Below are 57671 nucleotides of genomic sequence, written 5' to 3'. Positions count from 1 at the left end.
GCGCTCGCTGCGGACAGGATGACACCCATCTGGTGCCATGTGTCGGGCAAGGCATGACAGAAGGCATGAACCGCACTTTCAGGCTTCGGCTGATAGGCACCATTTGCGGCAAAGAGTACGCCTGATGTGCCGAGCGAAACGAAGGCATGGCCCGGCTTGACCGTGCCCATGCCGCAGGCCGAGGCGGCATTGTCGCCAGCACCGCCCGCCACGACCGGCTGACCGGCAATGCCCCATTCGGCGGCAAGTCCGGCCCGCAGCCGTCCGGTTGCGTCCGTGCCTTCGGCAAGGCGCGGCATCTGGCTCTCATCGAGGTTGGTCTTGTCCAAAAGTTCTCGCGACCAATGGCGTGCACCGGTATCGAGCCAGCTTGTACCTGCCGAATCCGACATGTCGGAGACATATTCCCCGGTCAGCCAGAGGCGCAGGTAGTCCTTCGGCAGCAGCACCTTGCGGATGCGCGCAAAAATATCCGGTTCGTTATTGGCAACCCAAACCAGCTTCGGTGCGGTAAAACCGGGAAAGACAATATTGCCTGTGATGGCGCGAAACGCCGGATCGGCATCGAGTTTGGCCGCTTCGCGATAGCTGCGCGTATCGTTCCAGAGGATGCAGGGACGCAATACCTGATCCTGTTCGTCCAGCAGGGTGGCACCATGCATCTGGCCGGAAAGGCCAATACCGGCAATCGCCGAAAACTCTTTCGGATGGGCCGCGCGCAGGCCATCAATTGCAGTGCGGCAGGCCTTGATCCACTGTGCCGGGTCCTGTTCGCTCCAACCCGGATGGGGGCGGGACACGTCCAGTTCGCCATGGGCCGAACCGATCACCGTCTGCGCGTCGTCGATCAACAGCGCCTTGACACCGGATGTTCCTAGATCGAGCCCGAGATACATATTTGCTCCTGTTGGAAAGGCGTTGTGGCCCGCGCGTCAGTCGAAATGCGGCAGGTTGTCTTTAAGGAAAATTTCGATGCGGATGTGTTCCTGTCCCGGAACGATCGCCAGACGATCCGCAGATGCTTTGAGAACCCGGATGGCGCTGCGGATTTCATGGCCCGCATCCTGCGCCAGCACCGCATGGATAATGCCATCTGTCAGCGCTTTTGAGGTCACGCTGTCGCGTTCGTGCGCGATGACGAGCGGTCGATTGGATGTATGCTCAGCCAACGCCTTCACAAGACCGCTGTTGCCAGCGCCGAGGCTATAAATCCCGGCAATGTCGCTGCGCTCGTCAAGCAGCTTGCCGACAAGCTGTTCCACACGCGATCCTTCATCGAAGCCTTCCAGAACGGGCAATATCTCGCGGCCCGGAAAGTCTGCTTTCATGGCTGCCGTAAAACCGTCGAAACGTTCCTGATGATCGCGGACTTTCAACGAACCGGCGACCACCGCAAGAGCCCCCTCCGTTCCGTTGGCAAAAAGCCCCAGAAGCCGTGCTGCCGTGCGGCCTGCCGCACCGTTATCGACGCCGACATAATGCGTTCGCATGGAATGCCCAAGGTCGGATACGAGCGTGACCGCGTGAATGCCTTGCTCACCCAATCGGGCGCAGGCTTCACGCACGGGATCGGTATCGACTGCCACGAATGCAACGCCGTCGGGCTTGCGTGAGGCACATTCGTCCAGTGCTGCGACAAGTGCTGCTTCATCGAAGGCCGGAACGAGTACGACATTGACCAGCACACGCTCAGCCAAAGCCCGTTCTGTCGCGGATTGCAGTTCCGCGCGCAGGCTCAGCATGAAGGTATTTTCATTGTCCGGCAAAATAAAATCGAACTGATAAAGCCGTCCGCGTGCGAGGTTGGCAGCACCCACATCGCGCACATAGCCGAGCGTGTTCATCGCTTCCATAACCCGGTCGCGCGTCTTCGCTCTCACACCCGGACGTTCGTTCAGCACACGGTCTACCGTGGCAAGGCTGACGCCCGCTGTTCTGGCTATATCATGGACTGTAGGTTTCATCCTCGCTCCTCGATGCGGACCATAAGATCAAAAATGAGGTACGTAAATCAAAAAATGCTTGCTATTCATTTTTCTTCACGTATCAATGGTTCCCGAGGATGGGGCAGTGTGTCTTTTGCATGCTGTCCCGATGGAGTGATCTTGGCGCAACGCGCCTTTGGGAGGATCAGCCATTCAAGGAATAAGCAGCTCTGAAGAGGGCTGTTTTGTTGTGCCGAACTCCGGGGGCGGAATACGTTCGGGGGCGCGGTTTGGTATCAGCCGGTAGCAAGCCGGTGTTGTTTGGAGGAGATTTGCATGAAACGTCGTAGTTTTCTGACCGGCGCGCTGGTTGCCGCGGCTTTGGGTATTGGTGCCATGGCGTCCACGCCGGTCTATGCTTCGCCGGAAAACCCGGTCATTGGATTTTCCATCGACGATCTTCGCGTCGAGCGCTGGGCGCGTGACCGCGACTATTTCATTGAAGCGGCAGAAAAGCTGGGCGCCAAGGTCAATGTACAGTCGGCTGACGGCAACGAGGAAAAGCAGGTCAAGCAGGTTGAAAACCTGATTGCGCAGGGTGTTGACGCCATCGTCATCGTGCCCATGAACTCCAAGGTTTTCGACGCGGTTGTGGCTGACGCCAAGGCATCCGGCATCAAGGTTCTGTCCTATGATCGTCTGATCCTCAATGCGGATATCGATGCCTATATCTCGTTCGACAACGAGCGCGTCGGCTTCATGCAGGCTGAAGCCGTCCTGAAGGCCAAGCCGGAAGGCAATTATTATCTCCTTGGCGGTTCGCCGACGGATAACAACGCCAAGCTTCTCCGTGCCGGCCAGGAAAAGGCTCTGAAAGAAGCTATCGATTCCGGCAAGGTGAAGGTCATCGGCTCGCAGTGGGTGAAGGAGTGGAGCCCGACGGAAGCGCTCTCCATCATGGAAAATGCTCTGACGGCTGCACAGAACAAGATTGATGCGGTTGTTGCTTCAAACGACGGCACCGCCGGTGGCGCCATTCAGGCTCTTGCCGCGCAGGGACTGGCTGGAAAGACTGCTGTTTCCGGTCAGGATAGCGACCTTGCCGCCGTCAAGCGTCTGATTGACGGTACGCAGACCGTGACGGTCTACAAGCCGCTGAAACTCATTGCTTCGGAAGCTGCCAAGCTGACCGTCCAGATGGTCAAGGGTGAAACGCCTGAGTTCAATTCCAAGCTCGACAATGGCGGCAAGCAGGTCGACACGCTTCTGCTGACGCCGACTGCCGTGACCAAGGACAATATCGACATCTACGTTCAGGACGGCTTCTACACCAAGGAGCAGATTGAAGGGAAGTAAGCTTTTCCGGCGACTTATCCTTGAGAGAATAGTGGGGCCGGAAGTCTGGAAATCATGATCCAGCTTCTGGCCCCACCAACTTGTCGATGCTGTCTGTGACAGCGTTGTCCGGAACATTTCCGCCAGAAGATGGTGTGGTTTGAAACCGGACGGCTCATTCTGCTGCATTACTGCAAGGTCATATGCGATGTCCGAATATCTTCTAGAGATGCGCAATATCGGTAAGGACTTCAACGGCGTGAAAGCGCTTGACGGTATTTACCTGAAAGTGCGCGCGGGCGAGTGTGTCGGCCTTTGCGGTGAGAACGGCGCGGGCAAATCCACGCTGATGAAAGTGCTTTCCGGCGTTTATCCCCATGGCACCTGGAGCGGGGAAATTTTCTGGGAAGGCCAGGAACTGAAGGCGACGGGCATCCGCGATACGGAAGCCGCGGGTATCGTCATCATCCATCAGGAACTCATGATGGTGCCGCATCTCTCGGTTGCGGAAAACATCTTTCTGGGATCGGAGCCGACAAGCGGAGGCTTCATCGATTATGACCAGATGAATGCGCGCGCGACGGAACTTCTGGCGCGCCTCAAGATCCATGACATCAATGTCGCGCTTCCGGTCTATCATTATCCGGGTGGCAAGCAGCAGTTGATCGAGATCGCAAAGGCGATCAACAAGAATGCGAAGCTGCTCATTCTGGATGAGCCGACATCGGCGCTGACGGCATCCGAAACATGCGTCCTTCTCGATCTCATCAAGGACTTCAAGGCGCAAGGCATGGCCTGTGTCTACATCTCCCACAAGCTGGATGAAGTGGCCGAAATTTCCGACACGGTGACGGTCATTCGCGACGGAACGCATATCGCGACGAAGCCGATGGCGGAACTCACCACGCCAGCCATCATCACCATGATGGTGGGGCGCGAGATGAAAAACCTGTTTCCGCGCGAGCCGCACGATATTGGCGAGGTTGTTTTCGAGGCACGCAAAATCAACTGCTGGGATGTGACCAATCCGGATCGCAAGGTGGTCGACAATGTTTCATTCGCGCTGCGACGCGGTGAAATTCTCGGTATTGCCGGGCTGGTGGGCGCGGGGCGCACGGAACTGGTGTCCAGCCTGTTCGGTGTCTGGCCCGGAGCGCATGACGGTCAAGTCTTTCTGGAAGGCAAGGAGCTGAAAATCCGCACGCCGCGTGATGCGGTTCGACAGGGCATCTGCATGGTGCCGGAGGACCGAAAGAAGGATGGCATCCTGCCGATCATGCCTGTGGGCTATAATATGACGGTCTCCGTGCTGGATCGCTTTTCCTTGCGCGGATTGCTCGACAAGGAAGCGGAACTGGCCACGATCCAGCGCGAAATTCTGCGCCTCAAGGTGAAGACTGCCGATCCGATGCTGGAAATTGCGTCCCTGTCCGGTGGCAACCAGCAAAAGGCGGTGCTGTCGAAGATGATGCTGCCAGACCCCAAGGTGCTCATTCTCGATGAGCCGACGCGGGGCGTCGATGTTGGTGCGAAATATGAAATCTACAAACTGATCTTCGCACTCGCGAAACAGGGTGTCGCGGTGCTGATGGTCTCTTCCGAAATGCCGGAAGTTCTTGGCATCAGCGACCGTGTTCTCGTGATCGGCGAGGGCAGGCTGCGTGGCGATTTCCCCAATGAAAATCTTACCCAGGAGAAGGTGCTTGCCGCCGCAATCGGCAAACCGATGACCAATGCGGCCTGATCCTCGAATAACTCTTTGTTTTCACGCATTTTCCTTATGCAAAACCGCTTCACATCTTTGCTGGAAATGCTCAAATTTGACCGGTGCATGATATGACATTGACGGGCAAAAGCCTTCGGAAGTTTCTGGCGGATTATAAGATTGTCGCGCTGCTGATTGTGGTTGCGCTCATCTGGGCATTGTTTGCGATCCTTACCTACGATCCCGAAATGGGACGTTCGCAGTTCCTGACGGCACGCAACTTCTCCAATCTTCTACGCCAGATGGCCATTACCGGAATGCTCGCATCGGCGATGGTTTTCGTCATCGTTGCTGGCGAAATCGATCTTTCTGTCGGCGCGCTGTTAGGGCTTTTGGGCGGCGTCGCCGCTGTCCTCGACGTGATCTACGGATGGCCCTTATGGGCGACGATCAGCACGGTTCTGGTTCTCGGCGTGGCGCTTGGCGCTTTTAACGGCTGGCTGACTGCCTATCTCGGCATACCGTCCTTCATCGTCACGCTTGGCGGCCAACTTGTGTTTCGCGGCATCGTGCTCGGCATTATGGGTGGCGTCACCATTGCGCCGATCTCTCCGGAGTTCAAATATATCGGACAGGGCTATCTGCCGGGCTGGCTTGGCAATCTCTGCGCCATTGCCCTGTTCGGCGTGCTGATCCTGATGACGTTGCGTACGCGGGCCAGCAAGCGCAAGCATAATCTCCAGACACTTTCATCCGGGATGGAAGTCGCAAGGCTTCTCGGTATTGGTATCCTGATCCTCGGTTTTATCCTGATCCTCAACAGCTATCAGGGTGTGCCGGTTCCGGTGCTGATCCTGCTGGTGATCCTTGGCGTCTTCACTGTCATTGCAAAACAGACCGTGTTTGGTCGCCACATCTATGCGGTTGGTTCGAACACCGAAGCGACGCGCTTTTCCGGCGTGAACGTCAATTTCGTCAAAATGGCAGTCTTCGCACTGATGGGGTTGATGGCGGCGGTGGCTGGCCTGACAACGACCTCACGCCTCGCGGCAGGCACGCCATCGGCAGGCATGGGCGGCGAACTTGACGCCATTGCCTCCTGTTTCATCGGCGGCACCTCCATGCGCGGCGGCGTTGGTTCCGTGCTGGGTGCACTGGTCGGTGCGCTCATCATGTCGAGCCTCGACAACGGCATGTCCATGCTCGGCGTCGATACGTTCTGGCAGCAGATCATCAAGGGGAGCATTCTTGTTCTGGCTGTCTATCTCGACATCGTATCTTCCGGCACGCGGCGTGGATAAGTGCAGGTCTATATATTAGACGAATAAAATATATTGAGCCCTACCAATCAGCTGGCTAAACTGCGGCCATGACGATGCTCAAGGATATCGGCGGTCTGCTCGCTCTGACAGCCCGTCTTCTGGCACGGTTCTGGCCCCAGCTGCTGCTTATTGGCGCGCTGGGCTATATTGCGCGCGACTTGCTGCTGGATGCTGCGGTACGCGCGGGCGGATACTTTCCGCTCGCCGGAATGGTCGTGCTTTCGCTGGTCGTACTTGTGAAGCTGCTCGTCGTGGTGACGATGTTCGCCACGCTGCGCCCCGGATTGCCAACGCTTGCTTCGTTGCGCCAAACCGCTACGGCAGGAACCGCACCGTCGCCCGACAATCGCAAGGCCGACCGTATGCTGATGGTGACGGCAGCCGTCATTCTGCCGTTCTTCGCCTATTACGCCGCATGGGGCTTTCTTGGCGACACAGTGCGCGAATATTCGCGGCTTGCTTTTGAGCGCACAGCCTTTGGCGAGAAGATGCACATATTCGACCTTGTGCGTTCCGGCAGCCTGATCGCGGCAATTTTCGTCTGCTGGCTGATCCGCTGGATTGCCAAACGGGCGAATGAGAAAGTCCATTCACCTTGGTTGCGGCTGTTGATTGTCGCCGCCGACGCAAGCTGGATATTCATAGGTCTGTTTGCGCTCGATAAGTGGAAGGATGATCTCATCCGCTGGATTGGGGCCGGGTCCCTGCTCGATGGTTTCGATGTCAGTGCTGCATGGTTGTCGATGAGCGCTTACGCTGCCGAAAATTTTGTGCCCGTGGAGTTTCAGCAACCGAGCTTCTGGGTACAGGCGCAGAATCTGTTCTTCTATGCGCTCTTGCCGATGGTCTGGCTGGTGATGGCGGCCATCATCTACGGCTATGATCTGTCCGCCAGGAAAGCACCGGTTCCGCCAGCCCCATCTCGCGGAACGACCTTCCGGAAGTGGTTGAGCGACTTCACTGCACATTATCTGGGCGGTTATCGCAGCCGCTACCGGCCTGTATGGACCTGCCTGAAACTTGTCGTCGGGGCAGGGCTTGGAACCCTGCTGTCGTTTATCGTTCTCTACCGTGCCATAAGCTGGACCGGCGCATGGATCTGGTACGGTACGACCCATTATCTTGGACCATACGATATCGAAATTTGGCAACGCATCGCCAATGTTCTGGCTATTCTGATCGGTAGCCCGACGGAGCTTGATGGCGGCATCCTGCTTGACGCAATACGTATCGCACTTCTGGCGGCAGTCCTCGAATATGCGTTGGTGAGCCAGAAGAACAGGGCTATTTCAGAACCAGATGCTCAGGCTGTTTCCCCAGCATAGAGAGCGATAGCGAAAGCTCTCCAACGTTTTCGGGAACAAGAAAGCTCTCGACGATACGAACCGGGGCGCTGCCATTTTCATTGGCAAGATCATAGCATTTCGGCTTGTCGGCGGCTTCCGGTTTCAGTTTTTGGATTACTTGATTGGATACATACAATGTCGACCAGCTGCGGCCTTCAGCGTCCGTCGCAGTTACGAAACAGGGTATCAACTGTTTCAACTGTTCAGTGTCCTGAATAGCCACTTCGATTTCTGCAAGTACGATACTGGTTTTTGGCAATGTGCCTGGAAACTTGTCCAATGCGACCAGTTTCCAGTTGGCACCAGCATAAGTCTGCACATCGCCACGCGGCACGACAATCGGCTCTTGCAGGTTCTGCTCGATCCAGCGCAACAAACCGCCGTCGGAACGCACGAAAACAGCAAGGGGCAGGGCGATAATCAGGAGAGCAAGGCATATCCAGAACGATTTTCGCTCGCCTGAAGAGGCTGCTTCACTCATTGGCTGACCTCCAATTGCCAGGGCATGATGGTCCCCATGCGTTTGATCGCGATTGACTGGCTGACATTGTCCTGCGCCGTGGAGTTCATGCTGATCTGCACCTGTTCTGAAAGAGGGGTCAGTGAAGATTCGGCAATGAGCAGCTTTCCACCTGCGATCTGGTCACGCGGCAATTCAAACACCATCAGTATAGGACGTGGAATCCCCGGCTCCAGCCGTTCAGAGCCGACTATACCGGGCGCATAAGTCGGGCGTTTGCTCATGGCGTAGCGGATACCGTTCGGCCCAAGCCATTCGACAGCCGCGAGGCCAAGGCTCTCGATCTTTGCTTTGGCTGCGGCCTCGATGACCAGCCATTCGCCATCCGTATTATAGGCGCGGGTGCTTCCGATGCCGGGTGTTGTCAGTTGCCGGGCTCGATAAACATTCACGATGCCGACGACGAAACGACTGGTTTCTGCTGGCTTTCCCTGCTGTCCTTCAATGGTTACGGAGGAAAAGATATCGCTGTAATAGGGGGTGGAATGCTGCATGCCGTATAGCGCGGCGACGGCCACGCACAGCATGAGAGTGCTTTTGAGCCAGCCCATCATCCTTCGCTCTCGGCAGATGACATATGAACAGGCAATTGGATGACCGCGATGGGGTCCCGATCAAGCCATGTAGAGGCCCCATAGAGATTATCCCGCTTCTTGTAGATTTCACTGCCAATGAGGAGCCGCACTTCCTGCGGCGGAGTTTCACCTTGCGGCCATTCCCATACTACGGTCAGCTTTTCCGGCATGCCGGGATTGATCGGACTCGCAATCCATTTGTCCTTGATGATGTAAACGATCGGGTCTTTCAGCGCCGGATTTGGCGGATCGAGGGTGAGGAGCCTTCGCGATGCATAGGCTGACGACGCGGAACGATTGTCGAGACTGACATCGACCATGAGGTAGTTTTTGGGCTCGTAAGGTTTCACGCCGGTCGGTGGAACAGAGCTAAAGCGCGCGCCGGTTATCGCCACGTGCCAGCGTCCAGTATCGACCGTCTCGCCGGGGCTCAGTTCCCGCATAGGCTCGGGATTGGCTGCCTCATAAATTGCCGCTGCATAGGAGAATACGCTTGCGGCGGCCGTGCCGATACCCGCAATGACGATGGCAGCCAGTCGCTGCCGGAAGCTTCGACGCTGTTCGTCCGCCATGACACCTCCCTCTGTGCTGGCGATTCAAACGACAATACAGGCCCCCGGCCAAGCCCCCGGTTCCTATAGCATATCAATGCTCCAGCGTCATCTTTTGGCTTAACCTAGGTTAACCTTCCTCGACGAACACCTCGTCGCGCTTCTTGCGTACCGATGGAAGCAGCACGACCACGAGAACGGCCGCAGCTATGGCGAGCAGAATGGCGCTGATCGGGCGGGTGAAAAAGGTTGCCGGGTCGCCGCGTGACAGGATCATGGCGCGTCGCAGATGTTCCTCCAGCAACGGGCCGAGAACGAAGCCAAGCAGCAGGGGGGCCGGTTCGCAGCGCAGTTTGGCCAGCAGATAGCCGATGAAGCCGAAGAAGGCGACTGCGTAGAGATCGTAGACATTCGAATTGACGCTATAAACGCCGATTGAACAGAAAGTCATGATAATCGGAAAAAGCACATAGTAGGGCACTGTCAGAAGCTTTACCCACAGGCCGATCAGTGGCAGGTTCAAGATGATGAGCATGAGATTGCCTATCCACATCGACGCAATCACACCCCAGAACAAGGCGGGTTGTTCTGTTGCAACATTCGGGCCTGGCACGATGCCCTGAATAATCATGGCGCCGATCATCAATGCCATGACCGGATTGGCTGGAATGCCGAGCGTGAGCATCGGAATGAAGGATGTCTGCGCACCGGCATTGTTGGCGGATTCCGGTCCTGCAACGCCTGCTATCGCGCCCTTTCCGAACTCTTCCGGCGTATCGGAAATACGCTTTTCCACCGTGTAGGAAGCAAAAGACGCCAGAATGGCGCCACCGCCGGGCAGGATACCAAGCGCCGAACCGATGACCGTTCCGCGCAGGATTGGCGCAGTCATGCGCTTGAAATCGTCGCGCGTCGGCATCAGTCCCGTGACCTTTGCCATCAGCACTTCGCGCGCATGTTCGTTTTCGAGATTGCGCAGAATTTCAGCGATGCCGAACACGCCGACAGCAACGGCAACGAAATTGAGGCCATCCGCATATTCTGTAATGCCGAGCGTGAAACGCGGTGTGCCGGTGTAGATGTCAGTACCGATAAGGCCGAGCAGCAGCCCCAGTACAACCATCGCCAGAGCCTTGATGATCGAACCGTGCGCCAGTGCCACGGACGACACCAGCCCGACGACCATCAGCGAGAAATACTCAGCCGAGCCGAATTTCAGGGCGATTTCTGTGAGTGGCGGAGCGAAGATCGCCACCAGAAAGGTGGAGACAGTACCGGCGAAGAATGAACCGATTGCCGCGATTGCAAGTGCTGCACCGGCACGCCCGCGGCGCGCCATCTGGTAGCCGTCGATGGCCGTCACTGCGGACGACGATTCTCCCGGCATGTTGATGAGAATTGCGGTTGTCGACCCGCCATATTGGGCACCGTAATAGATGCCAGCAAGCATGATCAGTGCGGAAACCGGATCGCCAATCTGGAACGTGATCGGAAGAAGCATGGCAATGGTTGCGGTAGCACCGATGCCCGGCAGAACGCCGATCAACGTGCCAAGCAATACGCCGATAAGGCAAAAGCCGAGATTGGCAAGCGTCGATGCTGTTGAGAAGCCAAGCGCAAGATTGTTGAAAAGCTCCATGCTCGTGCCCCCTTTAGAACGGCCACCAGGGCCCGAAACGCTGATATGGCAGCGCGAGCGCGTAGCTGAAGACAATGACCGAAAAGACCGTGATTGCAGCGGCAAGAATGATTGCTGCAAGTGGTTTCATACGCATCGAGGCGAAAGAGGCGATGAGACAGGTCAGAAACAGCGACGGTACGAAGCCGAGGCCGCGCACGGTCAGGCCGAAGAATATCGGCGCAGGCAGAATAAAGAACAGGCCGCGCCAAGCGATCGGGCCGATAGGCTCGCCGGAGACACGTGTAGCCTGAATAAGGATGACCAGTCCAAGCAGAATTAGCACACCGGAAAGGACAAGTGGGAAATATCCCGGTCCCATACGTAGCGATGTGCCGAGGTCCAGACCAAGCGACTGATAGGCAAAAAAGGCGCCTGTCAGTGCGAGCAGTGCACCGCACAATCCGTTGGTCGGATCTATTGAGAATTTCCTTGAGGGCTCGTTCATGGCCAATCGTCTTTCGGATTTGCCGTTGAAAGGGCTATGCCGGAAGGTCGGCATATGACGTCGGTCGTGTATCACGTCGACTGCAGTTTGATGTGCAGCCGAAGGGAAAACGACAATCAAGGCGCGTCAGATGACATGCCTTGATTGTTTCCTGTACGATCAGTCCGCGTATTGTCCTGCGGCTTCGATAATCGGCTTCCAGCGCGCGATTTCGGATTCGAGCTTGGCCTTCAACGCGGCCGGTGTCGCATCCGCTTCCGGAGACGGCTTTGTGCCGAGTTCGGCAAAACGGGCAACCACATTCTGGTCTTTCAAGGCCACCTGAAGCGACTTCGACAGACGTTCGGTGACTTCCGCCGGGGTTCCCTTGGGGGCATAGATGCCGTGCCAGATGCCCACTTCCATGCCGTCCAGACCGGCTTCCTTGGTAGTCGGAAGGTCTTTCAGTACGTCCAGACGTTCAGGCGAGGTAACGGCATAAGCCTTGATCGTGCCGGCCTGAATCTGCTTCGTCGTGTTGGTGGTCTGGTCACACATGATGTCGACCTGTCCACCGAGAAGATCGGTCATGGCCGGGCCGGTTCCCTTGTAGGGAACTGTAACGAGCGGCGTTTCAATCGCGCTCATGAACAACATGCCGCAAAGATGCGATGCCGCGCCGATACCGGCATTGGCGACCGTCGCCGTATCCTTGTTGGCCTTGGCATATTCGATCAGCCCCTTGAGATCGGTTGGCTCAAGGTCTTTGCGTGCAACAATCGTCATCGGAACTTCCGTGACAAGACCGACATATTCAAATGCATTCAGCGTGTCATAGGCGAGCTTGCGGTAAAGCGTGGCGCTTGTGGCCATGCCGATATGGTGAAGCAGAAGCGTATAGCCATCCGGATCGGCGGTTGCGACACGCCCGGCTCCGAGTGTTCCACCTGCGCCGCCGACATTCTCGACGATAACCTGTTGTCCGAGATCCTTGGACATGGATTCTGCCACAAGTCGCGTGACAGTATCGGTAGGCCCACCGGCTGAGAAAGGCACGACCATGGTGATCGTCCGTTCCGGATAATTTTGTGCCTGTGCGGTGAAAGCTGCGGTGGAAATAGCAAGTGTTGTCGCCAGAGCGGCGATAGTTTTCATCATAGCGTCCTCCCAGACTATGTTGCGGCGGGCGTGCCGGTATTCTGAATTTGGTTCCCCACGCCTCTTTGGGCGCTTCGGGCAATCAGATGCGATACTATTCAATGACTGCAATAAAATGTTTCTGCACCGTTGTTGCTCTTGAATTGGCAGGATTATTCGGTGCGCTTGAAAGAGAATGTAGATGTATCCCGGCGGCTTGCCAATGCCTGACCTTCAATGAAAGCGCTTGTACTACCAAAGTCTGGGTAGCTCGCTTGTCATGTTTTCGCTGTGCGCTGGCGTATCGTCTTGAAGGTTCTTTCTGATCGGGGCTAACCTTATGCAGTTTTGATTGCGGGAAGCTCAGCATTCAAGACGAGGTGATCGACGAGGCTCCTGGCCGGTGTGGTTAGTTCTTCTAAGGATTGCACCGCTATTGCCAGATTTCTTCTTGCCCAAGCATCGGAGATAGCGACCGTTGCAATGGGGAGTGTCTTTCTAAGGCGTCGGGCGGCGGTCTGCGGAATGATCGCAACACCTACGCTGGCAGCCACCATATTACCGACCCCTTCAAACGTGCGGAGTTTCGTCCTGATTTTAAGTCTGCCGCCTAGCCGGGTTGCCTGAATTTCGAGGTGCTCCTGCAGTGCGCCAGCTGATAGACCGATGAACTGTTCCTGCAGGATGTCGGAGAAACTCACGCGCTTATGTTCAGCCAGCGGATGGCTTCTGGCAGTGATCAGTACCAGCTGATCTATTGCAAAAGGAACCAGCTCCAAACCCGTAGTTTCCACCGCATCCGATAAAATTCCGATCTCAACAAAGCCGCGCAAAATGGCACGAGCAATATCGCTGCTCTGTCGTTCTTTCAACTCCACATCGATGCGAGGATTTTTTGCCATCCAGGCGGCGAGTTTTGCCGGAAGATATTCGGTGACGGTAGCGGTATTGGCCGCGACGCGAATGGCTGTGCGCATGGTTTTGGCATGTGAGCCCAATTCGCTATGCAGGTCGGCCATCTGCCGCATGACCGCTCTTGCGTGATGGACAAGGGCTTCGCCTGCTTCGGTAAGGGCAACGCCGCGTCGTCCCCGCTCCAAAAGCGAAACCTGCCCCGTGGCCTCCATGTCACGCAGGCGCTCGCTTGCCGCTGGAAGCGACAGGCCGATTTCAGCCGCGCCATGAGTGATGCTGCCGGTATCGGCGACAGCGAGGAAGAGGCGAAGGTCGGTAAGATCAAAGCGCATAAGCGATGTTAGCGCGAATTCTGCCTATGGGAAAGCCGAAGGCTCTATAAGGAACTTCCGCATTCCGTCCGATGGCCAAGTCGCTATAGCAGGGACATGATTTATTCATTACCCTTGATCCTGACGATTGCGGTAACGTTCCTCGGTGCCGGCTTTGTCAAAGGCGTGACAGGAATGGGGCTGCCCACAGTCGCCATGGGCATATTGGGCGCGCTGATATCTCCGCTCTCAGCTGCAAGCCTGTTGATTATTCCGTCTTTCATCACCAATCTTTGGCAGCTTCTGGCGGGGCCTAGCTTCGGTCAGCTTATGCTTCGTCTCTGGAGCATGATGCTTGCCATTGCAGTCGGGACCATTGCGGGAACTGCGGTTCTGGTCGGGGGGAACATTGCAGTCACCACATCGATGCTGGGCTTCTCGCTCGTTATCTATGCAGCCTACACGTTGTTCGCCCGCCAGCTACAGGTGTCGGAAAAGCTTGAACGCCTGCTGTCACCTGTCATCGGGCTGCTGACCGGCTTGATTGCGGGCGCTACAGGGATATTCGTCATACCGGCTGTGCCCTATCTGCAATCGCTAGGATTCAGAAAAGATGATCTTGTGCAGTCGCTCGGGCTTTCCTTTACTGTCTCGACTGCTGCACTTGCGGTCGGGCTTTCGAGCAGGCAAGCATATTCCGGTGATCTCCTGCTGGCGTCTGTTCTGGCCATTGTTCCTTCACTGGTTGGCATGTTCCTAGGGCAGGCTTGTCGCCGCAAAATCCGACCGGAAAACTTTCGTCGATGGTTTCTGATCGGCCTTATGATCCTGGGGCTTGAAATGACATTGAGACCATTGTTCTCGATGAGTTGATGAACGGGGAACAATTTTTCCATTCCGGCAAGCGGATACGGATTTGCTTTCTTGTTCGAATCCGGCAAGGGCAGGATATTGTCTCACCCCCAAGAGAACAGTCTTTAGCTTCAACGGGTTTTCGCTGAAGCGTCCCCTATCATCGGCCTGATTGACGGAATGACCCAGAGAGATCCAGAACAACACCAGTCGCGTGCGCTCCGACTGTTCAAGCCAGTTCTTGCCGGTGCAACGCTGCGAGAACGTTCGATTGCTTGCCTCGGTGCCTTGATTGGTATCGCGCTGACCGGATTCATATCGAGCATGCTGCTGGGAAGCGGTCCGCATCTGCCTTTGATCGTAGCGCCAATCGGTGCTTCGGCGGTTCTGCTTTTCGCAGTTCCAACCAGCCCGCTGGCGCAGCCGTGGTCGATCATCGGCGGCAACACGATTTCCGCCTTTGTGGGACTGGCCGTCACCCAGTTTGTTGATGATCCGGCTTTGGCGATCGGCCTTGGCGTGGCGCTCGCGATCGCGGCAATGTCGGTTACCCGTAGCCTCCATCCGCCCGGTGGCGCAGCGGCGCTGACTGCAGTTCTGGGTGGTTCTGCGGTTGCCAAGTGGGGATTGCTGTTTCCGCTTGTGCCGGTCGCGCTGAACTCTTGCCTTCTGGTCGGCCTTGGTATCCTTTTTCACAAACTGTCGCGTCGGAAATATCCGCACGTGGCGGCGGCTGCTCCGGTAAACAAGCACAGCACTGAAGATTTGCCGCCTTCGGTCCGGATGGGTATCCGCGAGGAAGATATCGACCGCGCCTTGCTTGCACTGGATGAAAGCTTCGATATCGATCGCAACGATCTTGGACGTCTGCTGCGGCAAGTGGAGCTTGAAGTGTCCATTCGTTCCCACGGCGACCTGACCTGCGCCGACATTATGTCTCGTGATGTCGTCAGTATCGATGAAGATGCAACGGCGAGCCAGGCGCGCGACCTGATCTTGCGGCATAATCTATTGACCTTACCGGTGCACACGGCCGACGGTCGCCTGAAGGGCGTAGTCGGTTTGCGCGAATTGATGCATCCGGGTGACGATTTCAGAAACTATATCGTGGAAGCGCCCACCGCTGCGCAAGCCGATCCGGTGATGAGCCTTCTGCCCAGCCTGACCGATGGATTGGCGCATGCTGTCGTGGTTGTTGATGAAATGCGCCGCATCATCGGTTTGGTGTCGCAAAGCGATCTTCTGAGCACACTCGCGCGTTCACTTCCCGATGAAAAGCGGGTGCCTCTGAAAGCGGCATAACCTGCCGGGCCTGCGCTTCTCTATTGAATTGGAATGGTTTTCCGGGCAGGGTTTCCTGACCCGGAAATCTGCAGCAGGTGATTATGTCCGTCCAGCGCGCGAGCTTCTATATTCTACTGGCACTGGTCACCATCGCCTTTGCATGGCTGCTGTTGCCTTATTATTCGGCGGTTCTCTGGGCAGTCATTCTCGCCGTGGTGTTCTCGCCAGTACAGCAGCGCCTGGAACGTCTGCTCGGCGGCAGGAAAAACATTGCCGCTCTGCTTTCCGTGCTGATGTGCATCTGTCTGGTCATCATTCCAATGCTCGCGATTTTCGGTTCGCTGGTACAGGAGGGGAATTCTCTCTATCAACGCCTGAGCAGTCGCGAGTTTGATCTGAACAGCTATATCTCACGCATTCTGGGCGCCTTGCCGGATTCGTTGGAGGAGTGGCTGACCCGGTTCGAGCTGGGTGATTTCGCGGAATGGCGGGCGCGCATATCGTCTGCGATCATGCAGGGCAGTCAGCTTTTTGCCGGAAAACTGGTCAGCTTCGGCCAGAACACGCTGCAATTTTTCATAGGCTTCGGCATCATGCTCTATCTGCTGTTCTTCCTGTTTCGCGACGGTGCGGACCTTGGACGGAAGATCAGGCAGGCCATTCCGCTCAATGATGATTACACACGGCAGTTTCTGGAAAAGTTCATCGCTGTCATCCGCGCGACGGTGAAAGGCAATATCATCATTGCCATCATTCAGGGCACGATCGGCGGTGTGACTTTCTGGTCCTTGGGCGTTGAGGCGGCTTTGCTCTGGGGCGTGTTGATGACATTCCTTTCCATGCTGCCAGCGGTCGGCGCAGCACTGGTCTGGGTGCCGGCAGCGGCCTGGTTCTTTGCAAGCGGAGAATGGATCAGCGGAGGCATTCTGGTTTTCGTGGGCGTATTCGTGATCGGACTGGTCGATAATCTCCTGCGCCCGCCTCTGGTCGGAAAAGGCACCCGCATGCCGGATTATGTCGTGCTGATCTCCACGGTTGGGGGCATTTCACTGATCGGGATCAATGGTTTTGTGGTCGGGCCGCTGATTGCCGCGATGTTCATTGCTGCGTGGTCGCTTCTGGCAGAAGAGCAGAAGGGGAATAGCTCCGCTCAACTGCCAAAGAACTAAATCTTACGCGACCTTCAGTTCCGCGATGGGAAGTCCGGTTTCGGTCATCTTGTTGTCGACACCATTTTCATCGAGAAACTGCTTCATCTCGGCATAGGTCTCGAACCATGCCCGGTTATACTTGTCGAACAACGACTGATCCCAATAGTCTTCCAGCCGGAAAGGCTTGTCGCTGAAGACGTCATAGCTCGGTATCTTGTAGGTTTCGGCAAATTCGGCTGTACGGCTGTCATAGGTGAAATAGATGGACGGCACACCGTTGGCCAGCGCCATCAGATTACCATGCAGGCGATAGCCGAGAACGAGCTGTTGCCTGCGCACCAGTTCCTCGTAATCGGCAACGACATCCGAATAGAACATACGATGGCGATAGAGGTTTTCTATTGTCTCGTCGAAATACCAGTCCGCTGTCCAGCGATGGTTCTTGAGCGCTGCAATGGCCTCCTCCTTCTGCTCCGCAGTGCCGAAGACCATCTTCTTCTCATCGATCTCGCCCTGAGCCATCAAGGTCACATCGAAGCGCCCGGCCATGGTTTTGATAAGGTCGCGGTGACGCGTCAGATATTGCTCGATATCCTGCGCATAGGCTGGTGAAACCTCGCGGCGAACCGTAACGCCGACTTGAGTCACGTTTTCCAGTGGTGGCAACTTGATACGCAAATGCTGGTTGTTGCGGCGAAACGCAGTCGGACAACCGACAATGCGCACATTGCGGATGCCGATATCGTTCAGTACCTGCGCCGTGTAAGCGCCGCGCACACCGATGGATGTCGTCGAATCTGCAATGATGCGCAGGACCGCCTTGGTCTCTTCGGAAAGCTGTATTTCTCCTCTGACCGGCGCTTGTGCTCCGATACCGAATGCTATGACCGGCAGTTTAAGCCGTTGCAATACCGGGATCGTGTCGCGCCAGTTCATATCCTTGTTGATATAGTTCGAACCGCGCAGGATCACATAATCATACTCTTCACGCAGCTGATCAATCTTCTCAGGTGAGAAATTGGTGATCGGAAGTTCTGAAGCCTTCTCGTAATTCATCAGTTTCAACGATGACTCGAACACGAAGGCATCGCCGATATTGTGATAATGATTGATGCTGCCCTGAACGTCGGTGTGACGATACCAGCGGACATTGTCGTGATCGTACACTTCTCCCGCAGGGATCATGACGAGGGCGCGTGCCATACGGTCTTCCTTCTGTTTCACTAAGGTCAAGCCAGGCTCAGCTTGCCTGAGAAAGAGCAGTTTGCGTAACTGCCGGTTTCTGTCTGCGGGGTTTTGACTCACACAGCCGGTTGTAGAGGTCCAGATGTTCCTTTGCGCAATCGACATAGTGGACCGGATTGCGGATGGAATGATGCAGTCTATCCCATATGCTCGGCTCGCTGAGCACTTCTGTAAAACGGTCGGCCAGATCCTCGGCGCTGCGAACACGGAAATGCAGGCCATCTTCACCATCGCGGATTTTCTCAGCCATGCCGCCAATATTCGAGCAGATGACCGGACGGCGATGGTGCAGCGCCTCCTGAATGACAATGGGTGAATTTTCCCACCAGATTGAGGGCATGACCACCCAGTCGACCGACTGCATGAGGCGCGGCATTTCAGCATTCTGGTACGCACCATAGAAACGCACACGCGGACCAGCCTCTTCAATCAATTTCTGCATGCGTTCCTGAAAAGCGGGTGGCTGCTTTTCCAGATTGCCGCCGAAGATCATCAGGCGGGAATCCTCGCCCCATACCTGTTCCGGCACACGCGATACGGCATCGACCAGAACGTCTATGCCCTTGAACGGGTTGATCTGACCGAAAAAGGCAAAGCGGCTGCGACGCGGGTTCGGGCCGGTCAGCTCACGCGGAGGGGTAACATTACGGATGGCGATGCCGTTCTCGATGACTGCCATCTTGTCGGGGTTGAGGCCCCAGTCCAGATAGCGGTTGGCAAGGAAATCGCTCGGCGACACAAATGCGTCGGCCAGTTCCAGCATGCCGCGCACGAAACGTTCGCGCTTGAGAAAACGCGCTGGCGGTATCTGCGGAAAACAGCCGTGGCAATCGATAGGGGACGCCTCGTTGCAGAGCTTGGAGGTGCCAGCTTTGACCATCTGGCCATCATTGTTGCAGATCGACAGGAATTCATGAAACGTCACCAGAATGATGCGATCCGGCAGTGCCTCGCGGATGGCATAGAGCGTTTCAAGCCCGAGGCCGAGAACATGATGGAAATGCACGATGTCCGGATCGAAGTCGCGGACAAAGCGCAGCAGGTCACGGCGGATTTCATCGGTGTTCTTGTTCGATAGATAGAAGTGATCGTATTCGTCGGCATGGAACAGGATTTCGTCGCTGGCGCGCCGCATGCTCATGAGAGCCGTCGTGCCATGCCGAGGGATCGGGTGAGCGGCGCGAGCCAGATAGACTGACTGAACATCAGGAATGGTGTTCAGCCCCTTGTGCAGATTGTAGGAAGCGATTTCACCGCCACCGAGCGAGATCGACGGATGAGCGTGCGAGATGACGAGAACACGGAGTTTATCGCTCATGCGGGTTCCTCCACCTGTAGGTTACGTCCGCCAGCGAGAATGGAGGACCACCGTGCATCGAAGACCTGTCGGTCAATGCGCTCAATGAGCGCTATGGTCGATGCCCTGTCAGTTACGGATGTATCGTCTGCTCCCAGCATCTGCGCTGATGGTAACCAGTAGGAGCGCAAGCCCGATTGTTTGAGTTTCAATCCGAGATCCAGTCCCTTTTCATGGGTGCCGAGATAACCGCGCGTGAAACCGCCGACGGAAAACAGGGCTTCGCGTGGAAGGATGCAGCACTCGAACGTAGCCGTTGCGACTTCCGTCAAAGACATTCCTGAAACGGCGTCGATGGGATAACCGGCGTAGCGGCTGATCAGAGCGCGATCCGCCGACATGCCGGATTGTGGTCCTGCAACCCAGGTTCCCGCCCAGCGAATTGAATCATCCTCATAGGCAAGGGTGGGCGACAGAACGCAGTCCTTGTGCGCTTCATAGGCGCTGATGAGCTTGTTCAGCCATCCGGAGCGGCGCGGGAGCAGCGATCCGGCCAGAAATATGACCTGATCTGTCGAAACCGTGCGGGCGCCGACTTCCAGTGCATCGTAGAGGTCTTCCGACCCCGTAGCTGAAACGAGCCTGATGCGAAGGCGGTAGAAATCCGCAAGACGCCTGATTTGTACGCCGACGCGATCAATGATCTCGGTTGCAGCTGCGATTACGATTGGCGCGATGCGGGTTTCGGGATCAAGCGCGAGAAGCGCCAGCAAAGGTTCGACTTCCTCGACGCGCTCGTCGATACCGATGATGATCGCAGGCCCTATCGCATCTTCGAAGGGGCCGAGATCGACTACACCAAAGACTTCCGGCGCAGGGCGGTTGACGCCGCGCAGCAGCGGCACGAGCTGCTGGTCGACAATATGGCGCAACGCCCATGCATTTGGATCGGTCGCGCGGATTTGCCGTACAATAGCGTCACGCGAGGTGACGCGGATTGGCGTCAATGGAAAAAATGCGCGCCGTCCGTCGCTGATTGCAAGTTCTAGATAGAATGGCGACGTGCTGTCGCCTGCAAGCTCGGGTGCGAAGGCAACGAAACCATGGGCGTGACGGCTGGGATCCAGCCCGGCATTGAATGGTGGCTGATTGTCGAATTCGCGGGTGACGTCGGGCCGGTCGATGCGCGTCCAACTGGTATCGATCTGGATTTCACCGCGATGACGGCGCAGCTTCACACTTTCCACGTGGCTATCGGGATCGAGCAGCCAGCCCGAAACCAGCATGCCGCTGCCTTCCACCCGGAAGACATTGTCTATCCCCATCCGGACAGGAAAGGGAAGGCTGGATACCGTGTCGGCACCATCGAAACGGTTTGCGGCGGAACGCATGCGTAGCAGAATGTCTGTCGAGCTGCGTACCCGCGGCAGGATCGCCCGGATATGGCCCGGCGTTTCACGCGAGCCGGACAGCAGCCTGCGGTCGTAGACTTCGGTAAAACGCCAGCCTCTTCGTCCACGAAACAGAAGCCGTTCGATATCAGTCGGTTCGACCGGTTCGTTGGCAAGCAGAAGGCCTGCAAATCCGGAAGCTTCATCATTGAGATCTGGCCGTGCGAAAACGCTGACTGCGCATTCCGCAAGTGATGGGTTCTTGCCGCTGATCAGCAGCCGGGTTACGGCGGGCGTCAGATCCTGCGCCCAGCCCTGAACGAAAATCTCGCCTTCATCGCTGCCGCCGATGAGTTCGATGCAGCCGTCAGAACGGGCCCCCGCCTGCAGCAGAACGGTGATGGCCGAAAGTTTCTTTCGGCTGATAGGGCCGGAAATCAGACCTTCCACCAGTTCATCGATGACGCCCGGCAAGCTCGGTCCGGCTAGATCGCCGATCATGGCGACAAAATCGGCAATAGAAGCGGAGCGCGATGCGAAATTGTAGCGGGCGACCTTTGCGCGGTGTTGGAACATGATCGTCTTGAGAGTGCCACGGCGCAAAGCAGCCGTTGGCACGATGGCGACGAAACCATGTGTTCCGGCAGGTGAAGGCTCCCTGAGCGGCCATGTGATCAGGCTTGTCTTCACGCTCATGGCGGGGTCGCCATTCAGGAACGCTGTTACCTGATCGTTTGTCGCATTGCCGATGCCGAGCACCAATGCCAGCGTGTCTTCGATCGCGCTGCCGACGACCATTTCGCCCTCCATCATCATGGGAGGGCGATCCGGTGAACGAGTTGGTCTTGCTGTCGGCCGCTGCGTGATAGGTCTCTCATCTTGCGCCATAAGGTTTTTCCTCAGGGCATGACCGCGAGGGTCAGCAATGCGCCTGCGACAAAACCCGTCAAGACGGCAGCCAGCAAGAACAGGAACTTGAGGTCGCCGCCGCTGCGCTTGCGCACGTCATCCAGACGCTGTTCCAATCCTGCAACAACGCCGTCCATGCGCATGATGTGCACATCAAGTTCGGTCATGCGCTGATGGAGATCGGTTCGCAAACCGTCGACGGAACTTGCAATGTCGAGCAGTTCTGCCGGGGCGGCATTGCCGGATGCATCAAGGGTAGGCGCGACGCGCTGCAACGAACGTTGGTTGACCTGCAACTGGCGCTGCGCTGCCATCAGCATGTCGAGCTTGTCCAGAATGCGCGTCATCGGCGCGGCGATAAGCGCTTCGGCCGCCTGTTCGTCGGGCTTCGGTACACGTAGCTTCTGCTCCGCGCCAGACGCATTGGCGGCGACGACAACGAGTTCGCCAGCCCGAGCAGCGGCAAACTGCGGCAGCATCACTTCAAAAGCGTGCTTGCCATCGCCGATACCGTTGCGCTTCAGATCAGGGCGATCCTTGTCGGCGGGGGCTTCAGCAATAGGCTTGTCGTCCAGCAGAACGCGGATCAGAAGCCGTTCTGTCGGAACGGATGGATCGAAGGCCCAGCCATAGAGACGGCCTTCCTCGATGGCGTCAACGCGTCCTTTCATGGCTTCGGTCCTTTGAGGCGCGGCAGCGACATTGGGTGCCGCTGCCTGTTTGGTTTCCCCCTCGGATGGAACTTTGGTCGCGATGTTCATGATTTACCTCTTATGCTGCCTCGACACGCGCGATACGCAATGTCCCGATCAGATCGAGATAGCGTGCAGCAGTCGTGTCGATGGTGTCCGGATGACGCGCATTCTCGCTGAGCGACTGGCGCAAGTCCGGGTTTTCCGCCATTCGACGCATCGCCTGTGCGAGCGCGAGCGGATCATTCGGCGGAACGGTGAGGCCATTGACCTCATTCTCAATCATTTCGGCCATTCCGCCGATATTGCTGCATATGACAGGACGGTTCTGTCCCTGCGCTTCCTGAATGACGAGCGGAGCATTTTCCCACCAGATCGACGGCATGATGGCGCAGTCGACGGACTGGATCAGGTGGGCAATGTCCTCACGACGATAAGCACCCCGACGCTGGACAAACGGCGATGTCTCGGCAAAGAGCCGGTCGATTTCGCTGACAAAGCTTTCGCTTTGGAATGGTGCTGCGCCGTGCACGCGCAATTCGAAATCGAAACCCTCTGAAATAAGTTGCTGTGCTGCTTCAAGCAGGACCGTTGCGCCCTTCCACGGGTTGAGATTGCCGAAATAGCCGAAGACCGGTTTGTTGCGCTCGACCTGCCGCGTTTCGGCTGCGGGGCGTTCCGGTTGGCCATTGGGAATGACGCTGATCAGTTCTTCCGCAAGTCCCCATTCGACATAGCGTTGTTTCAGAAACTCACTCGGTGAGACGAATGCATCGACAGCGCTCAAAAGCGATTTGATATGCCGTTCACGCAATACGAATTTATCAAGTGCAATGTCCTTGAAACAGGCATGGCAGCGGTCAGGACCGGCCCCATGACACAGTTCCTTTCCAGTGGTGCGAACCATCAGGCCATCATGGTGACAGATGGGGTAATAGTCGTGCAAAGTCAGTATGATACGGCAGTCCGGTAAAGTTCGGCGCACGATATGCGGGAATTCGACGCCGAGCAAAAGCAGATGGTGCAGATGGACGACATCAGGCCGGAAATCCTGCAGTAGTTCGACAATGTCGGGAACGATCCCGTAAAGGTCGATCTGGCTCATGTAGAAACGGTCGAAATGACCGGACCAGAGCAGGATTTCATCGCCACCATTACCGATGCTCTGAAAGCTCGTACCGGGACGGGCCTCACGATGCACCTTGTTGGTGGCACCCATGAACATGGCTTCGCAACCGGCGCGCTGATAGGCGCGGAAAAGATCGTGCGCGAAAATTTCAGTTCCGCCGGGGTGCAGAGATGGATGGTTATGGGCTGCTATGAGCACACGCTGGGCCATCAGGCAGCACCTCGCGAGGCGATGAAAAGATCCTGATAATGATCCGCTTCGATGCCGCGCCAGTGGCCGAATGATTTTGTTTCGAGCGTCAGTTTCGTGCCGGCAAGCGCACGATCCAGAAATCCGTTTTCAAACCCGACCGCCGCAAGCGGCGGCAATTCCGGTACGAACCAGCACGGTCCGTTGCCATGGCGTTCAAATGCAAGTCGTTTGTCGCGTTTGCCATGGCGGTCGCGCGCGGCCACATCGTCCACGACGAAGGCCGTCATGAACAATTTTCCACCGGGAACGAGGACGCGGGATACCTGATCGAGATAGGTCTTGACCTCGTCTGATGGCAGATGCGTAACCACAGATGTCATGATGACGAAGTCGAAGCTCTTGTCCGCGAATGGCAGAGTAAGAGTGAGCCCGTTTACCGCTCCCTTGGGGTTATAGAGGTCATGGGCGATATCGATGTGGCGGAACTCGAAGTTCGGATAACGCGATGTGATGTTCTGGCGGCACCAGTTCACACCGCCCGCTACGGGATCAATCCCGGAATAGCGCGCTTTTGCCGGATCGAGATATTGCGTCAGTGGCATCGCCATTCGACCTATACCCGAACCGATATCGAGCACACGGGCGTCGGGTCGAAGCCCGCCCTTGCGAATGAAATGACCGAGAAATTCGGCGCCGACTGCACGATAATCACCGTCGCCGACGAACACGCTGTTCGGGTCGGGGGAGGGCAAAAAGCGGTTCTTCAAAACAGACTGCATCAGCCAATCGATCTGCGCATCCGGTATTGCTGGTTTGGCTTCAAATTCTGGCTGTTTCAGCGCTACCACGTCCGTCAAGCGGCGCTCCTTTCAGATTTGGTCATAATCACATTGGACAGGTCGGCAGTGCCCTCCTGCTCCCGTGGCGGGACCATCAATTCGGTAATGTCATCATCCCAGCGCTGTGTGTGGAGCCAGGAATTATATTGGCTGGCGAGGCCGCGCATGTAATCCGTGCTGCGACGGATCGAACGGCGCTCGAAATGGTAAAGTGCTACGGCGGTTTCATAGAATATCTGGAAGCCAAGTTGCCTGATCTTCAGGCAGAGATCGCTGTCCTCGTAGTCGCCGATGACATAGTCTTCCGTAAAGCCGCCGACGAGATCGAAGATATCCTTGCGTGTTATCAGGCACGCACCGGTAACCCCCGGCACCTCCCTCGAACGAAGCGCAGGCGGATAGTTGCCCGGCATACCCTTGTAATAATGGTGGTTCAGCCAGACCCCCTGACGGTCGCGGGCAAAATAAAGCCCCGCATGTTGAAGCGAGCCATCCTCGAAAAGAAGGCGAGGACCGATTGCTCCGAGCTTGGGCTGATCGAACAGAGGCTGGATCAGCTGCTGCAGCCAGCCATGTTCCGCAGGAACGACGTCGGAATTCAGCATCACGATAGTCGCTCCAGTCGCAATGCTGGCGCCTGCATTGCAGGCACGCGCATAACCACCATTGCGGTTCATGATGGCGAGCTTGAATGGCATATCGTGCAGAATGTGCAAGCCGCCCAGCATATGCTCGGTGTCGTCCTGAATTTCAGGAGAATCCAGCACGAAAATGAACTCTGCATTCTCCGTCAGCCAAGGGTCCGTCGCCATCGACGAGAACTGGAAACGCAGAAAATCCAGGTTGCGGTAGAGTGGAATAACGATGGATGCGAGTGCAGAGGCAGGCGTTGTTCCGTAATCCTTCACTTCGGATATCCGCACCGTTGCGGCGAGCTTCTTCTCAACTTCGGTGAGAGCTGGTCCCAGAATATGCGAGAAGACGTGAGGCCTTGCCTGCTGCGGCGGCACGGACCGCAAGATACGATTGCGCTGCGCCGATGGCTCGAAGGGTTGCGGTGCGGGGACGAGGGGCGCGGTGGTACCGGACGCAAGACGCATCTGGAATCGTGGCTGCAAGAGCGGCCCAAGATTCTGCACCGAAGGAAGCCAGGCGACAAAGCCCGTCACATCCTGCTGTGGCGTATCTTCCCGCTTGGCAATTTTGGCTGGAAACTTGTGAAAGTTCGGCTTCAGCGACAGCGCGCTTCCGTTTTCGGGAAGATATTCGATATCGGCAAGCATGGCGGCGGGATCATGCATCCATCCGCCAACAATCAGTCCGCCATCGAGCGCCAATGCGAGATCGATTTCCGCTGCGGGATGGGTGGCCGATTGTGCTATCTGGCGAACAGGGAGCGGAGTGCGCGTTTGCAGGTCGATGGCGACCGCAGCACCGGAAGGGCTTAGTTTGCCGAGCTGGCGAACTAAAAACTCCCGCAAAGCACCATTGCCCTGCCATTTGGTCCACCATTTGGCGAAATCTGTTTGTTCACCGGTCGTTGCCGCAAGCTTGCGAACGGCAACGCCTTTCTGGCCGGTGAACACTAGCAGCAGCGATGACGGCAGGTCTTGCGCTGCTTCCAGCAGAAAATGGCATGGCTGCCAGGCATTGCGAGCCTGCCTGCCCACCACAAATCGTGGCGGAATAACCGTGACGCTGCCGGGTGTGATGCCATAGATGGCCGAAATCTCGCCTAGCATCGGGTCGACCGCGGTTTCAAGAAGGTGATGTCCCTGAACCGGTTCGCCGCAATGCTGGGCCTCGCGCGGTTCCGGCGTCAATGCGAAAGTCAGGTCACGCACGAGGGATGCGAAAGTCTGGTTTCGCGACAGCCGGAAAGTGCTGCGCCACGTGGTCAGAATATTGGTCAGAAGCTTGATGTGGCCGGGTAAGGTGAGGTCGCTCACGACATACTCAACGTCAAAGGGAGCAAGCTCGTTAGCTGGATACACGATAGCCTGAGCCGTAGGGCCGAGAGAGCCTGCGGAGAGCGAAAGTTCGACGGGTTCTTTACCCGTGCGCATGGCCCAAAACATGCGTAGGCCGCCATTCTCGAGCGGAATGCCAACGCTCAACAGCGGAACCGGCTGGGCCGCCATTTCAAATGTACATTTGGTGGTTGTGCGAGCCGGGCCTGGGATATCCCAGATGACCACAGCGACATCGGCGCAAAGACGGCAAATAGAGAGGTTCTCGGTTTTGCTTTCAGTGTCCGCCGAATGATCGAGGTTCAATGTGAGGCCCTTTCATTCTTGCAGGAAGTTCGGCTTGCAGGAAGTTCCGGGCACGCAAAACTAGGGAAGATGCGTGCCCGGTGAAGACGAAACGTGCCCGACGGGAGGATTGCCGGGCACGCTCTCAATTGTTCAATCAGTGAACAGTGAAGTACTGGTCGGGATGAGCCTGTACATCGTCTGCATTGGTGTTCACGAGGGTAACGGAATCGCCATTGCCGAGATCGACAACGACATTGCCACCAACCTGCGTGACACGATCGGCAAGATCGTCTGCGGAAGCGATATCAAGACCATTGATACCCTTCTGAATTTGCAGAATGTCTTCGCCGGGATTGAAGTCGAGAATGACGTCGTTTCCGCCGCCACCATTGAACAGGAATGTATCGCTGCCATTTCCGCCGATGAGAACGTCGTTTCCGGCACCGCCATCGAGGATGTCGCTGCCATTCCCACCGTAGAGAATGTCATTATGCGCGCCGCCAAAGAGCAGGTCGGAGCCGTTGCCGCCCTGGAGAATGTCATCTCCATTGCCGCCATACAGCACGTCGCTGCCATTGCCGCCGCTCAGGACGTCGTTTCCTTCATTACCGAAGAGAATGTCGTTCCCGTTTTCGCCGAACAGGGTGTCGTTACCCGTGCCGCCGAAAAGGATGTCACTCCCGTTACCGCCGAAGACAGTGTCGTTACCATCGCCTCCGAATACGAGATCATCACCGCCATGGGCGCGGATGAAATCGTCAAAGCGGGAGCCGAACAACACGTCGTCGTAGGCGCCGCCTTCTAAAGTGGCCATCTGCTTCTCCTTGTGTTCCTGTATGGGGTTTCCACAAGCCGGAATGCTCCGACCATTATGCTCTTAGTAGTCTGCTCTGCATTAACTGGAATTGCAACATTGGTAATTGGTATAAATTTGGCAACTATAAGTAACAAATTATTACGATTAATTTATATTACAGTTGTGTAAACAAAAATATGAGTGATATTTATAGTCATTATAATTTCTATTTAAGTTGTATTTACAGAGAAAATAGTTCTAAATTTGAAATATCGGGGTGATGAAAAGAAAAATGAAAATATTTCAATGAGATGACGCCGCGCATGAAATGTCATGCGCGGCGTCCCTTCTTTTCGGAATTTCAACCTATGATCGAGTTTTACTTTGAAATTATCTGATCATTAATCTTCACGGAATGCCCGGTTCAAACTATCTGTGATAGGTGAGACCAAGTAATCGATGGCGCGACGCTCCTTGTGCACGATGATTATCTCGGCGGGCATGCCAGGATAAAGTCGGGCAGCCGGATTTGCGGCAAGTGACGCCGGAGTAATTTCGGCTCGCGCGACGAAAAATGCGGTATCTGTCTTTTCATCGAGGGACTGATCGGCGGCAATATAGGTCAGTTTGCCGTCTAGCGGCGCCATCGAGCGTTGATTGTAGGCGGTTAACCGGATTTGTGCGCCTGCGCCAACCGAGATGCTGTCGATATCACGCGGGCTGATCTTCATTTCAACGACCAAAGGTTCGTTCTCAGGAACGATATCCATGATCGCCTCGCCCGGCGCGATGACGCCGCCCGGTGTGCGCAGCCGGATGTTCGCGACGATACCATCCTGCGGCGAGCGAACTTCCACGCGACGCATCACGTCCTTGGCGGCAACGATGCGTTCCTGCACATCTGAAAGTTCGACCTGGCTGGAGGTGATCTCGCCTGCGATTTCCGACTGGAGATCGCTTTCGATCCCTGTCAGGGCGAACTCTGCACCGGCTTTAGCTTGTTCGGCTTTCGCCTTGTCACCGGCATATTCGCCGCGGTCGCCCGCAAGCTGGCTGAGGCGTGTATCGATTTCCGTGAGTTTCGATTTCTGGGCAAAGCCCTTTTCAACGAGGCTGGCAATCGCCTTGCGCTGTTCGCTGATAAGCTCGATCTGTCGGTCGGTTGCCGCTATCTGCGATGTGGAGGCCTTGGCCTGTTCAGTATATTGCTCGATGGTCTTCTGCTGGATGTCGATCTTGCTCAGTTTCTGCGCGAGTCGTTTCTGGAAGAAGATGTTTTCGGCGCGAATGGCGTTCTGTGCATTTTCGCCGCCATCGGCGAAACCTTCCGGAAAACTGATTTCTTTTTCGCCGGATTGCTCGGCGCGCAGGCGGGCCAGTTTTGCGATCAGGCCGATGCGCCTGCTCTCTAGAGATTGGAGATCGGAGCGTGCCTTGGTGTCGTCAAGCCGAAGCAGGGGCTGGCCGACCTTGACTATGTCGCCTTCCTGCACGAGCAGACGATCAAGAATGCCGCCTTCGAGATGGCTGATTGTCTTGCGCTTGGAATCGACAATAACCGTGCCCATTGCGACTGCCGCACTTCCCAGATTAGCGGAATAAGCCCAGGCGAAGAATCCACCGAAAGCGACACCGATTGTGGCGAGTCCTGCAATGATGAGACCGCGCAGCGGTGACCTCGAATCCTCTCGCTCCAGATCGAGCGCCCATTCAGGTTTGACACTGCCGAAACGGGTGAGAGTTTTGTGATCCGATGATTCTGCTCGCGGCGCGAGCAGGCTGGAAACACGACGAGAAATGACTGATTTACCCATCATGCGTTTGCTGCTCCCATTTGCGGGCCGTTATTGGCAGGTGTCAGTGATGCGACGACATCGGTGCGCGGACCGAACTGTGAAATCCGCCCGTTTTCAAGCACCAGCAGCTTGTCGGCGACCTGCATGATAGATGGCCGATGTGCGATCATGATGACAATGGCGCCATCGTCGCGGGCATGTTCGACGGCCCGGATCAGGGCACGTTCGCCGACGGCGTCAAGATTCGAATTCGGTTCGTCGAGAACGATCAGGCGGGGGCGGTTGTAGAGGCAGCGGGCGAGCCCGATTCTCTGACGCTGACCGCCAGAGAGGGTGAGGCGACCGTCGCCGACCGGCGTGTCATAGCCGAGCGGCATGCGTCCGATCATCTCGTGCACATCGGCAAGGCGCGCGGCTTCCAGCACGCGATGCGGGTCGCTGTCACCCATGCGGGCGATGTTGTCCTTGATGGTTCCGTCGAGCAGCGAGACTGACTGCGGCAGATAGCCGGCAATCTCACCGAACGAACCGCGTTCCCAGAGATAAACGTTATTGCCGTCGAGGAAAACGCCGCCTGACGTGGGTTTGACGATACCGATCAACAGTCGGGCTAGCGTTGATTTACCGGCAGCCGAAGGACCGACGACGCCCAGCACTTCACCTGGCGAAATCGAGAAGGAGATTCCCTTGATGATTGGAACGTCGACGCCCGGCGCTGCATAGATCAGCTTGTCGATCACGAGATCGCCGTTGGGTCGCGGTGTTGGCATGGTCTGGCGAACGGCCAGATTTTCCGAAAGCAATGACTGAACGCGTTTCCAGCTGGCAATTGCGCTGACCCACTGGCGCCAGTTTTCAACGATGCGATCAAATGGCATCAGCAGGCGACCGATGATGATGCTGGTCGCGATCATGGCGCCGGGGGTGATTTCCTGCTGCATGGCGAGCAGTGTGCCGATTCCGAGCGATCCAATCTGGATGATGAAACGTGCCGTGCGGGCAATCGAGGATAGGGCACGGGCGCGTGTTCCACCAAGATCGAGTACTTCCAGCGCCTGAACCTGCATCGTTCGCCAACGACGAGCGAGCGCCGGAAGCATGCCCATGGCTTCGATGACTTCGGCGTGGCGCAAGCTGCTGCCGATTTTGGAAACCGCTTCGATGTTAGCTTGATTCGCCTCCTGAATCAGATTTCGGGTCAAAAGGTCGGTGAGCAGGCCACACGCCACCAGAATGATGACCGCGACGAGACCGATCACGCCCAACATCGGGTGAAGCAGGAACAGAACGCCGAGGAAAATCGGCGACCATGCCGCATCGAGCGGGGCATTGATGGCCGGGGATGTAAGGAAACTGCGCAACTCGTTGAGATCGCGCAACGTCTGCGTCGCTTTCGGCATGCCCTGATTCACAGAGGCCTGTACCGCTGCTGTCAGAACCGCGAGGTTCAGGCGGCGCACGAGAGCGCTGCCCATGGCCTGGAAGGAAAGCGAGCGGATATATTCCAGCACGCCGAACACCAGCATCGCACCAATGGCGAGCACAGTCAGCATGGTGAGCGTGTCCATGCTTCGGCTGTTCAGCACCCTATCATGAACCTGCAACATATAGAGAGGTACAGTGAGTTGTAGCAAATTGATACAGGCGCTCAGCAGCACTGCATAAAGTAGTCCCGACAGGAAAACGCGGCGGGCCTTGAAAATCAGGCCTTTGGGCGTAGTTACCGAATCGTCCTGCCCCTTTTTGTGCGCAGGGCTCTTGCCAATCGATTTGAATTCGCGAGTATCATTCATACGCTATCTGCCTTGGAATGGTCACAGGTGGCGGATATCCCTAAAAACTGTGTGCTAGTTCTCAAGATCAGTAAAGTAATACTGCAGAGAATGTGACAGAAAAAAGGTTCTTACGGCGGGGAAATGCGAAAGGAGCAAAGAAAATATAACTGCAAATTTCTTCAAAATTTGAAGTAAAATTGAAAATGGAGAGCAAAAGATGCAAAAACTTCTACACGAGGGAGTGGAAGTCGAAACATCAGTCGATGGCTTTACTGCCGCTGATTTTCCTGAAGTTACCGCCGAAAAACAGGAACGCAGACATCCGGTCCATACAGTCGTTATCACGCATTTCGAACTGGCCCGGATGATAGAACGAGTAAACCGCCGCTTTGTGAGCTTGCTGAAAACCGAGCTGACGAAGTTGGGCGTGGAAGATATCGGTCCGGCCCAGACCCTGGTTCTGATGGCTATCGGCGATGTCGAGCTCACTGTGGGTGAATTACTGGATCGCGGACATTACGTCGGTTCCAACATTTCCTATTATCTTAAACAGCTTACCGATGGTGGGTATGTTGATCGTGTCGCCTCGCAGAGGGACAAACGGTCTGCCCGTATCCGCCTGACGGACAAGGGTGAGCGGCTGTGTGCAAGCTTGCGGAATGCAAGCCGGGCCTACAACCATATCCTCACTCGCGATGATGACGATCTCAGAAATCTCGAGATCGCCTATCAGACTCTGCACAGACTGGAACTCGTGTGGGGTAACGCCGCACGATTTGGCATTTGATGTGTTGCGACGCTTTTCGGCCATTAGCCGAGCACGTTTCGTAACATGCGTATAGCATTTGTGCACAGGCGCGGTTTCGGCCAGTTTGCTGCTTTAGCCGAAAGTCTGGCTACCAGCGGACATGATGTAAGCCTGATCTGCGAGACAGTGGACCGTCGCCTCCCAGCGGTCCGCGTCATCCGCCACAGAGTGGAATCTGGTCCTCGCACCGGCGGTGCGATGGCCAGATATCTCGAAGTACCCGATCATCATACGAGGATCGGGTACCGTGTGGCCGAAACCCTGGAATCCATGGCTCATCAAGGCCAGGCACCTGATATCGTCATCGGTCATATTGGTTGGGGCAGCATGATGTTCGTCAAGGACGTGCTGCCGTCAGCACCAGCTCTTGGTTATTGCGAGTTCTTCTATCGCGCCAATGGTGCGGATGTAGGATTTGCGCCCGGCGACCGACCAGACATCGAAACTCGCAAGCGTCTGCGTTTGCGCAACATGGCCCAGCTCGTCACCCTTGAGGGAATCGATGGTGGGTTTAGCCCGACACACTGGCAGAAAAGCCTCTACCCGCGTTCCGTGCAGAATCGCATCGCCGTGGTGCACGAAGGGGTGGATACAAAACTCTTCTATCCAGACCGTCACGCCACGATTCAGCTACCCGATGGACGCACGCTGAAGGCAGGAGAATCGCGCGTGATTACATTCGTCGCACGCGATCTCGAACCCTATCGTGGATTTCCGCAAGCGCTCGAAGCCGCTGCCAAGGTCGTTCGGCAGAACGATGATGCGATCTTCGTGTTTGTCGGCGGTGATGGTGTCAGCTATGGAACGCCACCGCCTGGTGGCGGATCGTGGCGCGAGCATCTGGTCAAGAATTTGGATCTACCGCCGGATCGCATCGTATTTCCTGGTACAATTCCGCACGCCCAACTCCGTAAGCTCTACCAGATATCCACCGCGCATATTTATCTGACATATCCGTTCGTCCTGTCTTGGTCGGTGGTGGAAGCGATGGCCTGCGGCGCGCTTATCATCGGTTCGGACACGCCGCCCGTTCGGGAAGTGATCCGCTCCGGTCAAAACGGGCTGCTCGTGCCGTTTTTTGACTCGGATGTGTTGGCGGAAGTGATCGTGAATGTCCTTCGTGACCCCGATGCATGCCTCCAGATGCGTGCAGCCGCACGCCGGACAGTCGAAAATCGGTTCAAACTGTCGGATTGTTTACAGCAGCAAAAAACCTTGATCGATGCAGTATTGAACGGGAGATAGTCAGTATGTGGCGACAATCGGGCGTTCAAACAGTGATGATGAAACATAAAATGCCGTATTTCTGCGTGTTTACGACGTAGGCGCAATATATATGCACATTGTTTCAAATTTTGAATTAAACTTGTTCCAAATATTCGCAATATTATCATATAGTTGATGCTATAAGGCTGTTGACAATACATTGACTGTATTTTCTCATTGCAAGTGCAGGCCGAGACTCCCAAGTCGGCCATCACACAATGGATGATTATGTTGAGCACACCACTTCCTGCGATCTCGGCGCGGAAATCCCGCCGATATGCCATTGCTTCGATGCGTGATCGTGAAGCGCTGGAAGCGACGTCTCTGGGCGGGCTGACCACTTTTGTTGAAGGGGATGGAAAACGTCTTCGGCTGGCGAATACATTTCCGCTCATCGCAATTGCTGCTTCGCAAGAGGGCGAGGACGAACTGAAGACGGTTCTGCAACAGGTTTATCGTCTGAGCACCATTCCGGAACTTCCCGTTGTGCGAATCGATGATGCGACGGCTGAAACCGTTCCCCTGCTGGTCACCCAACTGCTTGAGAGCAGTCTGGACCGTCTTGTCGGCCACGTCAGCAAGGTTCACACCGAGCTCGCCATGCTGCGTCGCGAGCGTGAGACAATGTTTGAGAATTACCGGGCGATTGAAGACGCGTTTCACGCTCGCAACTGGGATTCCTCAACGGAAATCTTCAGTCATGCCCCTCTGGTAGACCCAAAGGATGAAGGTTTTGCACGTCTGCTGCGCGAATCGGAGATCGAGCAGCTTTTCCCGGTTTCGAGTTATGCCGTTTCCGGTTTTGCCCTGCATTTCCGTGAGTTGCCTGCTAATCGCAATGGCCAGCTGATCGTCACGCTGGACTATCTTGAAAACGGTGAAGGGATTGCTGAGTGGCTGGTGCCTTACGGTGCGCTGCATTCGGAGTGGAACTTCTTCTCGCTTCCGAAGGCGTGCGATGGCAGCCATCGCACATTGCGTCTGCGCATCTCAGCTTCGGGCGGGGTTCCACCAGAATTGTCGTTGGGCAATGTGATCGCCAATGAGCGTTATGCAGCGCGTGCGCGTATTCCACATGCTGATCTTGACATGCGCCCTCTGGCATTGCGGATATTCACCGGCCTGCCGGGCGTCCGTCCGGCATCGCTGCCGAATGCCATTGTACCGACTGCGCTGATCAATGGCCGCAAGGTTGATGATTACCGTCTGCCCGTTGAATTGCTGCGTAACGTGGCCAACGTGTCCGTCACACCTATTACGCCCGACTTTCCGACTGTGCGGTTTCTGGAACATGAAGATGCCATCGGCTGCCATCCGCTTGAGGAGGGGGTCACCGCAGCTGCAATCCGTCGTGTGGTCGCGCCGGGCACAGTACGAGTTTCAGCGCGGGCTGTGATTGATCATCCCGAAGGCCAGCCCTGCGCAGTGGGACTGCTGCTGGTCAATCTGGCGTCGGATGTGAAGGAAGAAATCGATGCGATTTCCAGCCTCGACCGCCGCCGCCAGCAGGTGTTGTTCAGCGGCTGGTCGGAAGTTGCACCCAATCGTCCGATCGACATCAACTTCATGCTTGAGGAACCGATCGACCGCACGATGGATCTCGTCGTCCTGAGCAAAGCCGCAGCAGGTTCCGTGGATTTTTCCTGGCTCAAAGTGTTCAACTTCCGGCTGGTCAAGCACATCGAGGCGCGCCCCAGTCAGGAAATAACCAAAGAGGCCGCGAATGTACGATAGGTCGAAAGATTTGATCGTTGTCGCCATGCCGCTCTATGGTCATGCGGCGCTGGCTCTCGAAGCGCTGGAAACCGTTCTCGCGTCAGAAACGGTTTTCCGCACGCAGATCGTGGTGTCCGTCGATGGTGATCCGCGCCGCGAAGTGTTTGATAGCCTGACGCTTTATGCGGCGGCTCATCCAAACATTCACATCATCTTCGGCGAGAATGCAGGGCCCGGCGGTGCGCGCAATCGTGCTGTCGACTATATTCTCGAAGAGATGCCGGATGTTAAAGCGGTTTATTTCGTTGATGCCGACAACCGGGTACAGCCCCACACCATCGATACGCTCTATCGTAAGCTTTTGGCGTCGAATGCGGGCTGGGTCTACACCAATATCGATACCTTTTCGGTCAACTGGCGCGCTCATTATGGCGACAGCTATTCGCGCCTGATCCACTGCATCACTGATAATATCTGCGATACCGGATCAATGATTTCTGCGGAGGTTTTCCGCAGCGGTGTCCGTTTTGATGATGATCGTCAGAATGGTTTCGAGGACTGGGAGTTTTGGCTGTCGGCGATTGAGGCGGGTTTTGTGGGCGCGCCTTGCCACGATACCGGTTTCGAGTATCGCCTGCGCGCAGAAAGCCGTTTCAAGGAAGCTAATCGTGACCGCTCCGGTTCAATCAGTTTCCTGCGCAAACGGCACAAGGCGCTGTTCCGTCGCCCGACGCTTGTGGGGTTCGAGCATGAAGAATGTCCGCGCTATGGCGTGATCCGCGCAGGCGAGGGGACCGTCAGCCTTTTCACCGACCTCAGCCTCGGCACGAAAGATCTCAAGTTCGACGACGCAATTCGTGCCTTCTGGGGCAGTGTGTCCGAACCGGACAATTTTCACTTTCCTCCATTTCTCGCCTCGTCCAATACCGAGACGCTGAAACTTCTGGCGCGTTCACGACTGTTGCCGAATATCCTGTCGCGGCTCGAAAAGCTTTCTGAACAGGCCAATATCGTCTTTGTGGAACTCACCAATGTTGAAGACGAGCGGCGCATTGACACCGAAATCATGCCTTCCGGCACGCGCCAGCCGCACGCTGATCTGATTTTCGTCTCGACGAAATTGATCAAGGACATCATCGAAAACGATGCGCTGGATTGGTTCGCATCACTGGGCACGCAGCAATTGTGGCCCACATCGGCGCGGATGAAAGTGCGTTTCCCGTTCCCGCGTGTGCGTCAGCGCCGGGCCTTGTCACGGCCTGAACAATCGATGCTCAATCTGGTGACGTCGATTGCGACCAGCCCGCTTAAGCAAAGTGCGGCCATGCGCTGGACATGGCGTCCGCGTCGCCTGCCCGCACTTTCTGAAATGTATCAGGTGCTGCGCAATGAACTTGGTGGCGGGCCGGTGCTGCCACTTGCGCATAATGCAGCAAGGAAGAAAACTGCCGCCGTTCTGGTGCCGAATGCCTCGTTCGGCGGGGCGGAGAAGGTTGCTTATGCCGCCGGGCGTGAATTGAAAAACCAGGGTTTTGAAACCCACCTCTTCGTGCTCGGCAATGAGCGGATGGATGTGCTCGACGAGTTCGACCAGTCCTTCGATTATTTGCATTTCTGGAAGGATGGCATTCCCGCCTGGGGGGACACAAATCGCTTCTTGGGGCAGGATTTTATCACCGACGATCATCCGCTTGACTGGAGCATCCTGCGCGGCCAGCTTTCAGGATTCGACCTTGTCGTGAACAATCACGTCATGGCGGCGCATCCTTTGATGGGTAAACTTCGCTCTGAAGGCACGCGCACCGCCTGCTATCTGCATGTGGTGGATGAAACGGTCTTCCGCCGCCAGGCGGGGCAGCCCTATGCCGCGATTGCCTTCGAACATGCCTATGATGCATTTCTGACCTGTTCGGATCAGTTAAAAATCTATCTGCACAGCTTTGGCGTGCCGTATGAAAAAGTGTTTTCCGTGCCAAACGGAGCCAGTTTTTCAATCGATACAAAACTGCGTACACAGGTCACTGCGGCGCGCAAGCAAGGCCGCAAAGGCGAGCCGATACGAATGCTCTATATGGGGCGTCTCGATCGCCAAAAGGGTATCGACAGGCTGCATGATGCTATCGTCAAGCTGAAAGAGCAGGGTATTCCCTTCGAAGCACAGGCAATTGGCGGCGAAATCCTCTCTGATGATCCAAGTGCATCTTGGATGACGCGCTTGAAGGATGCGGGTGTGAAAGTCTCGCCCCCAGTCTTTGACGGCAAGGATATCGCGAACCATCTCGCATGGGCCGATGTTCTTTTGATGCCATCGCGCTGGGAAGGTGCACCGCTGATGATTGCTGAAGCGCAGCAGCTTGGCTGCGTGCCGGTTGCCACAGCCGTTGGTGCCGTCGATGAGCTTATAAATCATGGTCGCGATGGCATTCTCATCCGCAATGGCAACGATGCGCAGATTGTCTCCGACATGACGCGCATTTTGACCATTCTTGCGCAGGATCGTGAAGCCCTGATGCGGACAGCTGAAGGTGCGCTCGCCTCTGCTGCTCACCGCACATGGAGTTCAGCTTTCTCCGAATTTACCGATTGGGCGAATGAAATACGCCCCGCTTATCCGAAATCCCGGTCTTCCCAGCCGGATGTTGCAGACGCTGCCAGCACGATTGCCGCTCTTCCCGGCCGTGCAGTTGCCTGATTATACCAGAAAGGTCGACCTATGAGCCGCCCAACCAATCCAAGAATCCTTGTCACGGGCATTCCGAGCCATCTGACGCGCCTTATCCAACGTGCGGATAAAGCGCAGGTCCATTACTCGGAAAAACAGCGTGATTCAGAATCCAGGGATAATTTCATCCAGGAGCTGAAGAACATCAGCAATACCGGCAATTATCTGATCGGTGAAGGTGCGATGACGGCGCTTCTGCCGTCAGCCAAGCATATTCCGTTCTGGCATCTCTATAATTGCGTGAACAATGGAACGGGTCTCGAAGAGATCAACAAGGAATTCGATATCTGCGTCTTCACCTGCGCAAACCTTCTGCGCAAAGGACTGTCTGCGGATGCGGAAGCGCTTGTTCTATCCAAACTTAATATGCCCGTCGTCATGCTCGGCATCGGCATCCAGAACCGCCCGGACATTGAAGGCGAAGACGGCCTGCCAGCGGGCACGAAGAAGCTTTTGGAAGTGCTCAAATCCCGCGAGCATTATTTCCTCACGCGCGGTGAAAATGCAGCCGGATATCTCCGCGATCAGGGCTTTTCCTATGTCCGTCCGGTCGGCTGTCCGTCGCTCTATTTCCGTCCCGATAATATGCGCAAGGCCATCAGTCGTCTGCCGGATGTGAAGGTGGGGGAGGGCCGTACCGTTTTCACCGGCTATATGGGTGCGGAACTTGAAACCATTGGCGATATGAACGCGCTGAGTTCGGATGACGGCCGTTCCGCCTATGTCATTCAGGATGAGCTGTTGCACTTCGACATGCAGCTTGAATCCGATGCCAATGGCCGCGCTTACGACGCCACAACCGGCGAACTCGTCGGTCCACTGACTTATAAGGGTTCGGACGATCTCAAGAAGAAGATCAGCGTTCACGCCTTTCTCGATACTAATCAATGGCGCGCCTGGTGCTCGACCATGGATTTCTCCTTCGGTCGCCGCTTCCATGGCAATGTTATTTCAATGCAGGCTGGTGTGCCGAGCCTGATGGTCGCCGTCGATGATCGTATGCGAGAGATGCTGAACTTCTCCGGTCTGCCGAAAATCGATGCGCGAGACCTCAACGCGGCCAATGACCGGCGGGCTTTCGTGAGCGACCACATCGCCGCGATGAATATCCCCGAAGTCATCGAAAACTACTCGGCGCGAGAACGCAATTTCCGAAGCGTGCTTTCAGAAATCGGCATTGGATAACTCCCAGTCCAACCCGGTCTGAAGCAGGATTCAGATTTTTATTGTTCGCATGTCTTTGTCCCAAAACCGGTTTCCACTTTTGGGAGACATGCCTTAACTCCAGCGAAGATGGATCACCATGCGCATAATGATCACCGGCATCCCGTCCTATTTGATGCGGACCGTCGAAAGCGTTTCAGGGGCGAGTGTTAAACATCGCCCCTATTTCGAGCCCATCCGCACGAAGAAGGATGTGATCGATCAGGTCAAGAAGATTGCCAATACGGGCAATTACCTTATCGGTGAGGGCGCCGCCAACGCCGTGCGCGGCCATGATGTAACCTATGTCCCGTTCTGGCATCTGGCCAACAGCCTCAATTCACCCGATACCTATGCGAAGCTCAACGAAAGCTTTGATCTTTGCCTGTTTGCTTCAGCCAATCTTCTGCGGCCCGGCTATGCGGCAACGACGGAATCCTTCGTCTTTGAAAAGCTGAACATGCCGATTGTAGTCATGGGTATCGGTATTCAGAAGAAGGAAAATCTGAAAGCGGAGTTGCCAGAAGGCACACGACGGTTCCTTGAAATTCTGCGCCGGAAGGAAAGTTTCTTCCTCACGCGCGGGCATTTCACCGAAGAGTTCCTGAAAGATGCGGGCATGAAATATGTCCGCCCGACGGGCTGCCCGTCGCTTTACTATGCACCTGATCAGATGAAGCTCTCGCTGAGCCGCCTTGCCGATCCAAGCCTTGCAGACGCGCAGAAGATCTCGTTTGGCGGTTATCTCGGCAGCGTTGCAGATACGATTGTCGACGCCCACGCGCTGCTCGAAAAAGATAGTGTTGCAAGCTATGTCATTCAGGACGAGGTGATCGTCTACAACATGAACATGGCGGGTGAAGATCATTCCGAAGCCTATGATCAGGCCGCAAGCCGCATCACGGCACCGGTCGATTACAAGCACATGGAAAAATGGCAGCGCAAGAACGAGCTGCTGGTGTTCTTTGATACGCACAAATGGCGCAGCTGGATTTCCAGTCAGGATTTCGGTCTGAGCCGCCGCTTCCACGGCACGATCATCGGAATGCAATCGGGTGTTCCGGGGCTGATGATCGCGGTCGATGACCGTATGCGCGAAATGTTGGGCTTTGTCGGCTTTCCGCATATCGATGCGAGCGTCTGGAACCGCGAGCCGCAGAAAAAAGCCTATCTGCGCGACTTTCTTTCCAAGATCGATGTGCCCGCAGCCATCAATCGCTATTCGGAATGTGAGGCCAATTTCAACGGCGCGCTGAAGGATATCGGTATCCGATGATGAAAACCCGCAAGAGCACCGGGGGTGGGATAGTAGCAGCGGTGGCGCTTTTGGGCGGTATGTTGTTATTGGCAGCCCAATCTGAGAGTGCTCTTGCCGATACGCGCTTTGGCGTCAACAGGGTCAACATGGCCTGGCTCAAGCTGGCAGAGCGCAAACAGATCTTCGATCAGATGGTCGAAAACGGCGTGGTGGCAGTTCGGTTGTCACTCACTCGACCGGTTGATCAGAGTATAGATGCCGTGCGTCTTGCGCATGAAAAAGGTCTCGCGATCCTGCTCGAAATTTCGCTCAACAATGCGGATTTTTATCCCGAAGGAACGAAGCCTCGTTCCGGTCGCGGGCGCATCTGGGATATGTATCGGCTTTCCGACATATCTCCCGAGCACTTTCAGCAGGCAATAGGCGACGCCTTGCAAAAGATTGATGCGCTGGGGGTCCCGCTCGTTGCTGTTGAACCCGGGAACGAGATCAACTGGGGCGCTTATAATGGCGATCTTGCCATTCTGCCCAAGGAAAAGATGAAGACTGCCCGCTCTTTAAGCGAGATGGAGGAGCTTCCTCTGATCGAAAAGGGCGCTGAAAAATACGTCGAACTTCTGCGTATTGTCCGGACAGAGTTGGCGAAAACCAGGCATAGCACCAAGGCGAAGGTCGTATCTGCGGGCTTGTCCGATATCCCTTTCATCGATGCCGACCGGCGCGGAATAGACACTGTTGACCCCGCCGTCTTTACCGACCTCCTCAAGAAGTATGGTCTTAATGACGCTGCTGATGGCTACGGCATTCACATCTATCCCGGCAGCAGCGGCACGCGGGCTGCGCGCGCGAAGCATATCAGCAGCGCACTTTCTTTCTGCGGTGGAGCAGATGGCAAGCCTTGCTGGATCACCGAATGGGGCTTCGCAAATACCTCAAAAGCCTGTCCGGCCAATGACAATAATCGTGAACAACTGGTCGAGAAGGCACGCGACCGTTTTCGGCAGATGATGGACAGCGGCCAGATAGCAGCCGCTTATTATTTTGATTGGGATGCAAGCACTTACGGTGTGTGGCGTTGCGGTTCGCTGACGCCAGCCGGTAAGGCTGCAACGGTGACGAAATGAAACTCAAGACTGTAATCATCGGTGGTTCAAACACCGTCATGCTGCCCGGTTATCTGCCGACGCTTTTATCGACGATGGCGAAACGCGGGGTGGAACTCGACATCGTCGCTGATCTCGCGGTTGGGGGCACGACGAGTGCTCTTGGCCTTTATCAGCTCAAGCAGTTTGAACAGCTCGAAGAGTGTGAGCTGTTGCTGATTGAGTACGCGATCAATGATGCCTTCGTTTATGGCGATGAACGGCGTCCATTCCGTCATTGGGCACGGTTTTACGAAGGGATCATTCGTTACGCGCTTGAACGCAACCCAAACTTGCGGATTGCAACGCTTGTGTTCGGCGCACGTAATGGCTCATTTCTGAATTCCGTTCCCTCGATTGATGCAGGCATCAACTACATTTCGCAATGGTATGGAACGATCACGGTTGATGTTTCGCGAATGCTGATGCAGCAATATGGCCGCGATGTCGTAAGCAATCCGGCTTTCTATCTCGATCAGGGTCATTATGCGCGCCCAGTTTCGACAACCATCGTTGCGAATTTGATTGCAGATGTTCTCGAACCGGCCTTGTCTGTTCCGCATCGTCCGAAGGCGCTGCCATTCGCGATTGATCCGGATCATTTTGCCAATGCGCGTGCCTTGAGCGGCGAGCAGCTTTGCAAGCGGCTGGGGCGCGTGCCGGTCCAATACAGCAATCGCCGATTCTCGATCTCGGCGCTCGATCTCGGTTCAGACAGAATGCGCTTTGAGGTTGATAACGGACAACTGCTGGCGCTTGGCTATGTCTGTGATCCGCGCATTCCACCACTTGATGTGGCGATGGGCGAGGATGTCCACCGCGCCGCAATGATGAAGGGCGGCGTACGCGACGGAACCTACAAGTTTCTGGTTTCGATGCTGAGCTTCGAGTTTCTTTACGGCATTAAATTGCTGGAAGCACGCGGGAATGTGGCGCTTACTCTATCTGGTGCCGAAGAGGGTATGGAACATAAGCTGCATGTTCCCAAAGATAGTGCCCATCACGAGGAACTGCCTGTGGAGCCGGTGCTTCCGATAACCGGCATGCTGTTTTCCGGTAATTTGAAAGTCATGTCGCTGGAGAAGAAGGCCGCTGTAAGCGCTGTTTTATCAGAAGCGGCCCAGTAGCTGTTATTCTACGAAAATGTTGACGCTGGCGGCCCGTCCGGCAGCGTCGACCACGGTCAACGTCGAATATCCGGTTCCGTCCGGTTGCCAGTTTGTTGTCCGCCGCCGCTCAATCTCAGCAATGGGCTTGCCATTGGCAAGCCAGCGAAACGGTGCGCGTCCGCCCTGTAATTTCAGCACCAATGGCGAGGCATTATCGGTCAGGGCTTTCAATTCGACATGCGCGCCATCAGGTGGAAACACGATGCGCGGTGCAGGCTCAATCGTGGCTTTGAGAACCGGCAGAGGATCGCTCGCAGACGAAAAGCGTATCTGCGTTACAGGAAGATCGGCGCGTGCTGTGCGAAATGCGCCAGCAGGCGCACGCGGTAACGGCACGGAAACAACGCCTGAGCGCACAAAGGCTTCAAACAGGATGGGCGCTGCCGAAACATAACCAGCAAGGCCCGGCACCGAGCCACCATCGGCACGCCCAACCCAGACGCCCAGCACATAACGCCCGTCATAACCGACCGACCATGCATCGCGATAGCCATAGGACGTGCCGGTCTTGTAAGCGAGGCCGAGGCGTTTCGCGCCTTGCGGTGGCACAACACCGGCCAGAATATCGCCAATCTGCCACGATGCCTGCTCGGTGAGAATAGGGGCCGATGGCTGCACCGGCTCTGAGCCTTCGGTGCCGTCACGAAGGGCTGCACCGCGACCGCCATTGGCAAGGCCTGTATAAAGCTGCACCAGATCACGCAGGCTGATGCCCGCGCCACCAAGCCCGATGGCAAGGCCCGGCGCTTCGCCTTTCGGCAATTGGAGATTAACCGCCGCCTGACGAATACGCGTGGTGAGCCGCGCAGGACCGACTGCATCGAGCAGGCTGATGGTCGGCACATTCAACGACATTTGCAGCGCCTGACGGATGCTGACATCGCCCTGATAGCTCATATCGAAATTGCGCGGACGATAGCCTGCAAAATCCTGTGGGCGGTCCTCAATAATGGTTTCCTGCGCAATCAGTCCCTGCTCGAAGGCCAGGCCATAGATGAAGGGCTTGAGCGTGGAACCGGGCGAGCGCACGGCGCGGGTCATATCAATCCAGCCCTGCCGCTTGCCATCGAAATAATCAGCTGAGCCAACCTCACCCAGAATATTGCCATTGCGACTGTCGGCCAGCACCATGGCGACCGATACTTTTGGCCCAAGCTTCGCAGCAGCTTCGCGCGCCACAACTTCAAGCCCAGCCTGCACCGACTTTTTAAGCGTCAGGTGATGCCGGGCCTCGGTCGGTGCCTGTTTCAAAGCGAGATCGGCAAAGTGGGCGGCCAATGCCGGCAGCGGATGACGCGTAGCGGATATGCGCTCACGCGATGCACGTTCGGCTTCCTCGCTGGTGAAAACTGCAGAGGTTACCATGCGTGTTAACACACGATCCCGCGCGGCAACCGCGTTCTTCATCTCGCGATCCGGGCGGCGGCGTTCAGGCAATTGCGGCAGAGCCACAAGAAGTGCTGCTTCCGAAGTGGTGAGGCGCAACGGCTCCTTGCCAAAATAGGCAAGTGATGCCGACCGCACACCTTCCAGATTGCCGCCATAGGGCGCGAGTGTCAGATAACGTTCGAGAATTTCAGATTTGCTCAGCCGTCGCTCAATTTGAACTGCACGCGCCAGCTGGCGGAACTTGGAACCGAAGCTGCGGCTTTCGCGCGGCTCGATAAGGCGTGCAAGTTGCATGGACAGTGTGGAGCCGCCGGAAACAATACGACCACTCCCTGCAAGCTGATAAGCGGCGCGCAACAGCGCCCAGCCATCAATACCGCCATGATCGTAGAACCGCTTGTCCTCATAGGCGATCAGCATTTTCACGAATTTCGGATCGACATCCTCAATCCGTGTATTGAGCCGCCAATAGCCGTCCGGCGTTGCATAGGCGCGGAGCAAAGCGCCGTCGCGATCCATGACTTCGGTGGAAATGGTCAGCCGTTCCGGCAAAGGCGGAGGATAAGCGCGGTCGAGCCAGTCAAGCCCAGCAACCGTTCCTACAGCGGCGATGCCAAGAAACGCGGCACCGCCAATTGCTATTTTCCAACGCCTTTTCATTTTTTTGAGCGCACACTAAGGTGCCGCCACCTCCATCATGCCTGTCGCCGTGCGCGCTGCAAATTGCGGACGATACATATCCTCAACCGTTGCTGCCGGATGGGTGTAAAGACCCGGCGTCACCGCACGCACCACATAAGCCAACGTGATCGGCTTCTTCTCGCCTGCGGAGCGGTCGAAAGCAGCCACAAAACGATCATTGCGGAATTCGAGGTGGGCCGCTTGCGTGCTTTCAAGCCATGGGAAATTGCCAAGATCAGCACTGGAAACAAGGCCCGGATTGTCGATCTCGAAACCAGCTGGCAGCAGATCGGTCACAAGCAGACGCGACTGCCATTCCTGCAGGTCGTCGATTTTCAGAACAACAACATAGCGCTCATTCTGATTGACCCCGGTGACATTGGCCGGCTCGCCATCAAGCGTATAATAAGTACGCTCGATGTTGAAACCTTCTCCACCCGCAGGCAGTGACTGCGCAGGCGGTGCAACTGCGGTCACGACCGCATCAACCGAACCCTGACCCTTGTTGGTGACGACCAGCGGCTGTGCTTCAAGGGCTGCACCATTGAGACGCTCGGAGAACGCGCCCTGATGCGCTGTGCCATTGATGTCGAGGCTGATTGCGCCATTGTCATCCTGAAGCCCGCGTGCTGCAAGCAGCATCCATGCCTGATCCTGCGTACTGAGATAACGTGCCTTTTCGCGCTGGAATTCGACCAGCGTAATCAGCGATGGCAGCACTTTCGGCGCAGGCTTGGTTTCCGAAGCAAGCGCCAGCATGGCCGCACCATCACGCAGCGGCGAGCCATAATCAGAGCGGTTATAGTCATAGCTCGACTGGCTGGTTGCAAGCTGGAGCGACGCATTGAACACGCGTTCCGAACGCGGCTGATCACCATAAAGGGCAAGTGCTGCACCCAGCTGGGCGACGGCCATCGGGCTTGCAAAGTTTTCAAGCTGGGTATCGGCAAAGTAACGCAGATCGCCAACAGAAGCCTTCTTGTTGCGTGCCAGAACATAGAGCGCATAGGCAATGTCGTTGCCGCGTTCCTTGACGTCGGTGGTATAGCCGAGCGCATTTTGCAGATTAGAAAGTGCGGACAGCATCGCCTGCTGCGGCACGTCATAGCCCTTTTCGCGGGCACGCGTCAGGAAGTCCGTCACATAGGCGTCCATCCAAAGATCACCCGATCCCGGCGACCAGAGGCCAAACGACCCGCTTGAAGACTGGTTGTTGAGCACGCGGAAGATGGAATCCTGTACGCGCTTTTTAAGTTCTTCCTGACTTTCCAGACCCGCTGCCGCTTCCGTACCTGCCGCCATTTCGCTCAAATAAAGCAGCGGCAGTGCGCGGCTGGTGGTCTGCTCTGTGCAGCCATAAGGATAGCGGTCGAGCGCCATCAAAAGCGCTGGAACATCAAATGCAGCGCTTCGCGTCACACCAACGCTGACAAAAGCACCATCAAGCAGGCTTTCCGACAGAAGGCCGCCGTCGACTTTCAGGCTTCCGCCATTGGCCGCGAGATTGACGACATGACGGCTCGTGACCGGCAGATCGACCGGACGCACCGGCAATGCCAAGGCCTGTTCAACATTGAGGCCTGCATCGTTGGAAAGCCGGATCGTCACACCACCCGCACCCGTTGCCACAGCATTGAGTGGAACGGTGATCGACTGCCGTTTGCCACCTTTAAGCGCGATGCTTTCAGGATAGGAGCCAACCTCGACACCGAGATTATCGGTGGTCTCTAAGCTCACACGATAATCGCCATCCGGTGCATCCGTATTGGCAATATCGAAGCGGATATTGGCCTGATCGCCGGGGGCCATGAAGCGCGGCACACCAGCGGTAATAACCACCGGATCGCGGATGATGACATCGGTGACGGCGTGGCCGACAGCCTTCTTTGTCCATGCTACCGCCATGACGCGCGCGGTGCCGTTGAACTGCGGTATGTCGAAAGTGACTGTTGCCTTGCCGTCGCTGTCGAGTTCAACCGGACCGGAGAACAGCGCAACCAGCTTTTCGGTGGGCGGACTGCCTTCCGCTGCCATATTGCCACCATCGCCACCTGTGCGCAGCTTGCCGGAGACGCCGAGCGAACCATCGATCAGGCGACCATACATATCGCGCATTTCAAGGCCCAGCTGACGCTGGCCGAAGAACCAGTTTTCAGGGTTCGGCGGCTGATAGCGGGTCAGGTTGAGAATGCCGACATCGACTGCCGCGACCATGACATAGGCCTGTTCGCCACCCGCATTTTCAACCGAAACAGGGATGGAAAGTGTGGAGCGCGGCGTGATCTTTTCAGGCGGGGTCAGCTTGACAGCAAGCTGCTTGTCGGCAGGATCGACCTTCAGCCATTTAAGACCAATCGCACGCGCAGGCATACGGCTTTCAATAGCCTCACCCGGACGGAACAAAGTTGCCGTAACGTAGGCGCCCGCACCCCAATCCTCACCAACCGGAATATCGATGGTCGTGCCACCTTCCGGCACACTGGCCGTGATGGTCTGGAGCAGCTTTTCCGCACCAATGGTGATGAGCAACTCACCGGCAAAACGCGGGGAGATTTTCAGTTCAGCCGTATCACCCGCCGCATAATGTTCCTTGTCGAGCGCGATTTCCAGCCCGTCCGGTGTTTCGGTCGAAGTGGAGCTCACATACCAGCCCGCGTCGAATTCGTAGCTTGTGGTCGGGCCCGAGGCATCAGCCGTTTCGATTTCAAGACGATAACGACCCCAATCAACCGGCAGGCTGATTTCAGCTTCGCTATCGATTGTAAGGTCAATCTTGCCGTTGGAAACCGCCTTGGTGAACGTCACCGGCTCGTAATTCCAGCTGTTGCCGCTGCGATACCACTGATAATTACGCTCGATCTTGACCAGCGACCATTGTGCGCCGTCGAGCGCCTTGCGATCACCCTTGCTGTCAGATGCGATTACACTGAACTTAGCGGTTCCGCCCTGCGGAACTTCATCGCCGGAGAAATCAGGACGGATACCGATGAGATCGGTTTCCGGCTGAATGGCAACATCAATCTTACGCTCAACCGCACGACCGCCGGTTTCACGCATACGAACAGTCACGGCTGCATTTACGAGGCGCGTTGTTGACGGCATTTCATCGATTGTAACCGGGAAAGTCGCCTTGCCATTGTCATCAACTTTTGACAGGCCATCGAGCGGCAGGCGCGTGGCTTCGCCCTGTTCTTCATCGGCGAGGCCGAAATAATAGCCCTTGAAGCGGTCCCACTGGCGTTTGGTCGAAAGCGTGACTTCGCCTTCAAGCGCAAGACCGGCGGCAGGCGCACCATAGAGGAAACGACCGTCCACGGTGATATTGGCAGTTTCGCCAACAGCGATTTCCGGCTTGTCAGACGTCAAATCGAACTCGATCCGGTCCGGCACGAAATCTTCAACCAGGAACATCTGCGTGGCAATCGCTGGCTGCTTGGGATCGGTATAGACCGAAACATTCCAGGTGCCGCGCATGGCGTTCGACGGCAAGGTCAGGTCGATGGCATGACCACCGGCCAGTTTGCTGTCGGAAACAAGACGGCGATCTTCCACGCCATCGGGACGCGTAAAGATGAAGGTGAGCGGCAGATCATCAATTGCAGTTGCGGTGTCGTCACGCGCAAGCGCACCCACATGCACAACTTCGCCAGCACGATAGATACCGCGCTCTGTCCATGCATAAAGATCAAGCGCTTTCGGCACGGCACGGCCCGTCACGCCGCGGTCAGACAAATCAAAACCAGCGCGCGCCATATCTAGGAATGTGAAATCCTCATCATCCCCGCTCGCCATCAGCACCGCTGGCACCATGCCGTCTGTGCCGCGTGTCAGTCCCGGCGTAAACGTCGCCCGACCATCGCTGTCGGTGGTCGCTTCGCCCAGCACTTCGTTGTTGCGTGCCAGCAGCGTCAGCTTCACGCCTTTAAGCGGCTCTGCGCTTTCCAGCGAACGGGCGAACACATTAATCCCGTCCTGTCCGGTATAGGTCGAAAGGCCGATGTCGGAAACGACAAACCACTGCGTTGCCTTGGTGCCATATTCATCATCGGACTTCTTGACCAGCGGCTCGGCGGTCAGCACATAGACGCCCGGCTTGCGTTCCGGCAGTGCTTCATCAACCGGGAAACTGGTCGTTGCTTCCTTGTTCAGCTCATTGCCTGCAACCTCGATCTCACCTTCCCAGACAGGTGCACCCATCTGTTCGGAAACCGTGCTGATATCGTAGCTGTCTAACTGGCGCAGGAACTGGTAGCCGGAAAGGAGCTGTGCCAGCGAACGGTCGCCGACGCGGTAGAGCTTGACCTTGGCTGTGCTCAAATTGACGCTGACCAGCGGAATGCCGCGACGGGCTTTCGCAGGCAGCACGAAGCTGTCGCCGGTAAAGCGCACCGATGGCGCGCGGTCCTGCACATAGATCGAAAGATTGACCGGAGCTGGCAGCACTTCGCCAACAGCCGATGGCAGACCCTGACGGAACGTCACCGTATAATTGCGGCCATGTTCCAGACCCTCGACGCAAATCTGGCGATCCTTGGCTTCAACTGCCTGCGGCGCGCCATTGTCAAGCTTGACGAAGCTTGAATAATCGACACCACTCTTGACCAGTTCTTCCGAGAACTGCGCGCAAATGCGCGGGGCGGCATTATCATTATCGACCGTGTTGTTGACGATGCGGAAGCCTTTGCGGGCTTTCAGATCTTCATAGACTGCACGAACGGATGCGGAATTGACGAGATCAAGGCTCGCTTCATAAGCCTGCAAGGCCGGGCGCGATGCATCGCGCTTTTCGAGTACCTGCGCCATGACGGCAAGCGCTTGCGCGCGCTCATCCTTGGTGCGTGAAGCCTGATAGGCAAACCACGAAGCCGACGTCGCATCGCGCTGGAATTTGGAGCGTTCCTGACCATTGGACGGCTCGGTCGCAAGCGCCGAAAGCGCATATCCGGTCCAGATTTCGCTTTCATCCGGCGACATGCTGGCAGCCAGGCGGAACTTTTCCATCGCCGTGCGCGGATCGCCATTCAGGCCCGCTGCACCTGCTTCATTTCGCAAAGTGCGCAGGCTGTCGGAGCTTTCAAGGCCATTGATTTCGCGCTTCAGACGACGGGCTTCGTCAACCAGATTGGTGGCAAAGAACGAGATGCTGGGCGGAGCGCCAATATCTTCAACTTCGCGGGCTGCAGCGGATTGCGTGACGACCTTACCTGCAATGGAGCCAACGGACTGATTGAGTTTGTTGAAATCGGATTTCAAGAAGCACCACTTGACCTTCGGATTATAGGTGAAGGCGAGGCATGCATTGTCGCCCAGACAAATGTTTTTGCACTGGTCGAGCGAGACATTCTTTTCCGTACGCAAGTCGAAGCCGAAATAATCGCTATCTTTGGTGATCTCTATCCGCCGGGTTTCGGCAGCTTGTGTAGTGTGTGGAGCTGCCGACAGGCAAGCTGTGACTGCAAAGGCCCAGAAAAGCCGGTTGAAACCAATAAGCATTTGCATCCCCTCACGACGACCGGTGCCATTTCCAATTCTATTAGAAAAGGCGAAAAGAATCCGGCTCATGTGAAGCCTCACCGCGACAAACTGTCAAGGCGAATAGGGATTATCTACAACTATTGGGATAAGTTTAGGGAATAATACGCTCTACGAGGTAAATGCCTCGCAGAGCGTGCACGGGTAATCTAGATGATCCCACCATTGGCGCGCAGTATCTGGCCATTTACCCATGCACCGTCGGGTCCGGCCAGGAACGCAACCACCCCTGCAATGTCTTTCGGGGTCCCCAGACGTTCGAGCGGGCTCATCTTGGCCATGCGTGCGACCAGCTCTTCGGATTTTCCATCGAGAAAGAGATCGGTCGCAGTGGGGCCGGGCGCAATGGCATTGACGCTGATGTTTCGACCGCGCATTTCCTTGGTCATGATCGCCGTCAAGGTTTCGACTGCGGCCTTGGTTGCGGCATAAACACCGTAGTTTTCCAGTTTCAGGCCGACGACAGTGGTGGAAAAATTGATAATACGCCCATTGTCGCGCAGTCGTTTACCAGCCTCCCGCATGGTATTGAAGGTGCCCTTGAGGTTGACCGAAACGAGCTTGTCGAAATCTACGTCCTCTGTTGTGGCGAGAGGCGACAGGGTCATGATACCGGCATTGTTGACGAGAACATCTACGCCGCCGAAAGCGTCTTCGGCCGCATCGAACATTCTCTTTACTGCGGCAGGATCGGCAACATCAGCCTGCGCTGCTCGCGCAATGCCGCCTGATGCCTCGATCTTGCTGACCACGGCATCAGCAAGAGCAGCATTGCCCGCATAGTTGACGATGATAGTAAAGCCGTCGCGACCCAGTCTTTCGGCAATGGCAGCGCCAATACCGCGCGATGCTCCAGTGACGATGGCAACCTTGTTTTTCATATCGGACATTGTCTGCTCCGTTCCGGTGGTTTGGGTTTGTACAACCCTCAGCAAGATCGCACTTTTCTAACACCGTTTAATCGGGCATTATTTGTCATTACTATCCGAAAATAGCGAACAATCAGATGGACCGGTTTGATGCGATGCGGGTTTTTACCCGTGTACTGGAACGACGCAGTTTCACATTGGCGGCGGAAGATCTAGGGATCCCGCGTTCAACCGTCACCGACGCGATCAAGCAGCTCGAAAAACGATTGGGCACGCAATTGTTCTTGCGCACTACGCGTCACGTTAATCCAACGCTTGATGGTCAGGCCTATTATCAGCGCTGCATAGAAATCATAGCTAGTATCGAGGATGCCGAAGGCGGATTTTCTGGCGCAATGCCGAGAGGTTTGCTTCGGGTGGAAGTGCAGGGCACGCTTGCGCGGCATTTTCTGCTACCGGAATTGCCCGCTTTTCTGGAAAAGTATCCGGATATTGAACTTTATATGACCGAGGGCGATCGGTTCGTTGATCCGGTTCGGGAAGGTATCGATTGCGTTCTGCGTGTGGGTCTCCTGCAGGATAGCGACATGATTGCCCGGCGTGTTGCGATGCTGGATGAGGTTACCGTCGCATCTCCTGCCTATCTTGCACGATTTGGGGAACCCCGACATCCAGATCAACTGACTGATGGCCATCAGATGATCGGCTTCCGAGCCAGCGGCAGCATAGCCCGTATGCCCCTGGAATTTATGGTCGACGGCAAGTTGCGAACAGTGACGATACCGGCTCCGGTTTCGGTCAATGCCGCTGAAAGCTATACGGCTGCGGCCAGCTTGGGCCTTGGGATCATTCAGATACCTCGCTATCATGCGATGAAGCATATCGCTGGCGGAAAACTGGTGCAGATACTCGGCGCTTATCCGCCCAGCTTGTCACCGGTATCTGTTGTATATCCGCGCGATCGGCAACTTTCGCCTCGGGTCAGGGTATTTATCGACTGGATTGCCGTGATACTCGCCCGTCAGAACAATTGAGGCCGTTAACCCCTCATTAAGAATTTGGAACAAGATGGCTTCTTACGTGTTAGAATAGAGCCTGCAGAAATGCAGAAAGCACATCGCTACGCACCACGGGAGGGAGGGCAGAGATGAGCAACATTCTATTCTGGACCGCTTTGGTAATCGTTCCTGTGCTTCTGGGCACAGCCTACGCTTATGTGCAATCGATACGGCATAGGGACGACTTCTAGAACGCAAGCGTAGCTGACGGAAAGCTGCTCTTATCTTGAAGCAGGCGAGTGGTCGCGTGCTTCAAGATAATTCTATTGCATAGAATTTTGTATCGACAGCCATCCGCGGAAAATCTTCCGGTAAATCTGTATGGGAGATTTCCACGAAGCCGTTCTTTTCATAAAACCGATGTGCGCCCAGAAACTTCTCGGTCGTTCCAAGCAATATTTTGGTAACGCCTCGTTCGTGAGCGTGCGAAATGAGCGTTGCAAGCAATTTGCGCGCAGTACCGAATTCGGAACCGCGATAAGCCTTGGCGACAAACATTTTCCGCAAAGCAGCCTGACCTTGCCCTATATCCTTGAGGGCTATGGTGCCGACGATGTGACCATCGGCTTCGGCTACCCAAAATTCACCGCTTCCCTGACGATAGAACCCCTCCACGTCTCGTATATCAGGTTGGTCGTCTGCGCTGATCGGAATGTCGAACTCACATTGTTGTATTGGCAAGATTACAGCAAAAACACTGTCCGCGTCGCCCGTCTGGAATGTTCTAATTCTGATCAAGTCCGCGTTGCTCGTCATTGTGCTGCCGTTCATCTCGCCCGCGAATCTGCATTGATTTAGTTGTTAATGAAGCCGCTTCTCGGATTCTGGGTCAAGAGACGTTCAAATCTGTCCGGCTGACGAGGTTTTCGTAGATAAAGTTAATATTGGGCTCGTTTTGAAGGTTTTGATCACATCCAGTTGGTGTTCGGTTGCTTAAACCAATTTCAACCAGAGCGCGCTGTGTGCGGCAGCGTGTGAATCCCCCTATTCAGGGGGATCAAGGCGAATATATGAGCAAAATTAGCAGTTTACGCTATAAAATATATTTCATGCTATTTTACTCGGAAGAAAAGGTGTCATATTTTGGTAATCGATATGGTTGCTTTGAACTTTTGATTATCTTTGTTTTGTGGAAGTAGTTTCACTTTTGAAGTGATATTTTACGTTGCCTAATGAAAGAAAATACCCTTCTATTGTTTTGAGTAGAGCACTGCAAAGAGCTGAGGGGTTTCAATGCATTGTCGCAACATCGGCTCGCGCGCCATCCGTTTTCTGTCCAGCACAGCGCTCATATCCTTAGGAACGGTTTTGCTACAAAGCACTCCCGGCATGGCTGCATGTTCGTTTTCGCCGACGCTAGGTGATGACACATTCATTTGCGACAGCGGCACATCTCCCGGCGGTCTTACCGACCTCAATGGTAACAATACATTGCTTTTGCCGACTGGAGGAACAGGCACCGTCAGCGGAGATGTAGCGTTCGGCTCCGGTGTGGACCGCGTGGAAGTCCATTCCGGTTCGATTGTCGGGAATGTCAATCAGGGCGATGGTCTCAACAGCTTTCTCATTACGGGCGGAAGCGTTACAGGCAATGTTCGTCAGGGAAATGATATTGACGAGTTCCGTATAACGGGCGGCGAGATTGGTTCGCTCAATCAGGGTAACGGGTACGACCAATTTTTTATGTCGGGTGGACGTATCGTCGATGCCTTTGACGATGGCGATTATGCCGTGATGACGGATGGACGCATCGGACGCGTCAATCTCAAGCTCGACAATAATTATTTCAACATGTCCGGCGGAACAATTGATCGCAATCTGATTGCCGGGCTCGGTAATGATACGATTATCGTGTCTGGAGGGATGATCGGCGGCAATATAAGCATCAGCAGTGGAACCGACAGTGTAACGATGACGGGTGGCACAGTCGCAGGCGATGTTTTGCTCGGTTTCGGTAATGACCAATTCTCATGGAATGGTGGCGGTATTATCTATGGGAAGATTGATCTTGGCCCGGATAATGATACGGCCGTTCTTACTAATCTTACTGATGCTAATATAGGCGCTACTGCGCAGCTTAGCGGCGGCGAGGGGAGTGATGTCCTCACGTTTAATAATGTGAAAACCGGAAAAGTCTCTCGTATTGACAGCTGGGAAACAGTCAACCTGACTGACGATACGCGCCTTGTTTTCGACAGCGCTCTCACGTTGGGCGACGCCGGAACAGGAACGGGGACGCTCAACGTTGATGCCACAAGTACAATTTATGGCGGTGCTGCAAAGGGCGGCGTGAACCCATTCGCCTCAGGCCAGCTGGCAAATGTTTTCAACGCCGGGCGTATCGACCTCACCAATGGCGGGACGAGTACGACTGACGCATTTACGATCAAGGGCAATTACGTCGGGCAGAACGGTCTTCTGTTTTTAGATACCGTTCTGGCTTCTGATGGCGCTCCTTCGGACAAGCTTGTGATCGATACAGGTGTTGCATCAGGTAACACCGCCATTGCGGTTACCAACGCGGGTGGGGCAGGCGCTGCAACAAATGCGGACGGCATTATGGTCGTACAAGCATTGAATGGTGGTTCCACCAGTCAGAATGCTTTTTCGCTGAACGGTCGTGCTGCTGCCGGTGCCTACGAATATTTTCTGTTCAAGGGCGGTGTAACGGCGAATACCACCGAGAACTGGTATCTGAGATCAACTTTGGTTCGTGGAAGCGAACCGCCTGCTTCGACGGGGGGAACATCCGTTTCGCCGGAAGAGCCCGAAACAACTGCGCCGCCACCCGCACTCGAGCAGCCTCCAGCGACTTTGCCTGTCGATCCGGATACAGAAACTCCGGTAACAGAAGATGCTTCCGCTCCCGATGCGCCTCCGCCTCCCGTATCGGCGGAGGCTCCCAATCCACCCGACAATACGACGGGTCAACAACAGAATGTTGTCCTTCCATTCGATGGAGCAGTTCCGCCTTCACCTGGCGCAACGAGGGTTAAGGGCGACGTGATTTCTCTCTATCGCAAGGAAGTGCCGGTTTATTCAGCATTGCCGCCTGTGGCGTACCATCTGGCACTTTCTACTCTCGGTACGTTTCATGAACGTCGCGGCGAGCAGGATTTGCTGAAAACTGCCGGATATCTGCCTGCGAGCTGGGGCAGAGTCTTCGGGCAGGATATTGATATGAAATGGCGGGGAACAGTTGCACCGGGTCTCGACGGAAAGCTCTTTGGTATTCAGGCGGGACAGGATATTCTGGGTCGCGAAACGGATGGCGGACATTTTGACCGTTTCGGTCTGTTTTTCGGTTATGCCCGCGCAACAGGTGATATCACCGGGCAAGCGCTTGGCTGGAACGATCTCGCTGTTGGCGATCTGGAAGTTACGGGTACGAGTTTCGGCGGGTACTGGACTCATATCGGGCCGCAAGGCTGGTATCTCGACGCCATACTTATGGGAACGTGGTTCGGTGGTGATGCAACCTCGAATGAAGGTCAGAGTATTGACCTCGACGGGCATGGGGTTACGGCTTCGCTCGAAGGAGGCTATCCTCTCGCCCTGAGCGAAAGCTGGACACTGGAGCCGCAGGCGCAACTGATCTGGCAGCATCTCTCGCTTGATGATCAGGCTGATCATTATTCCTCGATAGCGTTTGATACAGATGATGCGTGGACGGGCCGGATCGGGTTCAGATTGCAAGGTGAACAAGAAACTTCGGTCGGGAAATTACGGCCATATCTGAAAGCCAATCTCTGGCAGAATTTTTCATCGGATCAGACTGTACGTTTTGCCACCGATCCGATTGTGACTGATCTCAAGGGCACATCGCTGGAACTGGGTGGCGGGCTGACCTTGGATATTACCGAGAAAGCCAGTTTGTTTGCGACTGCAGACTACACGACCAATCTTGGTGGCGAACGCAACCGGATATGGGAGGGTAACTTGGGGCTGAATATAAAATGGTGAAGGCAATGGCGATCGGAGATGATCGCCGTAATGACAGAGGAGGGAACAACGGTAATGGGTAGACGTGCATACGAAAAGCTCGCGAGAATCTGTGCATCCCTAAACACATCCGAGCAGGAGCTGGCCCACTCTCTCGGTATTTCGCGAGTTGCGCTGAAAGCGATAGATCGCACTGATGCGCCGCTTTATCTTCGATTGGCATTGGCCGCTTTGGTATCGGAAATGGATCCGGATCAGGTGCTGAACTCCAAACGAGGGAGCTCAGAAATGGAAGCACCTCGTCAGCTCTTGTCGGTGAGGTGATCATCAAAAGTTATGGGTTTCAAAGGTGTTGTGGTGGCAAAATCTTTCGCCTTACTTCTTTTGATTGGACTGTTCTGTTTCCCGCAATTGGCTGCCGCGTCCTGCACGCGTGCAGCCGGTGCTGCGGATATGATGACGCAGCGCCAGCTTTCGGCATTGCGCGCGCTGGAACGCAGCCGTGGTTGCAAGGGTGGCGACGAGCGCGGCGGTTTTTTCAATCCTTGCCGCGATCTTTCTCAAAGAATAGCTGAAATACAGCGGCAGCTTTCATCCAGTTCGCTTTCTTCCCGATCATGCGTAGAACAACCGACTGCCAGTCCGGCAGCAAAAGTGAAACCTGACCGTCCCAAAGTTGCGTCTGTCGCAACGAACGACAAGCCATGGGTGCCGAATGGTATCAAAGGCGCTCTGACTTATTGTGTGCGTTTGTCGGATGGTTATCTTTTCCCAGCTCCGCATTCACAGTTTCAGAAGTCCGACAGCGTGACGGAGACAGTGGCACAATGCCGTTTTATTTGTCAGGGGGAGAATGTCGATCTCTACGTTCTGAATGATCCGAACGGCGAAACGGCCGATATGGTGTCGGTCTCGAACGGTAAGCCCTATGTCGAGTTGTCTACAGCATATAACTATCAGGGAAGCGGTGATTTCAGAAGATGCAACTGGGCCGGTTATGTCGACAAGATCAGTGAGCTGCGGGCCAGTAGCAAGGGTGGTCGCGCGCTCAAAAATGTCGTTGTTCCCATGCCAGATGCTCGACCGACTCGTAATGATGACGTAGCTGCTTCAGCGGCGTCTTTTGCTCCCATAACAGACCGTAGTGTACGTGTTGTCGGCCCTGCCTTCATTTTTGATGACGGTGCGGGAAACATGAAGCTTACTGCACATTGACGGTGATGCACCAAATCCTCAAGTTCAATTTGAATGAGACGTGTCGCGATTGGGACTGAACCGCTCGCTTTCCGTCTGTAACCTCCCTGAAACGGGCGTTGTCAATTTGCGTCCGGAAACCATCGATCATTGCATTGTTTGAAATCTGTCAGTGTTGTTCGACCTGGAGGAGGTAGACATGAGCAAGAACCGTGGCGTCGTTTATTTGCGGCCCGGGACAGTCGAAGTGCGCGATATTGAAGATCCAGCGTTAGCGGCACCGGACGGGAGGAAGCTGGACCACGCCGTTATATTGAAGGTAATCTCGACAAATATTTGTGGTTCCGACCAGCATATGGTTCGCGGACG

General features: G+C 55.7%; 42 protein-coding genes (2 of these 42 only partly in view). 19 read left to right on the top strand and 23 right to left on the bottom strand.

Features of this window, described 5'->3' with window-relative positions; all coding sequences use genetic code 11:
* Positions 1-896, bottom strand: partial view of a xylulokinase gene (xylB, locus tag OHI65_RS00725; protein ID WP_125300690.1) — the 5' portion only. The gene continues 559 nt to the left of window position 1, outside the view; 896 of the gene's 1455 nt are visible here — the first part of the coding sequence; its start codon is at positions 894-896; its stop codon lies beyond the left edge, outside the window.
* A 36-nt stretch (positions 897-932) separates the two neighbouring features.
* A complete protein-coding gene (locus OHI65_RS00720; protein WP_125300689.1) occupies positions 933-1964 on the bottom strand; it encodes a LacI family DNA-binding transcriptional regulator in 1032 nt (343 codons plus the stop codon).
* Between the two features lie 297 nt (positions 1965-2261).
* Here OHI65_RS00720 and xylF point away from each other — a divergent pair, with 297 nt between their 5' ends.
* The 4 genes from xylF to OHI65_RS00700 all read left to right on the top strand — a co-directional run bounded on the left by xylF (position 2262) and on the right by OHI65_RS00700 (position 7612).
* A complete protein-coding gene (gene xylF / locus OHI65_RS00715; protein ID WP_125300688.1) occupies positions 2262-3281 on the top strand; it encodes a D-xylose ABC transporter substrate-binding protein in 1020 nt (339 codons plus the stop codon).
* A 187-nt stretch (positions 3282-3468) separates the two neighbouring features.
* On the top strand, positions 3469-5004 hold the full coding sequence (locus tag OHI65_RS00710) for a xylose ABC transporter ATP-binding protein (RefSeq protein ID WP_125300687.1): 1536 nt from the start codon (positions 3469-3471) through the stop codon (positions 5002-5004).
* A gap of 92 nt (positions 5005-5096) precedes the next feature.
* A complete protein-coding gene (locus OHI65_RS00705) occupies positions 5097-6266 on the top strand; it encodes a sugar ABC transporter permease (protein WP_012092841.1) in 1170 nt (389 codons plus the stop codon).
* A gap of 68 nt (positions 6267-6334) precedes the next feature.
* On the top strand, positions 6335-7612 hold the full coding sequence (locus OHI65_RS00700) for a hypothetical protein (RefSeq protein ID WP_125300686.1): 1278 nt from the start codon (positions 6335-6337) through the stop codon (positions 7610-7612).
* Here the strand turns inward: OHI65_RS00700 and OHI65_RS00695 are convergent.
* The 7 genes from OHI65_RS00695 to OHI65_RS00665 all read right to left on the bottom strand — a co-directional run bounded on the left by OHI65_RS00695 (position 7572) and on the right by OHI65_RS00665 (position 13768).
* Entirely contained in the window at positions 7572-8114 is a 543-nt protein-coding gene (locus tag OHI65_RS00695) for a hypothetical protein (protein WP_012092843.1), read from the bottom strand. The two genes, OHI65_RS00700 and OHI65_RS00695, sit on opposite strands and share 41 nt — an antisense overlap.
* On the bottom strand, positions 8111-8704 hold the full coding sequence (locus tag OHI65_RS00690) for a hypothetical protein (protein WP_040128716.1): 594 nt from the start codon (positions 8702-8704) through the stop codon (positions 8111-8113). Before OHI65_RS00690 ends, OHI65_RS00695 begins: the two co-directional genes overlap by 4 nt.
* Positions 8704-9300: a hypothetical protein gene (locus OHI65_RS00685; protein WP_012092845.1), complete on the bottom strand. Its 597-nt coding sequence runs from the start codon at positions 9298-9300 to the stop codon at positions 8704-8706. Before OHI65_RS00685 ends, OHI65_RS00690 begins: the two co-directional genes overlap by 1 nt.
* Positions 9301-9409: 109 nt before the next feature.
* Positions 9410-10918: a tripartite tricarboxylate transporter permease gene (locus OHI65_RS00680; protein WP_010658619.1), complete on the bottom strand. Its 1509-nt coding sequence runs from the start codon at positions 10916-10918 to the stop codon at positions 9410-9412.
* 13 nt (positions 10919-10931) lie between these two features.
* A complete protein-coding gene (locus OHI65_RS00675) occupies positions 10932-11405 on the bottom strand; it encodes a tripartite tricarboxylate transporter TctB family protein (RefSeq protein WP_010658620.1) in 474 nt (157 codons plus the stop codon).
* A gap of 159 nt (positions 11406-11564) precedes the next feature.
* A complete protein-coding gene (locus OHI65_RS00670) occupies positions 11565-12542 on the bottom strand; it encodes a tripartite tricarboxylate transporter substrate-binding protein (protein WP_125300685.1) in 978 nt (325 codons plus the stop codon).
* 317 nt (positions 12543-12859) lie between these two features.
* Positions 12860-13768 (bottom strand): LysR substrate-binding domain-containing protein, encoded by a 909-nt coding sequence (locus tag OHI65_RS00665; protein ID WP_125300684.1) that lies wholly within the window; start codon positions 13766-13768, stop codon positions 12860-12862.
* A gap of 96 nt (positions 13769-13864) precedes the next feature.
* Between OHI65_RS00665 and OHI65_RS00660 the strand changes: the two genes are divergently transcribed.
* The 3 genes from OHI65_RS00660 (at position 13865) to OHI65_RS00650 (ending at position 17052) form a co-directional block, all read left to right on the top strand.
* A complete protein-coding gene (locus tag OHI65_RS00660) occupies positions 13865-14620 on the top strand; it encodes a sulfite exporter TauE/SafE family protein (protein WP_012092849.1) in 756 nt (251 codons plus the stop codon).
* A 159-nt stretch (positions 14621-14779) separates the two neighbouring features.
* A complete protein-coding gene (locus OHI65_RS00655) occupies positions 14780-15901 on the top strand; it encodes an HPP family protein (protein ID WP_012092850.1) in 1122 nt (373 codons plus the stop codon).
* A gap of 83 nt (positions 15902-15984) precedes the next feature.
* Positions 15985-17052 (top strand): AI-2E family transporter, encoded by a 1068-nt coding sequence (locus OHI65_RS00650; RefSeq protein ID WP_012092851.1) that lies wholly within the window; start codon positions 15985-15987, stop codon positions 17050-17052.
* 3 nt (positions 17053-17055) lie between these two features.
* Here the strand turns inward: OHI65_RS00650 and OHI65_RS00645 are convergent, their stop codons facing one another.
* The 10 genes from OHI65_RS00645 to OHI65_RS00600 all read right to left on the bottom strand — a co-directional run bounded on the left by OHI65_RS00645 (position 17056) and on the right by OHI65_RS00600 (position 31371).
* Positions 17056-18237 (bottom strand): polysaccharide pyruvyl transferase family protein, encoded by a 1182-nt coding sequence (locus OHI65_RS00645; RefSeq protein ID WP_010658626.1) that lies wholly within the window; start codon positions 18235-18237, stop codon positions 17056-17058.
* 37 nt (positions 18238-18274) lie between these two features.
* Complete coding sequence (locus OHI65_RS00640) at positions 18275-19597, bottom strand: glycosyltransferase family 4 protein (protein WP_125300682.1); 1323 nt, start codon at positions 19595-19597, stop codon at positions 18275-18277.
* Positions 19594-21783, bottom strand: coding sequence for a glycosyltransferase family 2 protein (locus tag OHI65_RS00635; protein ID WP_235824410.1), 2190 nt, complete (start codon positions 21781-21783; stop codon positions 19594-19596). The genes OHI65_RS00640 and OHI65_RS00635 overlap by 4 nt, the downstream gene beginning before the upstream one ends.
* A gap of 83 nt (positions 21784-21866) precedes the next feature.
* Positions 21867-22637, bottom strand: a complete 771-nt coding sequence (locus OHI65_RS00630) for a hypothetical protein (RefSeq protein WP_125300680.1) — start codon at positions 22635-22637, stop codon at positions 21867-21869.
* A gap of 10 nt (positions 22638-22647) precedes the next feature.
* Positions 22648-23907, bottom strand: a complete 1260-nt coding sequence (locus OHI65_RS00625) for a glycosyltransferase family 4 protein (RefSeq protein ID WP_125300679.1) — start codon at positions 23905-23907, stop codon at positions 22648-22650.
* Complete coding sequence (locus OHI65_RS00620; RefSeq protein ID WP_125300678.1) at positions 23907-24746, bottom strand: class I SAM-dependent methyltransferase; 840 nt, start codon at positions 24744-24746, stop codon at positions 23907-23909. The genes OHI65_RS00625 and OHI65_RS00620 overlap by 1 nt, the downstream gene beginning before the upstream one ends.
* Positions 24743-27004, bottom strand: a complete 2262-nt coding sequence (locus OHI65_RS00615; protein WP_125300677.1) for a glycosyltransferase family 2 protein — start codon at positions 27002-27004, stop codon at positions 24743-24745. The genes OHI65_RS00620 and OHI65_RS00615 overlap by 4 nt, the downstream gene beginning before the upstream one ends.
* 136 nt (positions 27005-27140) lie before the next feature.
* Positions 27141-27800, bottom strand: coding sequence for a calcium-binding protein (locus OHI65_RS00610; protein ID WP_010658633.1), 660 nt, complete (start codon positions 27798-27800; stop codon positions 27141-27143).
* Positions 27801-28183: 383 nt separating this feature from the next.
* Positions 28184-29599 carry an HlyD family type I secretion periplasmic adaptor subunit gene (locus OHI65_RS00605; RefSeq protein ID WP_125300675.1) on the bottom strand — a complete coding sequence of 472 codons (1416 nt, stop codon included), beginning with the start codon at positions 29597-29599 and terminating at the stop codon, positions 28184-28186.
* Positions 29596-31371, bottom strand: coding sequence for a type I secretion system permease/ATPase (locus OHI65_RS00600; protein WP_012092860.1), 1776 nt, complete (start codon positions 31369-31371; stop codon positions 29596-29598). Before OHI65_RS00600 ends, OHI65_RS00605 begins: the two co-directional genes overlap by 4 nt.
* Positions 31372-31570: 199 nt before the next feature.
* Between OHI65_RS00600 and OHI65_RS00595 the strand changes: the two genes are divergently transcribed.
* From OHI65_RS00595 to OHI65_RS00560, 8 genes are all read left to right on the top strand, one after another.
* Complete coding sequence (locus OHI65_RS00595) at positions 31571-32140, top strand: MarR family winged helix-turn-helix transcriptional regulator (RefSeq protein ID WP_264358709.1); 570 nt, start codon at positions 31571-31573, stop codon at positions 32138-32140.
* Between the two features lie 45 nt (positions 32141-32185).
* Positions 32186-33406, top strand: coding sequence for a glycosyltransferase family 4 protein (locus OHI65_RS00590; RefSeq protein ID WP_125300674.1), 1221 nt, complete (start codon positions 32186-32188; stop codon positions 33404-33406).
* Positions 33407-33655: 249 nt separating this feature from the next.
* On the top strand, positions 33656-35161 hold the full coding sequence (locus OHI65_RS00585; protein ID WP_010658638.1) for a DUF6212 domain-containing protein: 1506 nt from the start codon (positions 33656-33658) through the stop codon (positions 35159-35161).
* Positions 35151-37835 carry a glycosyltransferase gene (locus OHI65_RS00580; protein WP_125300673.1) on the top strand — a complete coding sequence of 895 codons (2685 nt, stop codon included), beginning with the start codon at positions 35151-35153 and terminating at the stop codon, positions 37833-37835. Before OHI65_RS00585 ends, OHI65_RS00580 begins: the two co-directional genes overlap by 11 nt.
* A gap of 21 nt (positions 37836-37856) precedes the next feature.
* Positions 37857-39050 (top strand): polysaccharide pyruvyl transferase family protein, encoded by a 1194-nt coding sequence (locus OHI65_RS00575; RefSeq protein ID WP_125300672.1) that lies wholly within the window; start codon positions 37857-37859, stop codon positions 39048-39050.
* Between the two features lie 118 nt (positions 39051-39168).
* Positions 39169-40344, top strand: a complete 1176-nt coding sequence (locus OHI65_RS00570) for a polysaccharide pyruvyl transferase family protein (protein WP_024896029.1) — start codon at positions 39169-39171, stop codon at positions 40342-40344.
* The gene (locus OHI65_RS00565) at positions 40341-41450 is read left to right on the top strand and encodes a glycoside hydrolase (RefSeq protein WP_125300671.1); all 1110 of its coding nucleotides are present in this window, start codon (positions 40341-40343) and stop codon (positions 41448-41450) included. Before OHI65_RS00570 ends, OHI65_RS00565 begins: the two co-directional genes overlap by 4 nt.
* Complete coding sequence (locus OHI65_RS00560; protein ID WP_125300670.1) at positions 41447-42595, top strand: SGNH/GDSL hydrolase family protein; 1149 nt, start codon at positions 41447-41449, stop codon at positions 42593-42595. The genes OHI65_RS00565 and OHI65_RS00560 overlap by 4 nt, the downstream gene beginning before the upstream one ends.
* Before the next feature lie 3 nt (positions 42596-42598).
* Here OHI65_RS00560 and pbpC read toward each other — a convergent pair whose 3' ends face one another.
* The 3 genes from pbpC to OHI65_RS00545 form a co-directional block, all read right to left on the bottom strand.
* The gene (gene pbpC, locus OHI65_RS00555) at positions 42599-44686 is read right to left on the bottom strand and encodes a penicillin-binding protein 1C (protein WP_264358708.1); all 2088 of its coding nucleotides are present in this window, start codon (positions 44684-44686) and stop codon (positions 42599-42601) included.
* 15 nt (positions 44687-44701) lie between these two features.
* A complete protein-coding gene (locus OHI65_RS00550; RefSeq protein ID WP_125300668.1) occupies positions 44702-50206 on the bottom strand; it encodes an alpha-2-macroglobulin family protein in 5505 nt (1834 codons plus the stop codon).
* A gap of 182 nt (positions 50207-50388) precedes the next feature.
* A complete protein-coding gene (locus OHI65_RS00545) occupies positions 50389-51129 on the bottom strand; it encodes an SDR family oxidoreductase (RefSeq protein ID WP_125300667.1) in 741 nt (246 codons plus the stop codon).
* A 116-nt stretch (positions 51130-51245) separates the two neighbouring features.
* On the opposite strand from OHI65_RS00545, the gene OHI65_RS00540 reads away from it, so the two are divergent.
* Positions 51246-52142: a LysR family transcriptional regulator gene (locus OHI65_RS00540; RefSeq protein WP_125300666.1), complete on the top strand. Its 897-nt coding sequence runs from the start codon at positions 51246-51248 to the stop codon at positions 52140-52142.
* Positions 52143-52418: 276 nt separating this feature from the next.
* Here the strand turns inward: OHI65_RS00540 and OHI65_RS00535 are convergent, their stop codons facing one another.
* Positions 52419-52937 carry a GNAT family N-acetyltransferase gene (locus OHI65_RS00535; RefSeq protein WP_264358707.1) on the bottom strand — a complete coding sequence of 173 codons (519 nt, stop codon included), beginning with the start codon at positions 52935-52937 and terminating at the stop codon, positions 52419-52421.
* Positions 52938-53399: 462 nt separating this feature from the next.
* Between OHI65_RS00535 and OHI65_RS00530 the strand changes: the two genes are divergently transcribed.
* The 3 genes from OHI65_RS00530 to fdhA form a co-directional block, all read left to right on the top strand.
* The gene (locus OHI65_RS00530; protein WP_125300664.1) at positions 53400-56129 is read left to right on the top strand and encodes an autotransporter domain-containing protein; all 2730 of its coding nucleotides are present in this window, start codon (positions 53400-53402) and stop codon (positions 56127-56129) included.
* Positions 56130-56564: 435 nt separating this feature from the next.
* The gene (locus OHI65_RS00525; protein ID WP_235915783.1) at positions 56565-57323 is read left to right on the top strand and encodes a DUF2865 domain-containing protein; all 759 of its coding nucleotides are present in this window, start codon (positions 56565-56567) and stop codon (positions 57321-57323) included.
* A 178-nt stretch (positions 57324-57501) separates the two neighbouring features.
* Positions 57502-57671: the 5' end (the start) of a formaldehyde dehydrogenase, glutathione-independent gene (gene fdhA, locus OHI65_RS00520; protein ID WP_012092875.1), read on the top strand. 1021 nt of this gene lie beyond the right edge of the window; the window shows 170 of its 1191 coding nt (coding positions 1-170); its start codon is at positions 57502-57504; its stop codon lies beyond the right edge, outside the window.

The organism is Brucella sp. MAB-22 (genome assembly GCF_025908475.1).
In the GTDB taxonomy this organism is placed as follows: domain Bacteria; phylum Pseudomonadota; class Alphaproteobacteria; order Rhizobiales; family Rhizobiaceae; genus Brucella; species Brucella anthropi.
This window is presented reverse-complemented; position numbering and strand designations above follow the sequence as displayed.

Coding starts and splice junctions, on each gene's coding strand:
- OHI65_RS00720 (WP_125300689.1), bottom strand. CDS start 1,964: ATGAAACCTACAGTCCATGATATAGCCAGAACAGCGGGCGTCAGCCTT.
- xylF (WP_125300688.1), top strand. CDS start 2,262: ATGAAACGTCGTAGTTTTCTGACCGGCGCGCTGGTTGCCGCGGCTTTG.
- OHI65_RS00710 (WP_125300687.1), top strand. CDS start 3,469: ATGTCCGAATATCTTCTAGAGATGCGCAATATCGGTAAGGACTTCAAC.
- OHI65_RS00705 (WP_012092841.1), top strand. CDS start 5,097: ATGACATTGACGGGCAAAAGCCTTCGGAAGTTTCTGGCGGATTATAAG.
- OHI65_RS00700 (WP_125300686.1), top strand. CDS start 6,335: ATGACGATGCTCAAGGATATCGGCGGTCTGCTCGCTCTGACAGCCCGT.
- OHI65_RS00695 (WP_012092843.1), bottom strand. CDS start 8,114: ATGAGTGAAGCAGCCTCTTCAGGCGAGCGAAAATCGTTCTGGATATGC.
- OHI65_RS00690 (WP_040128716.1), bottom strand. CDS start 8,704: ATGGGCTGGCTCAAAAGCACTCTCATGCTGTGCGTGGCCGTCGCCGCG.
- OHI65_RS00685 (WP_012092845.1), bottom strand. CDS start 9,300: ATGGCGGACGAACAGCGTCGAAGCTTCCGGCAGCGACTGGCTGCCATC.
- OHI65_RS00680 (WP_010658619.1), bottom strand. CDS start 10,918: ATGGAGCTTTTCAACAATCTTGCGCTTGGCTTCTCAACAGCATCGACG.
- OHI65_RS00675 (WP_010658620.1), bottom strand. CDS start 11,405: ATGAACGAGCCCTCAAGGAAATTCTCAATAGATCCGACCAACGGATTG.
- OHI65_RS00670 (WP_125300685.1), bottom strand. CDS start 12,542: ATGATGAAAACTATCGCCGCTCTGGCGACAACACTTGCTATTTCCACC.
- OHI65_RS00665 (WP_125300684.1), bottom strand. CDS start 13,768: ATGCGCTTTGATCTTACCGACCTTCGCCTCTTCCTCGCTGTCGCCGAT.
- OHI65_RS00660 (WP_012092849.1), top strand. CDS start 13,865: ATGATTTATTCATTACCCTTGATCCTGACGATTGCGGTAACGTTCCTC.
- OHI65_RS00655 (WP_012092850.1), top strand. CDS start 14,780: ATGACCCAGAGAGATCCAGAACAACACCAGTCGCGTGCGCTCCGACTG.
- OHI65_RS00650 (WP_012092851.1), top strand. CDS start 15,985: ATGTCCGTCCAGCGCGCGAGCTTCTATATTCTACTGGCACTGGTCACC.
- OHI65_RS00645 (WP_010658626.1), bottom strand. CDS start 18,237: ATGGCACGCGCCCTCGTCATGATCCCTGCGGGAGAAGTGTACGATCAC.
- OHI65_RS00640 (WP_125300682.1), bottom strand. CDS start 19,597: ATGAGCGATAAACTCCGTGTTCTCGTCATCTCGCACGCTCATCCGTCG.
- OHI65_RS00635 (WP_235824410.1), bottom strand. CDS start 21,783: ATGATGATGGAGGGCGAAATGGTCGTCGGCAGCGCGATCGAAGACACG.
- OHI65_RS00630 (WP_125300680.1), bottom strand. CDS start 22,637: ATGAACATCGCGACCAAAGTTCCATCCGAGGGGGAAACCAAACAGGCA.
- OHI65_RS00625 (WP_125300679.1), bottom strand. CDS start 23,907: ATGGCCCAGCGTGTGCTCATAGCAGCCCATAACCATCCATCTCTGCAC.
- OHI65_RS00610 (WP_010658633.1), bottom strand. CDS start 27,800: ATGGCCACTTTAGAAGGCGGCGCCTACGACGACGTGTTGTTCGGCTCC.
- OHI65_RS00605 (WP_125300675.1), bottom strand. CDS start 29,599: ATGATGGGTAAATCAGTCATTTCTCGTCGTGTTTCCAGCCTGCTCGCG.
- OHI65_RS00600 (WP_012092860.1), bottom strand. CDS start 31,371: ATGAATGATACTCGCGAATTCAAATCGATTGGCAAGAGCCCTGCGCAC.
- OHI65_RS00595 (WP_264358709.1), top strand. CDS start 31,571: ATGCAAAAACTTCTACACGAGGGAGTGGAAGTCGAAACATCAGTCGAT.
- OHI65_RS00590 (WP_125300674.1), top strand. CDS start 32,186: ATGCGTATAGCATTTGTGCACAGGCGCGGTTTCGGCCAGTTTGCTGCT.
- OHI65_RS00585 (WP_010658638.1), top strand. CDS start 33,656: ATGTTGAGCACACCACTTCCTGCGATCTCGGCGCGGAAATCCCGCCGA.
- OHI65_RS00580 (WP_125300673.1), top strand. CDS start 35,151: ATGTACGATAGGTCGAAAGATTTGATCGTTGTCGCCATGCCGCTCTAT.
- OHI65_RS00575 (WP_125300672.1), top strand. CDS start 37,857: ATGAGCCGCCCAACCAATCCAAGAATCCTTGTCACGGGCATTCCGAGC.
- OHI65_RS00570 (WP_024896029.1), top strand. CDS start 39,169: ATGCGCATAATGATCACCGGCATCCCGTCCTATTTGATGCGGACCGTC.
- OHI65_RS00565 (WP_125300671.1), top strand. CDS start 40,341: ATGATGAAAACCCGCAAGAGCACCGGGGGTGGGATAGTAGCAGCGGTG.
- OHI65_RS00560 (WP_125300670.1), top strand. CDS start 41,447: ATGAAACTCAAGACTGTAATCATCGGTGGTTCAAACACCGTCATGCTG.
- pbpC (WP_264358708.1), bottom strand. CDS start 44,686: ATGAAAAGGCGTTGGAAAATAGCAATTGGCGGTGCCGCGTTTCTTGGC.
- OHI65_RS00550 (WP_125300668.1), bottom strand. CDS start 50,206: ATGCAAATGCTTATTGGTTTCAACCGGCTTTTCTGGGCCTTTGCAGTC.
- OHI65_RS00545 (WP_125300667.1), bottom strand. CDS start 51,129: ATGTCCGATATGAAAAACAAGGTTGCCATCGTCACTGGAGCATCGCGC.
- OHI65_RS00540 (WP_125300666.1), top strand. CDS start 51,246: ATGGACCGGTTTGATGCGATGCGGGTTTTTACCCGTGTACTGGAACGA.
- OHI65_RS00535 (WP_264358707.1), bottom strand. CDS start 52,937: ATGAACGGCAGCACAATGACGAGCAACGCGGACTTGATCAGAATTAGA.
- OHI65_RS00530 (WP_125300664.1), top strand. CDS start 53,400: ATGCATTGTCGCAACATCGGCTCGCGCGCCATCCGTTTTCTGTCCAGC.
- OHI65_RS00525 (WP_235915783.1), top strand. CDS start 56,565: ATGACGCAGCGCCAGCTTTCGGCATTGCGCGCGCTGGAACGCAGCCGT.